At 71.4% G+C, this 56,466-nt stretch carries 56 protein-coding genes (2 of these 56 only partly in view); 18 read left to right on the forward strand and 38 right to left on the reverse strand.

Features of this window, described 5'->3' with window-relative positions; all coding sequences use genetic code 11:
- The 20 genes from V5E28_RS32785 to pgsA form a co-directional block, all read right to left on the reverse strand.
- A protein-coding gene (locus V5E28_RS32785; RefSeq protein WP_336212727.1) for a RelA/SpoT family protein crosses the window boundary here: on the reverse strand, positions 1-1,953 show its 5' portion. The gene continues 237 nt to the left of window position 1, outside the view; the window shows 1,953 of its 2,190 coding nt (coding positions 1-1,953); its start codon is at positions 1,951-1,953; the stop codon falls past the left edge of the window.
- 175 nt (positions 1,954-2,128) lie between these two features.
- Entirely contained in the window at positions 2,129-2,647 is a 519-nt protein-coding gene (locus V5E28_RS32790; RefSeq protein WP_336212728.1) for an adenine phosphoribosyltransferase, read from the reverse strand.
- A gap of 197 nt (positions 2,648-2,844) precedes the next feature.
- Positions 2,845-3,840 carry a protein translocase subunit SecF gene (gene secF, locus V5E28_RS32795; RefSeq protein WP_336212729.1) on the reverse strand — a complete coding sequence of 332 codons (996 nt, stop codon included), beginning with the start codon at positions 3,838-3,840 and terminating at the stop codon, positions 2,845-2,847.
- 1 nt (position 3,841) lies between these two features.
- A complete protein-coding gene (gene secD, locus V5E28_RS32800; RefSeq protein ID WP_336212731.1) occupies positions 3,842-5,626 on the reverse strand; it encodes a protein translocase subunit SecD in 1,785 nt (594 codons plus the stop codon).
- 43 nt (positions 5,627-5,669) lie between these two features.
- The gene (gene yajC / locus V5E28_RS32805; protein ID WP_336212732.1) at positions 5,670-6,047 is read right to left on the reverse strand and encodes a preprotein translocase subunit YajC; all 378 of its coding nucleotides are present in this window, start codon (positions 6,045-6,047) and stop codon (positions 5,670-5,672) included.
- Between the two features lie 218 nt (positions 6,048-6,265).
- Positions 6,266-7,297, reverse strand: a complete 1,032-nt coding sequence (gene ruvB / locus V5E28_RS32810; protein WP_336212734.1) for a Holliday junction branch migration DNA helicase RuvB — start codon at positions 7,295-7,297, stop codon at positions 6,266-6,268.
- A 46-nt stretch (positions 7,298-7,343) separates the two neighbouring features.
- Positions 7,344-7,964 carry a Holliday junction branch migration protein RuvA gene (ruvA, locus tag V5E28_RS32815; RefSeq protein ID WP_336212735.1) on the reverse strand — a complete coding sequence of 207 codons (621 nt, stop codon included), beginning with the start codon at positions 7,962-7,964 and terminating at the stop codon, positions 7,344-7,346.
- A complete protein-coding gene (ruvC, locus tag V5E28_RS32820) occupies positions 7,961-8,539 on the reverse strand; it encodes a crossover junction endodeoxyribonuclease RuvC (RefSeq protein ID WP_336212848.1) in 579 nt (192 codons plus the stop codon). The genes ruvA and ruvC overlap by 4 nt, the downstream gene beginning before the upstream one ends.
- 85 nt (positions 8,540-8,624) lie before the next feature.
- A complete protein-coding gene (locus V5E28_RS32825; RefSeq protein WP_336212737.1) occupies positions 8,625-9,785 on the reverse strand; it encodes a GNAT family N-acetyltransferase in 1,161 nt (386 codons plus the stop codon).
- Between the two features lie 11 nt (positions 9,786-9,796).
- Positions 9,797-11,611, reverse strand: coding sequence for a carbohydrate ABC transporter permease (locus tag V5E28_RS32830; protein ID WP_336212738.1), 1,815 nt, complete (start codon positions 11,609-11,611; stop codon positions 9,797-9,799).
- 276 nt (positions 11,612-11,887) lie between these two features.
- Complete coding sequence (locus tag V5E28_RS32835) at positions 11,888-12,640, reverse strand: YebC/PmpR family DNA-binding transcriptional regulator (protein WP_336212739.1); 753 nt, start codon at positions 12,638-12,640, stop codon at positions 11,888-11,890.
- A 3-nt stretch (positions 12,641-12,643) separates the two neighbouring features.
- Positions 12,644-13,234, reverse strand: a complete 591-nt coding sequence (gene pdxT, locus V5E28_RS32840; protein WP_336212740.1) for a pyridoxal 5'-phosphate synthase glutaminase subunit PdxT — start codon at positions 13,232-13,234, stop codon at positions 12,644-12,646.
- Between the two features lie 63 nt (positions 13,235-13,297).
- Positions 13,298-14,167: an endonuclease/exonuclease/phosphatase family protein gene (locus tag V5E28_RS32845; protein WP_336212742.1), complete on the reverse strand. Its 870-nt coding sequence runs from the start codon at positions 14,165-14,167 to the stop codon at positions 13,298-13,300.
- Positions 14,168-14,239: 72 nt separating this feature from the next.
- Positions 14,240-15,922 (reverse strand): alkaline phosphatase D family protein, encoded by a 1,683-nt coding sequence (locus tag V5E28_RS32850; RefSeq protein ID WP_336212744.1) that lies wholly within the window; start codon positions 15,920-15,922, stop codon positions 14,240-14,242.
- A gap of 169 nt (positions 15,923-16,091) precedes the next feature.
- Positions 16,092-17,012, reverse strand: a complete 921-nt coding sequence (gene pdxS / locus V5E28_RS32855) for a pyridoxal 5'-phosphate synthase lyase subunit PdxS (protein ID WP_336212746.1) — start codon at positions 17,010-17,012, stop codon at positions 16,092-16,094.
- A 111-nt stretch (positions 17,013-17,123) separates the two neighbouring features.
- Positions 17,124-18,143, reverse strand: coding sequence for a DUF3048 domain-containing protein (locus V5E28_RS32860; protein ID WP_336212747.1), 1,020 nt, complete (start codon positions 18,141-18,143; stop codon positions 17,124-17,126).
- 62 nt (positions 18,144-18,205) lie between these two features.
- On the reverse strand, positions 18,206-18,748 hold the full coding sequence (locus tag V5E28_RS32865) for a hypothetical protein (protein ID WP_336212749.1): 543 nt from the start codon (positions 18,746-18,748) through the stop codon (positions 18,206-18,208).
- A complete protein-coding gene (locus V5E28_RS32870; RefSeq protein WP_336212751.1) occupies positions 18,745-19,875 on the reverse strand; it encodes a glycosyltransferase family 4 protein in 1,131 nt (376 codons plus the stop codon). The genes V5E28_RS32865 and V5E28_RS32870 overlap by 4 nt, the downstream gene beginning before the upstream one ends.
- Complete coding sequence (locus V5E28_RS32875) at positions 19,872-20,780, reverse strand: phosphatidylinositol mannoside acyltransferase (RefSeq protein ID WP_336212753.1); 909 nt, start codon at positions 20,778-20,780, stop codon at positions 19,872-19,874. Before V5E28_RS32875 ends, V5E28_RS32870 begins: the two co-directional genes overlap by 4 nt.
- Positions 20,777-21,379 (reverse strand): phosphatidylinositol phosphate synthase, encoded by a 603-nt coding sequence (pgsA, locus tag V5E28_RS32880; protein ID WP_336212755.1) that lies wholly within the window; start codon positions 21,377-21,379, stop codon positions 20,777-20,779. Before pgsA ends, V5E28_RS32875 begins: the two co-directional genes overlap by 4 nt.
- A gap of 167 nt (positions 21,380-21,546) precedes the next feature.
- On the opposite strand from pgsA, the gene V5E28_RS32885 reads away from it, so the two are divergent.
- Positions 21,547-23,685: an elongation factor G-like protein EF-G2 gene (locus tag V5E28_RS32885; protein WP_442945904.1), complete on the forward strand. Its 2,139-nt coding sequence runs from the start codon at positions 21,547-21,549 to the stop codon at positions 23,683-23,685.
- Positions 23,686-23,810: 125 nt separating this feature from the next.
- The gene (locus V5E28_RS32890) at positions 23,811-25,376 is read left to right on the forward strand and encodes a glycoside hydrolase family 10 protein (RefSeq protein WP_336212756.1); all 1,566 of its coding nucleotides are present in this window, start codon (positions 23,811-23,813) and stop codon (positions 25,374-25,376) included.
- 13 nt (positions 25,377-25,389) lie between these two features.
- Here V5E28_RS32890 and V5E28_RS32895 read toward each other — a convergent pair whose 3' ends face one another.
- Complete coding sequence (locus V5E28_RS32895) at positions 25,390-25,920, reverse strand: HIT family protein (RefSeq protein WP_336212758.1); 531 nt, start codon at positions 25,918-25,920, stop codon at positions 25,390-25,392.
- Between the two features lie 82 nt (positions 25,921-26,002).
- On the opposite strand from V5E28_RS32895, the gene V5E28_RS32900 reads away from it, so the two are divergent.
- Positions 26,003-26,554: an Asp23/Gls24 family envelope stress response protein gene (locus V5E28_RS32900; protein WP_336212760.1), complete on the forward strand. Its 552-nt coding sequence runs from the start codon at positions 26,003-26,005 to the stop codon at positions 26,552-26,554.
- Positions 26,555-26,640: 86 nt separating this feature from the next.
- Here V5E28_RS32900 and V5E28_RS32905 read toward each other — a convergent pair whose 3' ends face one another.
- Together V5E28_RS32905 and V5E28_RS32910 are read right to left on the reverse strand one after the other, a co-directional pair.
- Entirely contained in the window at positions 26,641-27,084 is a 444-nt protein-coding gene (locus V5E28_RS32905; protein WP_336212761.1) for a hypothetical protein, read from the reverse strand.
- 109 nt (positions 27,085-27,193) lie between these two features.
- Positions 27,194-28,264 (reverse strand): RNA polymerase subunit sigma-70, encoded by a 1,071-nt coding sequence (locus V5E28_RS32910; protein WP_336212763.1) that lies wholly within the window; start codon positions 28,262-28,264, stop codon positions 27,194-27,196.
- Positions 28,265-28,355: 91 nt separating this feature from the next.
- Here V5E28_RS32910 and V5E28_RS32915 point away from each other — a divergent pair, with 91 nt between their 5' ends.
- Positions 28,356-29,078: a PIG-L deacetylase family protein gene (locus V5E28_RS32915; RefSeq protein WP_336212764.1), complete on the forward strand. Its 723-nt coding sequence runs from the start codon at positions 28,356-28,358 to the stop codon at positions 29,076-29,078.
- A 206-nt stretch (positions 29,079-29,284) separates the two neighbouring features.
- On the opposite strand, the gene thrS is transcribed toward V5E28_RS32915, so the two are convergent.
- Genes thrS through V5E28_RS32930 form a run of 3 tightly spaced genes read right to left on the reverse strand, consistent with a single transcriptional unit; the run spans position 29,285 to position 32,824 of the window.
- On the reverse strand, positions 29,285-31,249 hold the full coding sequence (gene thrS / locus V5E28_RS32920) for a threonine--tRNA ligase (RefSeq protein WP_336212766.1): 1,965 nt from the start codon (positions 31,247-31,249) through the stop codon (positions 29,285-29,287).
- A gap of 42 nt (positions 31,250-31,291) precedes the next feature.
- A complete protein-coding gene (locus V5E28_RS32925) occupies positions 31,292-31,897 on the reverse strand; it encodes a glycoside hydrolase family 25 protein (protein WP_336212767.1) in 606 nt (201 codons plus the stop codon).
- Between the two features lie 30 nt (positions 31,898-31,927).
- Positions 31,928-32,824 carry a TIGR03564 family F420-dependent LLM class oxidoreductase gene (locus tag V5E28_RS32930; protein ID WP_336212769.1) on the reverse strand — a complete coding sequence of 299 codons (897 nt, stop codon included), beginning with the start codon at positions 32,822-32,824 and terminating at the stop codon, positions 31,928-31,930.
- A gap of 108 nt (positions 32,825-32,932) precedes the next feature.
- Here V5E28_RS32930 and pgm point away from each other — a divergent pair, with 108 nt between their 5' ends.
- Complete coding sequence (gene pgm / locus V5E28_RS32935) at positions 32,933-34,564, forward strand: phosphoglucomutase (alpha-D-glucose-1,6-bisphosphate-dependent) (protein ID WP_336212770.1); 1,632 nt, start codon at positions 32,933-32,935, stop codon at positions 34,562-34,564.
- Here pgm and V5E28_RS32940 read toward each other — a convergent pair.
- Together V5E28_RS32940 and V5E28_RS32945 are read right to left on the reverse strand one after the other, a co-directional pair.
- A complete protein-coding gene (locus V5E28_RS32940) occupies positions 34,494-35,246 on the reverse strand; it encodes a DUF2786 domain-containing protein (RefSeq protein WP_336212771.1) in 753 nt (250 codons plus the stop codon). The genes pgm and V5E28_RS32940 overlap by 71 nt on opposite strands.
- A gap of 15 nt (positions 35,247-35,261) precedes the next feature.
- Entirely contained in the window at positions 35,262-36,497 is a 1,236-nt protein-coding gene (locus tag V5E28_RS32945) for a hypothetical protein (RefSeq protein WP_336212773.1), read from the reverse strand.
- A 228-nt stretch (positions 36,498-36,725) separates the two neighbouring features.
- On the opposite strand from V5E28_RS32945, the gene V5E28_RS32950 reads away from it, so the two are divergent.
- The 4 genes from V5E28_RS32950 (at position 36,726) to V5E28_RS32965 (ending at position 39,326) form a co-directional block, all read left to right on the forward strand.
- Positions 36,726-36,995 (forward strand): hypothetical protein, encoded by a 270-nt coding sequence (locus V5E28_RS32950; protein WP_336212775.1) that lies wholly within the window; start codon positions 36,726-36,728, stop codon positions 36,993-36,995.
- A gap of 109 nt (positions 36,996-37,104) precedes the next feature.
- Positions 37,105-38,274 (forward strand): cytochrome P450, encoded by a 1,170-nt coding sequence (locus V5E28_RS32955; protein WP_336212777.1) that lies wholly within the window; start codon positions 37,105-37,107, stop codon positions 38,272-38,274.
- 18 nt (positions 38,275-38,292) lie between these two features.
- The gene (locus V5E28_RS32960) at positions 38,293-39,054 is read left to right on the forward strand and encodes an HAD family hydrolase (RefSeq protein ID WP_336212779.1); all 762 of its coding nucleotides are present in this window, start codon (positions 38,293-38,295) and stop codon (positions 39,052-39,054) included.
- Positions 39,051-39,326 (forward strand): DUF4031 domain-containing protein, encoded by a 276-nt coding sequence (locus tag V5E28_RS32965; RefSeq protein ID WP_336212780.1) that lies wholly within the window; start codon positions 39,051-39,053, stop codon positions 39,324-39,326. The genes V5E28_RS32960 and V5E28_RS32965 overlap by 4 nt, the downstream gene beginning before the upstream one ends.
- Here the strand turns inward: V5E28_RS32965 and V5E28_RS32970 are convergent.
- Positions 39,323-39,934 carry an HD domain-containing protein gene (locus V5E28_RS32970; RefSeq protein WP_336212781.1) on the reverse strand — a complete coding sequence of 204 codons (612 nt, stop codon included), beginning with the start codon at positions 39,932-39,934 and terminating at the stop codon, positions 39,323-39,325. The two genes, V5E28_RS32965 and V5E28_RS32970, sit on opposite strands and share 4 nt — an antisense overlap.
- Before the next feature lie 78 nt (positions 39,935-40,012).
- Here V5E28_RS32970 and V5E28_RS32975 point away from each other — a divergent pair, with 78 nt between their 5' ends.
- From V5E28_RS32975 to V5E28_RS33000, 6 genes are all read left to right on the forward strand, one after another.
- On the forward strand, positions 40,013-41,248 hold the full coding sequence (locus tag V5E28_RS32975) for an alpha-hydroxy acid oxidase (RefSeq protein WP_336212783.1): 1,236 nt from the start codon (positions 40,013-40,015) through the stop codon (positions 41,246-41,248).
- A gap of 32 nt (positions 41,249-41,280) precedes the next feature.
- On the forward strand, positions 41,281-42,060 hold the full coding sequence (locus V5E28_RS32980) for an alpha/beta fold hydrolase (protein ID WP_336212785.1): 780 nt from the start codon (positions 41,281-41,283) through the stop codon (positions 42,058-42,060).
- Positions 42,057-42,512 carry a GbsR/MarR family transcriptional regulator gene (locus V5E28_RS32985; RefSeq protein ID WP_336212787.1) on the forward strand — a complete coding sequence of 152 codons (456 nt, stop codon included), beginning with the start codon at positions 42,057-42,059 and terminating at the stop codon, positions 42,510-42,512. Before V5E28_RS32980 ends, V5E28_RS32985 begins: the two co-directional genes overlap by 4 nt.
- A gap of 13 nt (positions 42,513-42,525) precedes the next feature.
- Positions 42,526-43,065, forward strand: coding sequence for a PepSY domain-containing protein (locus V5E28_RS32990; protein ID WP_336212789.1), 540 nt, complete (start codon positions 42,526-42,528; stop codon positions 43,063-43,065).
- Between the two features lie 84 nt (positions 43,066-43,149).
- The gene (locus V5E28_RS32995) at positions 43,150-44,238 is read left to right on the forward strand and encodes a hypothetical protein (protein WP_336212791.1); all 1,089 of its coding nucleotides are present in this window, start codon (positions 43,150-43,152) and stop codon (positions 44,236-44,238) included.
- Positions 44,239-44,398: 160 nt separating this feature from the next.
- Complete coding sequence (locus tag V5E28_RS33000) at positions 44,399-46,120, forward strand: S8 family serine peptidase (RefSeq protein WP_336212792.1); 1,722 nt, start codon at positions 44,399-44,401, stop codon at positions 46,118-46,120.
- 39 nt (positions 46,121-46,159) lie between these two features.
- Here the strand turns inward: V5E28_RS33000 and V5E28_RS33005 are convergent, their stop codons facing one another.
- The 5 genes from V5E28_RS33005 to V5E28_RS33025 all read right to left on the reverse strand — a co-directional run bounded on the left by V5E28_RS33005 (position 46,160) and on the right by V5E28_RS33025 (position 50,144).
- On the reverse strand, positions 46,160-47,011 hold the full coding sequence (locus tag V5E28_RS33005) for an N-acetylmuramoyl-L-alanine amidase (RefSeq protein ID WP_336212794.1): 852 nt from the start codon (positions 47,009-47,011) through the stop codon (positions 46,160-46,162).
- Positions 47,012-47,074: 63 nt separating this feature from the next.
- Positions 47,075-47,437, reverse strand: coding sequence for a hypothetical protein (locus tag V5E28_RS33010; protein ID WP_336212796.1), 363 nt, complete (start codon positions 47,435-47,437; stop codon positions 47,075-47,077).
- Between the two features lie 108 nt (positions 47,438-47,545).
- Entirely contained in the window at positions 47,546-48,703 is a 1,158-nt protein-coding gene (locus V5E28_RS33015) for an acetyl-CoA C-acetyltransferase (protein WP_336212798.1), read from the reverse strand.
- A gap of 10 nt (positions 48,704-48,713) precedes the next feature.
- Complete coding sequence (locus V5E28_RS33020) at positions 48,714-49,331, reverse strand: TetR/AcrR family transcriptional regulator (RefSeq protein ID WP_336212799.1); 618 nt, start codon at positions 49,329-49,331, stop codon at positions 48,714-48,716.
- Positions 49,332-49,346: 15 nt separating this feature from the next.
- A complete protein-coding gene (locus tag V5E28_RS33025) occupies positions 49,347-50,144 on the reverse strand; it encodes an SDR family oxidoreductase (RefSeq protein ID WP_336212801.1) in 798 nt (265 codons plus the stop codon).
- Positions 50,145-50,192: 48 nt separating this feature from the next.
- Between V5E28_RS33025 and V5E28_RS33030 the strand changes: the two genes are divergently transcribed.
- The 3 genes from V5E28_RS33030 to V5E28_RS33040 are packed head-to-tail and all read left to right on the forward strand — an operon-like array spanning position 50,193 to position 53,209.
- Positions 50,193-51,032, forward strand: coding sequence for an enoyl-CoA hydratase (locus V5E28_RS33030; protein ID WP_336212803.1), 840 nt, complete (start codon positions 50,193-50,195; stop codon positions 51,030-51,032).
- Positions 51,022-52,149: an acyl-CoA dehydrogenase family protein gene (locus V5E28_RS33035; RefSeq protein WP_336212804.1), complete on the forward strand. Its 1,128-nt coding sequence runs from the start codon at positions 51,022-51,024 to the stop codon at positions 52,147-52,149. Before V5E28_RS33030 ends, V5E28_RS33035 begins: the two co-directional genes overlap by 11 nt.
- 40 nt (positions 52,150-52,189) lie before the next feature.
- On the forward strand, positions 52,190-53,209 hold the full coding sequence (locus V5E28_RS33040; RefSeq protein WP_336212806.1) for an acyl-CoA dehydrogenase family protein: 1,020 nt from the start codon (positions 52,190-52,192) through the stop codon (positions 53,207-53,209).
- Here V5E28_RS33040 and V5E28_RS33045 read toward each other — a convergent pair.
- The 4 genes in view from V5E28_RS33045 to V5E28_RS33060 are tightly spaced (at most 46 nt apart) and all read right to left on the reverse strand, a layout consistent with a single transcriptional unit that may run on beyond the window.
- Entirely contained in the window at positions 53,157-54,221 is a 1,065-nt protein-coding gene (locus V5E28_RS33045; RefSeq protein WP_336212807.1) for an NAD(P)H-dependent flavin oxidoreductase, read from the reverse strand. The genes V5E28_RS33040 and V5E28_RS33045 overlap by 53 nt on opposite strands.
- Before the next feature lie 46 nt (positions 54,222-54,267).
- Positions 54,268-55,020, reverse strand: coding sequence for a CoA-transferase subunit beta (locus V5E28_RS33050; protein ID WP_336212809.1), 753 nt, complete (start codon positions 55,018-55,020; stop codon positions 54,268-54,270).
- Positions 55,017-55,868: a CoA transferase subunit A gene (locus tag V5E28_RS33055; protein ID WP_336212811.1), complete on the reverse strand. Its 852-nt coding sequence runs from the start codon at positions 55,866-55,868 to the stop codon at positions 55,017-55,019. The genes V5E28_RS33050 and V5E28_RS33055 overlap by 4 nt, the downstream gene beginning before the upstream one ends.
- On the reverse strand, positions 55,868-56,466 hold the 3' portion of the coding sequence (locus tag V5E28_RS33060; RefSeq protein WP_336212813.1) for an enoyl-CoA hydratase family protein. Its footprint extends 151 nt past the window's final position; the window shows 599 of its 750 coding nt (coding positions 152-750); the start codon falls outside the window, past its right edge; its stop codon occupies positions 55,868-55,870. Before V5E28_RS33060 ends, V5E28_RS33055 begins: the two co-directional genes overlap by 1 nt.

The raw sequence follows: 56,466 nt of genomic DNA on the forward strand, positions 1-56,466 counted from the left end.
CACCAGGAACACGCTGTCGTCGCCCGGCGACCAGCTCACCTCCACCAGCCGGTCCGGCTGCGTCTTGAGCTGCTCCACGTTCGTGCAGTCGGCGCGGTGCACCGACACGCCGTGGCCACGCGTCACGAAGCCGACGATCTCGTCACCGGGCACCGGGGTGCAGCACTTCGACAGGCGTACCCACACGTCGGCGTCACCCGCCACCACCACGCCGGCGCCGCCGCCCCTGGGGCGGCCGCGCAGGCGGGTCGGCAGTGCGGTCTCGGCGATGTCCTCCTCGGCGCCGTCAACCCCGCCGATGGACGCCACGAGCTTCTGCACGACCGTCTGCGCGGCCGTGTGGCCCTCGCCCACTGCCGCGTAGAGGGCCGACACGTCGGGGTAGCGCAGGTCGCGCGCGAGCGCCAGCAGCGCCTCGCCGGACATCAGCCGCTGCAGCGGCAGGCCCTGCTTGCGCATGGCCCGGCCGATGGCCTCCTTGCCCGCCTCGATCGCGGTCTCGCGGCGCTCCTTGGAGAACCACTGGCGAATCTTGTTGCGCGCGCGACCGGACTTGACGAACTTCAGCCAGTCACGCGAGGGTCCGGCGTCGGGTGACTTGGAGGTGAAGATCTCCACGGTGTCGCCGTTGCCGAGCCGCGACTCCAGCGGCACCAGCCGCCCGTTGACGCGGGCGCCGATGCACCGGTGGCCGACCTCGGTGTGCACGGCGTAGGCGAAGTCGACCGGGGTGCCGCCCTCGGGCAGGGCGATGACCTGGCCCTTCGGGGTGAAGACGTAGACCTCCGACACCGACAGGTCGAAGCGGAGCGACTCGAGGAACTCGCCGGGGTCGGACGTCTCCTTCTGCCAGTCGAGGAGCTGGCGCAGCCAGGCCATGTCGCTGCCCGGCTTGACCTTGCCCGCGGGGCCCGGCCCGCCGACCTCCTCCTTGTACTTCCAGTGGGCGGCCACGCCGTATTCGGCCCTGTGGTGCATGCCGTGGGTGCGGATCTGCAGCTCGACCGGCTTGCCCTCGGGACCGATCACCGTCGTGTGCAGCGACTGGTACATGTTGAACTTGGGCATCGCGATGTAGTCCTTGAACCGGCCGGGGACCGGGTTCCAGCGCGCGTGGATCGTGCCGAGGGCCGCGTAGCAGTCGCGCACGCTGTCGACGAGGACCCGGATGCCCACCAGGTCGTAGATGTCGTCGAAGGCGACGTCGCGGGCGATCATCTTCTGGTAGACCGAGTAGTAGTGCTTCGGCCTGCCCTTCACCACGGCGCGGATCTTCGCCTCGCGCAGGTCGCCCGAGACCTTCTCGATGACCTCCTGCAGGAACAGGTCGCGGCGCGGGGCCCGCTCCGACACCATGCGCGCGATCTCGTCGTAGCGCTTGGGGTAGAGCATGGCGAAGGCCAGGTCCTCGAGCTCCCACTTGATCGTGTTCATGCCGAGGCGGTGGGCCAGCGGCGCGAAGATCTCCAGGGTCTCGCGCGACTTCTGGTGGCGCTTGTGCTCGGGCAGGTAGCGCATGGTGCGCATGTTGTGGAGCCGGTCGGCCAGCTTGATGATCAGCACCCGGATGTCGCGCGACATGGCGACGACCATCTTGCGGACGGTCTCGGCCTGGGCGGCGTCGCCGAACTTGACCTTGTCCAGCTTGGTGACGCCGTCGACCAGCGACCCGATCGTGTCGCCGAAGTCGGAGCGGAGCTCCTCCAGGCCGTAGGCCGTGTCCTCGACCGTGTCATGCAGCAGGGCGGCGCAGAGCGTCTCGTCGTCGGTGCCGAGCTCGGCCAGGATCGTCGCCACGGCCAGCGGATGGGTGATGTACGGGTCGCCGCTCTTGCGCTTCTGATCGCGGTGGTGATAGGCCGCCACGTCGTAGGCGCGCTCGATGAGGCGCAGGTCGGCCTTGGGGTGGGTGGCGCGAACCGTCCGGAAGAGCGGCTCCAGCACCGGATTCATGGCCCCACCCCCAAACCGCCTTCGGCGTGCCGCGGGCGCGCCGGACACTGTCTCGGCACTGCCTGCTTCCGCTACGTCGGGCACGACCACATCACGGGGCACACAGACTCCTTACGTTCGAGTCCAGATCCCCCAGTGTATCCAGGCGGCGAACCTGGCCCGTCGCGGGCCCCGCTCAGACGATCACGAGGGAGCGGGTCTCCACTCCGGCCAGACGCTCGCGCCCCTTGAGGAAGGCGAGCTCCATGAGGACGGCGACGCAGACCACTTCGGCTCCCGCCCTCCGGATCAGGGCCACGGTCGCCTCAGCCGTGCCGCCCGTGGCGAGCACGTCGTCGACGATCAGCACCCGCTCGCCGGGCGTGAAGGCGTCGCGGTGCACCTCGATGGTCGCGGAACCGTACTCCAGATCGTAGGACTCCTCGAGCGTCGCGGCAGGGAGTTTGCCCTTCTTCCTGACCGGCACGAATCCCGCGCCGGCCCGGTAGGCCACCGGAGCCGCCAGGATGAACCCGCGCGCCTCGATCCCCACGATCTTGTCCACCTCGTGCAGGCCGGCAAGTTCGTCCACCACCGCGGCGAACGCCACCGGGTCGCTCAGCAAGGGGGTGATGTCCTTGAACAGCACTCCCGGCTGGGGGTAGTCCGGCACATCCCGGATGCGCTCCAGGATCGTCGCGCTCAGTTCGCTCATCACCGTTCTCCTTGGGGGGCCGTCCACGCCTGACGGGCTCCATGATGGCCCATGGCGGCCCCTACTCCGACCACGCGTCTCCATTCCCGCGGGCAGCCCGCCAGGCCTCACGCGCCCGCTCAGGGACGCGCCGGGCATGGCGGCGCCCCCGTCCCGAACGTGGACGGGGGCGCCGGCACAGGGCAAGGTCGCTGCGGTCAGCCCTTGGCCGCCGCGGCGCTCTTGGACCCCTTGGAGCTCTTGGCTCCGCCGGTGGAGGCGATCCTCCTGGCGATGGCCTGATATTTCGGCTCCCGCTCCTTGAGCGTCACCAGCAGCGGTGTCGCCACGCAGAGCGAGGAGTAGGTGCCGACGATCATGCCGACGAACAGGGCCAGCGACAGGTCCTTCAGCGTGCCGGCGCCGAGCACCGTGGTGCCGATGAACAGGATCGCCGCGACCGGCAGGATCGCGACCAGCGAGGTGTTGAGCGACCGGATCAGCGTGTGGTTCAGGGCGTTGTTGGCCGCCATCGAGTACGTCTGCTTCGACGTGGCGCCCAGCTTGGCCGTGACCTCCTTGATCATGTCGAACACCACGACCGCGTCGTAGAGCGAGTAACCGAGGATGGTCAGGAAGCCCAGCAGCGTCGCCGGCGTGACCTCGAAACCCGACCAGGCGTAGATGCCGGCCGTGATGACGAGGTCGTGGATGAGCGCGACGATCGCGGCCAGCGCCATCTTCGGCTCGAACGCCATCGACAGGTACAGGATGATCGCCAGCATGAAGACGCCGAGGCCGATCCACGCCTTCTGCGACACCTCACCGCCCCATGAGGCGCCGATCGACTGGATGTCGACGTCCTTGACCTGAACGCCGTACTCCTCGGCGATCACGTTCTGCATCTTGAGCGTGGTGCTCTCGGGCAGCGTCTCGGTGGTGACCCGGTAACGCTCCCCGGCCGTCTGCACGATCGGCTGGTGCACGCCCTCGTCGGCGAAGGTGGCCCGGACCTCCTCGACGCTGACACTCGACTGCGGCTTGAAGGAGAAGACCGACCCGCCCTTGAACTCGACGCCCAGGTTGAGGCCGTTGATCAGGAGCCCGGCGAGGGAGAAGACGAGCAGCAGGCCCGACAGGCCGTACCACAGCTTCCAGCGGCCGACGAAGTCAACGTCGATCTCGCCGCGGTAGAGGCGACGCCCCAGTCCCATCTCAGGCCTCCTGCGGGGTGGTCTTGCGGCCGGTGGAGCCGCCGGAGTCGGCGACGCTCATGCGTTCGGCGTCCAGGCCGGACAGCGGATGCCCCTTGGCGAAGAACTTCCATCTCGCCAGCAGAGCGATGAACGGCTTGGTGAACATGAACACCACCACGATGTCGATCAGCGTGGTCAGGCCCATCGCGAACGCGAACCCGGCCACACCGCCCACCGCCAGGGCGTAGAGCACGACCGCGGCGATGAACATCACGGCGTCGGCGATCAGGATCGTGCGCCGGGCGCGGACCCAGGCCACCTCGACGGCCGCACGCAGCGACCGCCGACCTTCCTTCATCTCATCACGGATGCGCTCGAAATACACGATGAAGGAGTCGGCCGTGATGCCGATCGAGACCACCAGGCCGATGATGTGCGGCAGCGACAGCCGGAACCCGGCGTTCTGGCCGAGCACGACCACCGCCGTGTAGGTGAGGATCGAGGCGACCACGAGACTCAGCACGGCCACGATGCCCAGGCCGCGGTAGTAGAGCATCGAGTAGACGACCACGAGCACCAGGCCGATGATGCCGGAGATCAGGCCGCCTTCGAGCTGGTCCTGGCCGAGGGTAGAGGAGACCGTCTCGATGGAGCTGCGCTCGAACTTCAGCGGCAGCGCGCCGTACTTGAGCTGCTCGGCCAGGTCGGTGGAGGTCTGCTGGTTGAAGCCGCCGGTGATCTCGGCGCGGCCGCCGGGGATCGGGCTGATGATGTTGGGGGCCGTGATGACCACGCCGTCCAGGACGACCGCCACCTTGTTGCGCGGCTCCTGCGAGTTGTAGGCCGCGGAGGTGAGCTTGCTCCACTCGGCCGCGCCCTTGCTCTTGAAGTCGAGCTGGACGACCCACTCGGTGCTGCCCTGCTGGACGCCCGACGTGGCGGTGTCGATGTCGGTGCCGACGACCTTGGCGACGTCGAGGACGTACTTGAAGGTGCCGTCGGACTCGCACCCGGCGTACTGCTTGTTCGGGTCGTCCTGGACGCCCTGGCCGCGCTTCTTCGGGTCGGTGCAGTCGAGCGCGGTGAACTGCTTGAGAACCGCGGGGTCGATGCCTTCGGTGTTGATGCCGGCGTTCGGGTCCTGCTCGGGCGGAGCGGTCGCGCTCGGCGTCGGCGTCGCCTTCTTGTCACCCTTGTTGTCGTTCTTGTTGTCGCCCTGCTTCTGCGTGTCGGTCGCCGAGGGCGCCGGGGTGGGCGAGGTCAGCGCGGACGACAGTGCCTTGCCCGTGGGCGAGGCACTGGGCTGGGCGGACGGCGAGGTCGACGGCGGCTGGACCGCCGGCGAGGAGGAAGTGGACGGCGAGGCGGGCGGAGAACCGCTGGGCGTCGGCGCGTTGGTCGCGAGCTGCTCCTGCGCGAGCTGCGTCATCTCCATGGCCAGCACCTGCCGGAAGCGGAGTTCCGCGGTGGTGGCGACCAGTTGGATCGCCTCGCTCTGCCCGACGCCGGGGATGGAGATGATGATGTTGTCGCCCGACTTGGCGACCTCCGCGTCGGAGATGCCGGTGCCGTTGACCCGGTCGCGGATGATGTTGACCGCGCGGTCCAGGATCTCCTCAGGTGGAGCCGCACCGTTCTGGGTGACGGGTGAGAGAGTCACCGTCGTGCCGCCGGCGAGGTCGAGCCCCAACTTGGGCGTGAACGCCTTCTGCAGGAACATCGTCCCGCCCAGGGCGAGGATGAGCGCCAGGAGCAGCAGGAGCGTGCGCCCCGGCTTGCTGTGGCTGCTGGTCGATCGGGCCACTGGTCGTCAGTTCTTTCAGATAGGGGTTTGTGGCAGAGCCTAGTCAGGACTTCTTGGTGCTGGAGTCCTGGTCGCCGTTGCGCTCCGCGCTGGTGTCCTTCTCCTCGGCGGCGGTGTCGGCGTCGACGGCCGTCTCGTCGACCTCATCCACGGGGGCGTCGCCCGGCGTGACGACCCGGCCGATGGCGGCCTTGACCCAGCGGGTCTGGATGCCGGGCGCCACCTCGAGGATGACGTCCTCGTTGTCCACGCCGATCACGGTGCCGAACAGACCGGTCGTGGTCATGACGCGGGCCCCGGGTGCCAGGGAGTTCTGCATCTTGAGCGCTTCCTGCTGGCGCTTGCGCTGCGGCCGGATCAGCAGGAAGTAGAACACCACCACCAGCAGAATCAGCGGCAGGATGCTCGAGAGTTGTCCCATGTCCATAAGGGGCGACCTTCCATCGTCGTACAAAGAAGTTGACACCGGCCTCGCGCCGGAAATTCCGTGCGTTGCTTCGGGCCGCGCCGCTCAGCCCGTCAGCCTACACAGCCAGCCAAGCCACGGAGTGTAGGCCGTTGTTGCGAAACGCGGCAACGAAGCAGCGTTTCGGCGCGCGGGGAAGTTCCCAATTTGAAACGGTTGCAACCGTTCTGTAATCAGTCGAAAAGTGTAGCTCCGAACGCATCGGGCGGTGGTGTCATGCCCGCGTGCGCCCAAGCCGCGGCAGTGGCCACCCGCCCGCGCGGCGTGCGCGCGAGCAGGCCCTGGCGCACCAGGAACGGCTCCGCAACCACCTCAACGGTCTCCGGCTCCTCCCCCACGGCCACGGCCAGCGTGGACAGCCCGACGGGTCCGCCGCCGAACTTGCGCAGCAGCGCGTCGAGGACCGCCCGGTCGAGCCGGTCGAGCCCTTCGGCGTCGACTTCATAAAGATTGAGCGCCGCCGAGGCGATTTCACGATTTATCAGGCCATCGGCCCGCACATCGGCGAAGTCACGCACGCGACGGAGCAGCCGGTTGGCGATGCGGGGCGTGCCTCGCGACCGTCTGGCGATCTCGTGCGCCCCCTCCTCGGGCAGCGTCACGCCGAGCAGCCTGGCCGAGCGGTGCAGCACCTGCTCCAGCTCCTGGACCTCGTAGAAGTCCATGTGCGCGGTGAAGCCGAACCTGTCGCGCAGCGGCGCGGGCAGCAGCCCCGCCCTGGTGGTGGCGCCCACGAGGGTGAACGGCGCGATGTCGAGCGGGATCGCGGTGGCGCCAGGCCCCTTGCCGACGACGATGTCGACCCGGAAGTCCTCCATCGCCAGGTAGAGCATCTCCTCAGCGGGCCTGGCCATCCGGTGGATCTCGTCGATGAACAGCACCTCGCCCTCGGCCAGCGTCGACAGGATGGCCGCGAGGTCGCCGGCTCGCTCCAGGGCCGGCCCGGAGGTGATGCGCAGCGGCGCCCCCAGCTCGGCGGCGATGATCATGGCGAGGGTGGTCTTGCCGAGCCCCGGTGAGCCGTTCATCAGCACGTGGTCGGGCGGCCGCTGGCGGCGCAGCGCGCTCTCCAGGACCAGCGAGAGCTGCTCGCGCACCCGGCCCTGCCCGATGAACTCCGCCAGCCGCTTGGGCCGCAGCGCCGCCTCGATCTGCAGGTCGTCGCCTTCGGCGTCGGGCGAGACCAGCTCGCGCTCGAAGCTCACGCGCCCACCCGCCTCGCGGCGCGGCGGCTCACCGGACGCCGGGCCCTCATCGGACGCTCAGCGCGCGGAGGGCGGACTTGAGCAGGCTCGCCACCTGGGGAGAGCGCCCGGCCGCGAGGTCGGCGTCGGCCTCGGGCTCGACGATGGCGATCGCCTCGTCGGCGTCCTTGCCGGAGTAGCCCAGCCCCACCAGCCCGGAGTGCACCTGATCGCGCCAGACGGCGACCCGGCGGCCACCGTTGAGCGCGGCGTCGACGGCCTCGTCCGGGGTGCCGAGCCGGTCCTTCAGCTCCAGCACGATGCGCTGGGCGCCCTTCTGTCCGATGCCGGGGACCCTGGTGAGCGCCTTGAGGTCGGCGCTCGCGACGGCCACCCTCAGGGCGTGGGGCGAGTGGACGGCGAGCATGGACAGGGCCAGCTTGGGACCGACGCCGCTGGCCGTCTGCAGCAGCTCGAATACCGTGCGCTCGTCGTCGGTGGCGAAACCGTACAGGGTGAGCGACTCTTCGCGCACCACCAGGCTGGTGGCGAGCCGCGCCTGCTCGCCGACCTTGAGCGAGGCCAGCGTGCCTGGGGTGCAGTGGGTGTGGATGCCGATCCCGCCGACCTCGATGACCACCCCGTTGGGGGCGATCGCGGCCACGCGCCCGGTCACCGACGCGATCACAGCCGGGTGTCCTTCCGGGTGCGGACCTCGGCCGCCGTCCGGGCCCGGGTCGCGGCCGTCTGGGCCCCCGCGCGGGCCACGGCCTCGGCCAGGCGGTGCTGGACGCCGCCGCGCCAGACGTGGCAGATGGCCAGGGCGAGCGCGTCGGCGGCGTCGGCGGGCTTGGGCATCTCCGACAGGCGCAGCAGCCGGGTCACCATGGCGCCGATCTGCTTCTTGTCGGCGGTGCCGCTGCCGGTGACGGCGGCCTTGACCTCGGAGGGCGTGTGGAGCGCGACCGGCAGGCCGCGCCTGGCCGCGCACAGGACGGCGATGCCGGCGGCCTGCGCGGTGCCCATGACGGTGCGCACGTTGTGCTGGCTGAAGACCCGCTCGACGGCGACCGCGTCGGGCCGCACGTCGTCGAGCCACTGCTCGATCCCGGCCTCGATGCCCACGAGCCGGGCGCCGAGCTCCTCGTCGGCCCCGGTGCGGACCACCCCGACGGCGACCAGGCTGAGCGGCGCGCCGGGACGCCCCTCGACGGCCCCGAGGCCGCACCGGGTCAGCCCCGGATCGACGCCCATCACCCGCACCGGCATGCCTCCCCGCGCTCGCCGAACACCTGTTCGGCACGAGACTCTACCCCGGCTCGCCCGCGCTCGCATCGGGAAACGCCCGTCAGAAGCGGTCGAGCATGTACGGCTTGGCGGCGAAGACCGCGTCGAGGACCTCGTCGTATCGCTCGTCCCCCGACATGAGCCCGCTGCGGCGCAGCGTGGCGGTCGGAATCCCGGCGTACAGCGCCGAGAACGCGTTGACGCCGAGCAGCGGCGCGGGCTCGGCCGAGTCCGGCCCCAGCGCGGTCGCCGAGCCGGAGCCGCCGGAGAACTCCAGCCGCCACCGGCCGGTGTTGCCCGCCCGCAGCGGATCGTCCACCTGGACGACCGCGCCGCCGCTCACCACCGCCGGATAGCCCCTGCGCTGCACGGCCGCGGCCAGGTCGAGCACGCGGAACATCCACGAATCCCGCTTGAGTGGCTCCTTGGTCCGCTCGCGCAGCAGCCACAGCACCGGGTCGTCGGGGGCGACCGCGGCGGTGACCTGCTTGGCGATCGAGGAGGAGCTGCCGACGATCGACCACAGCGCCCTGGCCGTCTCGGCGGAGCCGGCGACGAGGTTCTCCACCTCCATGTCCGGGCCGTCCCAGCGGTAGACGAGGTAGCCGTCGTCGGCCAGGTAGAGGAAGTCGTCCTTATCGCCGAGCCAGAGCCGCCAGACGTCCTCGTCCCAGGACATCGGCCCGCTGGAGCGGGCGGCGGCGTGCACCCGGTGGAGCACGGAGACCACTTCCGCCGCGTCATCGGGCCCCATCCTGCGCAGCTTGACCTGCTGGGACGGCACGATGGCGCGCAGCGCGTCGGCCGGGAACGTCGCGCTGTAGTGGGCACCCGCGTGCTCGAAGCCGAGCGAGCGGTAGATCGGCGTCGTGGCCGGGAAGAGCACGGACACGGCGTCGCCGAGCGCCGCGGACCGCTCGACGGCCGCGCGCATGATCGCCGTGCCGAGACCCCGGCCACGGTCCTCGGGGCTGACGGTGACGCCCGCGACGCCCGCCATCGGCTGCGGCCTGCCATGCCACCACTGGGTGAACGGCCGCAGCCGCGCGGTGGCGACCAGCCTCTCACCGTCGAAGGCCCCCAGGTAGCGGCCCTGCGGCAGCCCGGGCGTCACCATCTTCCGCCAGTTCTCCTCGTCGGCGACCGCCAGCAAGCCGAAGGAGCGCTTGCGAATGTCGAGTACGGCGTCCAGATCGCTGGCCGTCAGGTCACGAATTTCCACAATGTCCAAACTTACGCAGGTGGCGCGAGCTTTCGCGACCGGGTATCGCCGCCCACCGTGATGGCGAGCCGATCCAGGTAGAGCAGCTGCGCGGCCACCACCGCGGCCAGCGCGAGCACGACCACCAGCAGCGGGGTGGTGAGGCCGGCCTCGGCCGGTCCCCCGGTGTACTCGTTGATCGTCATCATCTGCGTCATCGGCGCCGTGGCCAGGCTCATGTCCTGGGTGACCAGGAGGGGCCAGAGCAGGTCCTGGGCGTTCAGCAGCGTCACGGCCACGACCAGGATCCCCGCCATGGGGAGTGACGGCAGGACCACCCCGCCCAGGAAGTCGCGCTCGGTCCGCATGGCCAGGCCCTTGCACAGCAGGGTCAGGACGAACAGCGCGGGCACGCTGATCAGCAGCGGTGGGATCAGGGCCACGAAGGTGTCGAGCAGGCCGATGCCTCGCAGGTTGTTCCAGTTGGCGACGCTCAGCGGCCCGGCGCCGACGAACAGCCACGGCGCGAACGGGAGCAGCAGCCACTCGCTGCGGCGGCCCAGCGGGCGCAGGCCCCCGATCCCGAGCGCTCCCAGGTAGGCGACTCCCACCGTGACCAGGGCGCTCAGCAGGGCGGGCACCCACGTGTTGAGATGGACGCGCAGTCCGGTCTCGGGCCCGGCGACCCGGCCGGCGGGCGCGAACAGGGCCGACAGCCACGGCCAGGTCCAGATGAGCGCGATCGCGGTGACGGCCAGCAGCGCCAGCACGCCGACGACGACAGCCGCCGTGGACGGCCGCCGCGCGGTGACGGCGATCTCCTCGGGTGCCGCGCCGTACCCCTGGCCTGCCTGCGGGTGCGCCAGGCCCGGCGAGGAGTTCGGGCCGTACGGCGCGGTCTGGGCAGGGGCGGGCGGCCCGCCGTACGGCGGCGCCTGTCCTGGGTGGGGAGGCGGGCCGTACGCGGGGGGCGGCGGCTGGTCGGGAGGCACGGCGGCCGACGGGGTGATGTGGCGCTGGACGACGGAGACGCGCATGCCGCTGATCACCGCGATGAGCGCGGCGGCGATGCCCAGCACGCCGAGGATGACACCCGTCGCCGTCGCGATGGTGGCGCCCATGCCGAGCCGGGCCGCCTGGAAGACGAAGGTGTACTGCAGCAGCATGACCGTCATCGTCGAGTCGAGCGGGCCGCCGCGTGTCAGCGTCAGGCTCAGGGTGAACGTCTGGATGCCCGCCGCGATGGTGGCCAGCGCGACGATGCCCGCCACCGCCAGCATGGACCCGGTCACCGTGCCGCCACGCAGCGCGGGCAGGAAGGCCATGACGGCCAGCGCGCACACCACGCCGAACGTCGTGGCGGCGAGGAGCAGCCTGAACGTGCCGGGAGCCGTCTCCGGGGCGGTGAACGCGCGCACCATCGTGACCAGGCCGTCGGCGGCGGGGTCGAGCCCACGCAGCCACGAGACGGCCACGGCGGTCGGCGAGAAGATCACGGGGAACAGCGACAGCACGATCCGGCCGGCCCGCCTCGGCCAGGTGCCCGCCCACTCCAGCGCCCCCGCCACCAGCGGCCCGGCCACCAGGGCGACGAGCAGCGGCATGATCGTGATCGACAGGGTGAAGCCCAGCGCGGGCCAGAACGCGCGGGCCGGGCCGAGGGCTCTGTCGTAGTTCTGCAGGCCCACGTACTCGCTGGGGCCGACGAGTCCACCCGACTCGAAACTGAACGCGATCGTCTGGATCGTGGGCAGAAGCAGCGTGATCAGCATGCCGAGCACGGCGGGCATGAGGAGCAGCCAGCCCAGTGCCGGCGGTGGGGCCTGAGATGCGGTGCGGGAGGTCACGACGCTCGACCCTACGCCGAGTCCCGCCCGCCCGGCTACGCGGCGCTCGGCTCACCGCCGAAGCCCGCAGGCCTGGGGGTACGAAGCCGCTCAGATCCCGTCAGATCGGTGCCGCGCCCTCCATCGGGCGCCGTGGACAGGCGAGGTCCGCACTCGCCGGTACGGCGCGCTGAGAAGCGCCTGGAGGCCGTGAGCGGCGACACGCGAGAACGGCGGCCGGGGACGACGTGTCCCCGCCCGCCGCCGAGCACTGCCCCGGAGGGGACAGGTGGAGGGTCAGGCGTCGAGTTTCTCCATGACCTCGTCCGACACGTCGAAGTTGGCGTAGACGTTCTGCACGTCGTCGCTGTCCTCGAGCGCCTCGATGAGGCGGAACACCTTCTTGGCGCCGTCCTCGTCCAGCGGCACGCTCATCGTCGGCAGGAAGCTCGACTCGGCCGAGTCGTAGTCGATGCCGGCCTCCTGCAGCGCCTTGCGGACCGGGACCAGGTCGCCAGCCTCGGAGACGACCTCGAAGGAGTCGCCCAGGTCGTTGACCTCCTCGGCGCCCGCCTCCAGCACCGCCATGAGGACGGTGTCCTCGTCGAGGTCGTTCTTGGGGACGAGCACGACACCCTTGCGGTTGAACATGTAGGAGACCGAGCCGGGGTCGGCCAGCGAGCCGCCGTTGCGGGTGAGCGCCACGCGGACCTCGGACGCCGCGCGGTTGCGGTTGTCGGTGAGGCACTCGATGAGCACCGCGACGCCGCCGGGCGCGTAGCCCTCGTAGGTGATCGGCTGCCAGTCGGCGCCGCCCGCCTCCAGGCCGCCGCCGCGCTTGCGGGCGCGCTCGATGTTGTCGTTGGGCACCGAGTTCTTCTTCGCCTTGAAGATGGCGTCGAAGAGGGTCGGGTTGGCATCCGGATCAGGGCCACCGGTCCGGGCCGCCACCTCGATGTTCTTGATGAGCTTCGCGAACAGCTTGCCGCGCTTGGCGTCGAGCGCGGCCTTCTTGTGCTTCGTCGTCGCCCATTTGGAGTGGCCGGACATTGGCTACTGATCCCTCACTGTGTCTACAACCATGTCTACGAAGTAACGGTGCACCCGCGGGTCCCCGGTGAGCTCCGGATGGAACGAGGTCGCGAGCAACGGTCCTTGGCGAACCGCGACGATCCTATCCCCAGGCTCGGCCGTGCCCAGCACTTCGACGTCCGCTCCGACGGATTCGACCCACGGCGCGCGGATGAACACGGCATGCACGGCGGATCCGGCGAAGTCGAGGTCGGCCTCGAAGGAGTCGACCTGGCGGCCGAAGGCGTTGCGCCTGACCACCATGTCGATGCCGCCGATGGTCTGCTGACCGGCGATGCCGTCCTCGATGCGGTCCGCCAGCATGATCATGCCGGCGCAGGAGCCGTAGGCGGGCATGCCCTCCTTGATCCGCATGCGCAGCGGCTGGAGCATGTCGAAGGTCTCGGCGAGCTTCCACATGGTGGTCGACTCGCCGCCCGGGATGACCAGCCCGTCGACCGCGTCGAGCTCGGCGGGCCTGCGGACGGCCGTGGCCGTGGCGCCTGCCTCCTGGAGCATGCGCACATGCTCGCGCACGTCTCCCTGCAGAGCGAGTACACCGATCGCAGGCAAGGTTCATCCTTCCGTCAGGTTCTGGGTGCTGTTGATTCAACACCACGTTCGCCCGACATCTTCCTACAGGGCCAGTTCGGCGTAGAGCGGCTGGTGGTCGGAGAGCGTCACGCGGTGATCGACGTGGCAGCGCCGCACGGTGCCAGGGGGCGCGAACAGGTAGTCGAGCTTCTTCCGCCCGCCGCTGCCGGTGTGGGTCCAGCGGCCGTCGCGCTCGCGCCCGCGCTGGTCGCACTCGCGATGGTCACGGTAGGCCGGGGCGACGGCGCGGCGGCCGGCGGCACTGCCGGTGCCGCTGTCGGGAGGCGCCACGTTGAGGTCGCCGCCGAACACGACGCGGTCGCCGCGGCCGGAGGCGGCGTCGAGGAGCTGCCCGATCTGCCTGGTGCGGTAGGGGGCGCCCGGCTGCCGGTCGTCGTAGCCGGTGCCCGCGGACAGGTGGGTGTTGCAGGCCCGCACGCGGATGGCGCGGATGGTCGCGCAGAGGGCGGCGCGCCTGACGTACCAGGGCGGGGCGGCCAGTGGCAGGGTGCGGAAGGTGGCGGCGTGCCCGGCCACGGCGACGGCGATGCTCTGCGCGCCCCTGGGACGTCCCAGACGGTCGGGGTGGCAGGGGTAGGGGGTGCCGTCGGCGGCGAGCAGGCTCCACGACCCCACGGTCCAGGGCCGGCCGGTGCGGGCTTCGAGCGAGAGCTCCAGCGTGCCGGTGGCGCCGGAGCAGAACTCCTGCAGGAAGATCAGGTCTGCCCGGATCGGCCCGCGTGCGGCGTGGTGCCCGATGTTCCACGCCAGCTCCTGGGCGCCGGCCCGGTAGAGGGAACAGGCGGGGTTGGTCCCGGCGCAGACGTTCCAGGTCATCACCGAGAGCGGGGTGCGAGCGGGCGTGACGGGCGCGGCCGCGAGCACCACCGCCATGAAGGCCTCTCGCATCATGGGAGGCATCCAACCAGACGGGCCGGACGGGAAGGCGGCATCCGGCGGATGCCGCCTTCCGGTGACCGGAGGTCAGGGACGCTCGGTCTCCAGGCGGACCGTCTCCTCCACGGTCATCTCGCTGCGCAGGCGCAGCGCCGGGTCGATCGGGCGCAGGTAGGTCTGCCTGACGCCCGGCACCTGGTCCTCGATCACGAACGTGGCCTTGGTGTAGACCTCCGCGCCGGGCTCGCGTACCTGGGGCAGCACCTTGAAGTCGGCGGTGAGCAGGTCACGCTCGATCTTCGTCAGCACGTAGCCGCGCTGGTTGTTGTAGAACTTCAGGTGCGGGTTGATCTGCAGGAACGGGTGTGCGGCGGGGTCGGAGTCGCCGCCGTCGCCGCCGGTGGAGATCGAGGTCGCCACCAGCTCGGAGCCGACCGATGGGCCGGTCGGGTCGTCGTAGTCGAGCTTGAGGTCGCCGGCCCAGTGCGCGTGCACGTCTCCGGTGAGCACGACGGGGTTGCGCACCTCGGCGTCGAGCCAGCCCTGCGTGATGCGGCGGCGGGAGGCGACGTAGCCGTCCCAGGCGTCCTGGCTGGTGATCTTGGCGGGGCCGGCGTTGTTGTCGCGCTGGGCGAAGAAGACCTGCTGGCCGAGGATGTCCCACTGGGCGCGCGACCGGCGGAAGCCGTCGAGCAGCCACTCCTCCTGAGCGGCCCCGGTGATCGACCTGGCCGGGTCGACGGCGGCCGGGCAGTCGCGGTAGCCGTCGCCGCAGCCCTGGTCGTCGCGGTACTGCCGGGTGTCGAGCATGTGGAAGGTGGCCATCCGGCCCCACTGGACGCGCCGGTAGAGCTGCATGTCGATGCCACGCGGGATGGAGGTGCGGCGCAGCGGCATGTTCTCGTAGTAGGCGCGGAAGGCGGCCTCGCGCCGGGCCAGGAAGTTCGGCTGCGGCACCTCGGGCTTCTCCGCCACCTCGTCGGCCCAGTTGTTGTCGAGCTCGTGGTCGTCCCACACGACCAGCCAGGGCGCAGCGGCGTGCGCGGCCTGCAGGTCCGGGTCGGTCTTGTACTGGGCGTGGCGCTGGCGGTAGTTGGCCAGTGTCTCGGTCTCGGGGCCCTCGTGGTGGCGGACGTTGCCCCCGGGGCTGTTGTAGGTGTTCTTCGTGTACTCGTACTGGTAGTCGCCCAGGTGCAGGACGATGTCGGGGTGCTCTTCGGCCAGCCTGCGATAGGAGGTGAAGTAGCCGTGCTCGTACTGGGCGCAGGAGACGAACGCCATCGCCAGCGGCCCGCCGTAGGACTGGGGGTGCGGCGCGGTCAGCGCCCGGCCCACCGGTGAGATGTAGGGGCCGACGCGGAAGCGATACCAGTACTCGCGGCCGGCGCTGAGGTGGCCCACCTCGACGTGCACGCTGTGGCCCCACTCGGGGGTGGCCACCGCCACGCCGGAGCGGACCAGGCGGCGGCAGCGCTCGTCGGCGTAGACCTGCCAGAGCACGGGGAACGGGCGTTGCGGCATGCCGCCGAGGCCGTCCTCGGCCAGAGGCTGCTGGGCCAGCCTGGTCCACAGCACGAAGCCGGCCGGGTCCGGGTCGCCGGAGGCGACGCCGAGGGTGAACGGGTCGGTTCGCAGCCCGCGCGAGGCCAGGCTCCGCGCGGTCTCCGTGGCGGGGTCGGGATCGGCGTGCGCGGCGGCGGCCGGGACGGCCGCGGCGGCGCCCGCCGCTAAGCCGGTGACGAGGAAGTGCCGGCGGTTGAGCTTGGGCATGGGTGCTCCTGGGGCGATCAGGGCCTGGGGACGACCGGTAGCTTGACTCAGGACCATGACTGCAAAGTGAACTCCACGCAACACCAAAAAGACGACACCCTTCGCGGATGTCGCCTTATTTGGAAATTTTCACCGTCGCATCACGACGCCCGCCGCTGCGACGTGGCGGTTACCAGCCGCGCTCGGCCAGACGGTGCGGCTGCGGGATCTCGTCGACGTTGATGCCCACCATGGCCTCGCCCAGGCCGCGCGAGACCTTGGCGATGACGTCCGGGTCGTCGTAGAACGTGGTGGCCTTGACGATGGCGGCGGCGCGCTTGGCCGGGTCGCCGGACTTGAAGATGCCGGAGCCGACGAACACGCCCTCGGCGCCGAGCTGCATCATCATCGCGGCGTCGGCCGGGGTGGCGATGCCGCCCGCGGTGAACAGCACGACCGGCAGCTTGCCGCTGCGGGCCACCTCGGCGACCAGCTCGTAGGGCGCCTGCAGTTCCTTGGCCGCGACGTACAGCTCGTCCTCGGGCAGCGTGCTGAGGCGCTTGAGCTCGGCGCGGATGGTCCGCATGTGGGTGACGGCGTTGGAGACGTCGCCGGTGCCCGCCTCGCCCTTGGAGCGGATCATGGCCGCGCCCTCGGTGATGCGGCGCAGCGCCTCGCCCAGGTTGGTCGCGCCACAGACGAAGGGCACGGTGAACTGCCACTTGTCGATGTGGTTGGCGTAGTCGGCCGGGGTGAGCACCTCGGACTCGTCGACGTAGTCGACGCCGAGCGCCTGCAGGACGCGGGCCTCGACGAAGTGGCCGATGCGGGCCTTGGCCATGACCGGGATCGAGACCGCGGCGACGATGCCGTCGATCATGTCCGGGTCGCTCATCCTGGAGACACCGCCCTGGGCGCGGATGTCGGCCGGCACGCGCTCCAGCGCCATGACGGCGACGGCCCCGGCGTCCTCGGCGATCTTGGCCTGCTCGGCTGTGACGACGTCCATGATGACGCCACCCTTGAGCATCTCGGCCATGCCTCGCTTGACCCGGGCGGTGCCGGTGACGGGGCCGGTGGTTGAAGCGGTTTCGGGCGTGCTGCTGGACACGGTCTTCCTCACGGGCTCTGGGGGGAACGGTAAGTTATCAAACCCATCGTAGGTCCTGAGGCACTCCTCCCCGCCTGCCACCTTGTCAGCAATGGCGGGGAGTTCTGTACGTCAAGGCGTCACGGGCTTGCGGCTGGCGAGCGCCACCCAGACCTGGCCGGGCGCGAAGTTCATCGGCTCGCCGGTCTGTGTGGTGAACGTCGTGCCACCGTCCTCCGATTCCCGCTCCCACTTCGCCTTGTACGCCTTGCCCTCGCGCAGCACGATCGCCGAGCCCTTGCCGACGGTGTGCACCAGGGGCGTGTAGCTCTGGTTCTTGTCGTGGAACTCCGAGCGCTCGGTCTTGGTGTACTGGATGACGATCGTGGGGGCGCCGAGCTGCCCGCCCTCGGCGGCCATGTCCTTCTTGCCGTCCTGCCAGATCATCCACTGCTTGTTCGCCTCGGACCAGGCGAAGGTGAGGCGGGCGGCGGGCCACTTGACGGTGTACGACCTGCGCTCGACGCCGCCCTCCGCCGGAGCGTCGCCGAAGGTGAAGCCGATGTCCTTGGCCTTGCTCGCCTTGGGCGCCGAGCTCAGGAGCTTCTTGGTGTTGGCGAACAGGTTGTAGGGGGCGAAGCGGCCGGGCTGGCGGAAGTACGCGCCCGGCGCCCTGCTGTCGGAGACGTCGAAGAGCGACGCCTCGGCGATAAACGGCAGCATCTTGCTCTGCGCGCCGGAATAGGCGAAGGCGGGCTTGCCGAACATCGGCGCGATGTGCAGGTCGGAGATGCGGGCGCTGCGGACCGGCCCCACCTTGGCCGGGATCTTCGAGGAGAAGACGGCCATCAGGCGGGTCAGGCCGGCCTCGACCTGCTCGACATAGACGATGTCGGCGCTCTTGAGCCCCAGCTGGGGCTTGCCGGCCCCGGTGTTCTCGATCTTCACGGCGAGCACCGGCCTGGCCGACTTGAGTGGTTTGCCGGTGAAGGGGTGCAGTTTCTCCGGGGTCGGCTCCTCCACCGGCCCGCTGGAGGTGGCTGCCGCGTCGGGCGCCTGACCGGCAGCGGGCTCGTCGGACGAGCAGGCCGCGACGGGCATCAGGACAGCCACTCCGGCCAGTGTCAAGGTGATCATCCGGGGTAGCCGCACGTGTACACTCCTCCGCTTTTGCCCAGAACGGAAGGAAGCTTACCGGTCTATCCAAAATCGGGTCATTCAGTTGCCATGGCCGCCGGCGGATTGTCATCGATCTCGAAAAACCGCGGGTATTCGGTGTGTCCCGCCAGGCGCAGCGTCCGCGCCAGCCACCGGCGCTGCGCGGTGCGCGTGACGCCCACCGCGTTGTTGTAGAAGCGGCGCGAGTAGACGACCTTGGTCACCGCCGCGTCGAGCTCCTCCAGCAGGTCCTCGCCGCCGGGCGACTCCGACAACTTCTCCCTGAACCGCTCCTGGTCCACCGCCGCCCGCAGGGCACGCGACAGGTCGCTCTCGGCGTGCTCGCGCTCCTCCGGGCCCGCCATCCTGGCCTCGTGCGCCGCCGCCGCGAGCACCAGCGAGGTCGCCGGATCGAGCAGCCGCGAGCCCGCCAGCTCCAGCACCACCGCCCGGCGCCGCACCAGCGCCGCCTCCAGCGCCTCCCGGGCCAGCTCCAGACGGATGTGCAGCCGGTCCAGGCGGCCCGCCCGCCAGGAGATGTAGACGGCCGTGAGCACCACGACGATGCCCACGATCAGGACGATCAAGGTGGATGTCACAGGTCTTCCTCCACCCGGCCGGCGCCGCCGGCCGCCACCGTCTCGTACACCCGCACCACGTCCCTGGCCACCGTCGACCAGTCGTACTTCATGACCGCCACCAGCGCCTCCTCCGCCAGCTTGGCCCGCCGCTCCGGCGCGTCCAGCAGCGCCGCCGCCTCCCGCGCCAGCGAGCCTGGGTCGCCGTTGGCGAACAGCGCGCCCGCCTGGCCGTCGCCGAGCACCCGGCGGAAGGCCGGGATGTCGCTGGCCAGCACCGTCGCGCCGGAGGCCATCGCCTCGGCCAGCACGATGCCGAAACTCTCGCCGCGCGTGTTGGGAGCGCAGAACACGTCGACCGAATGGTAGGCGCGGATCTTGTCGGCCTCGCTCACCATGCCGAGCACCGTGACCCGGTCGTGGAACCGCTTGGGCACCCGCTCGTACACGTCCTTGGCCTCACCGGGACCGGCGATCAGCAGCTTCAGCTCCGGCCGCTCGGCGGCCAGCGTCCCGAAGGCGTCGAGCAGGATCGGCAGGCCCTTGCGCTCCTCGTCCATCCGGCCGAGGAAGCCGATCGTCGCGCCGTCGGGCCCCCAGCCGTCCAGCGGCTCGGCCTCGGTGTAGCGGCCCACGGTCACCCCGTTGGGGATCAGCACCGTGTCGCCGCCGAACTGCTCGACCAGGCTCTTCCTGGCCGCGTCGGAGACCGCGATGCGCCCGCTGAGCTTCTCCAGCGCGCTGCGCAACAGCGGCTCGGCCACCGCGATCGCCCGCGAGCGCACCCACGACGCGTGGAAGGTCGCCACGATCGGCCCCTTGGCCGCCCAGCAGGCCAGCACGCCCAGGCTCGGCACCAGCGGCTCGTGGATGTGCAGCACGTCGAAGCCGCCGTCGCGCACCCAGCGGCGCACCCGGGCGGCCGAGATGAACCCGAACGACATCCTGGCCACCGACCCGTTGTAGGGCACCGGCACCGCCCTGCCGGCCCCGGTCACGTACGGCGGCAGCTCGTCGTCGTCACTGGCCGGCGCGATCACCGACACCTCGTGCCCGTGCCCTATCAGGGCCTGCGCCAGGTCGTCGACATGCTGTTTGACCCCGCCCGGCATGTCCCACGAGTACGGGCAGACGATGCCTATCCTCATGGACGCAGGTCCTCCAGCCACAGCCGCTGCAGCATGTGCCAGTCCTCGGGGTGCTCGATGATGCCCTTCTCGAACACGCCGGTCAGCGCCTGCGCCACGGCCGCGACCTTCTCCTGGCGGGTGCCCTCCTGCGGGACCGGGATCTCCTCGTGGATGTGGATCCCCCAGTCGTCGCCCACGAAGTAGACGATCGCCGGCAGCAGCGCCGCGCCCGTCTGCACCGCCAGCAGCGGCGGGCCGGCGGGCACCTTGGTCGCCCCGCCGAAGAACTCCACCTCGATGCCGCTCTTGGTGAGGTCCCGCTCGGCCGGCAGGCACACCACGCCGCCCTTGCGCACGCGCGTGGCCAGCGTGCCGAAGTTGTGCCCGTCGCCGCCGGTCAGCGGCAGCACCTCCATGCCGAGGCCCTCGCGGAAACGCACGTAGCGGCGGAACAGCGACTCCGGCTTGAGCCGCTCGGCGACCGTGGTGAACGGGTGACCGATTCCCACCAGCCAGGCTCCCGCCTGGTCCCAGTTGCCCATGTGCGGCAGCGCCAGCACCACGCCCCGGCCGGCCGCCACGTTCTCGTGCACGTGCTCGGCGCCGATCGCGTGGGTGCGCCGCACGATCTCCTCGGTGCTCATCTTCGGCAGCCGGAAGACCTCGTGAAAGTAGCGGAAGTACGAGCGCATGCCGGTCCTGGTCAGCTCGCGCAGCTCGGGGCTGCCGGGCTCCAGCCCCGTCACCCGGGCCAGGTTGGACTCCAGCCGGCGCACCGACCTGCCCCCCTTGCGCCACACCCGGTCGGCCATGAACCTGAAGACCGCCGCCGTCGGCCGTTCGGGCAGCAGCGGGACCAGCGTCCAGCCGGCCGCGAACCCCGCGGCCACGACGCGATCGGTGACTGACGGCTTGTCGCTCATCGCTCCCTCGTCTGACGGTAGACATGAACCGCACGTTGCACAACGGTGACGGCACTGGCCGCCGCGAGCAACCACATGCCGGCCGCCAGGACGTAGGGCACGCCGAGCCCGCCGAAGCAGGTGGCCACCAGGACCACGACCAGCCGCTCCGGCCGCTCGGCCAGGCCCACGTCGCAGGTGAGCCCGAGCCCCTCGGCCCGCGCCTTGGCGTAGGACACCAGCAGGCCCGCCACCAGGCAGAACAGCGTCACCCCGACCAGCAGCGCGTCGCGGATGGAGAAGAAGTAGAGGATCAGCCCGGCGAAGATGGCGGCGTCGGCCACCCGGTCGAGCGTGGAGTCCAGGAACGCCCCCCAGGTGCTGCCCCCTCCCCCGCCCATCCGCGCCACCAGGCCGTCGAGCAGGTCGAACAGCACGAAGACAGTGATCACCACGGCGCCCGCGGGGAGCAGTCCCATGGGGAAGAAGAACAGGGCGGAGACGACGGTGCCGAGGGTGCCGATCGCCGTGACGGCGTTCGGGCCGATCCCGCGGCGGACCAGTGCCCTGCCCAGCGGGGTGAGTATCCGGGTCATGGCCGGGCGCAGGAGTTTGAGCATCGCGTTGTCGATCGTAGGCCATACGAGGACCGACGACTTTCTTTGCCCCATCCCCCTTGTGATATCCGCCACAGGGGTATTTGGTGAACACACCGCGTCCATGCGGTCCTGATCCCCTCCGTGCGGGCGCGGCATTGGCACGCATCAACGAGGACGCGGGAGGCGATGTGGCGGAAAAGCACGCAACCGGTGCCATGGGAGCCGCGGGCAGGGCACCAGCGGCCGACAAGGCGGACGCGATACGCAATGTCGTCTTGGTCGGCCATTCAGGATCGGGCAAGACGACCCTCGTCGAGCAACTTCTGGCCGTCACCGGCACGATCCAGCGCGCCGGCCGGGTGGAGGACGGCAACACCGTCAGCGACTTCGACGAGGTCGAGGTCCGCCAGCAGCGCTCGGTCAACCTCGCGCTGGCACCCCTCACGCACAACGACATCAAGATCAACCTGCTGGACACCCCCGGCTACGCCGACTTCGTCGGAGACCTGCGCGCCGGGCTGCGCGCCGCCGACGCCGCGCTGTTCGTCGTGTCCGCCTGCGACGGCATCGACGGCCTGACGCAGATGCTGTGGGAGGAATGCACCCGGGTCGGCATGCCCAGAGCCGTCGTGATCACCAAGATCGACCACCAGCGGGCCGACTTCGACGAGGTGCTCGCCTCCTGCCAGGACGTCTTCGGCGACGGCGTCGCCCCCCTCTACCTGCCAGTGATCACCAACGGGCACGTGAACGGCCTGATCGGGCTGCTGACGCAGAAGTTCTACAACTACGCCACCGGCACCCGCACGGAGAAGGACCCCGGAGCGGAGTACGAGAGCCAGATCGAGGACTATCGAGGCGTCCTGATCGAGGGCATCATCCAGGAGAGCGAGGACGAGTCGCTCATGGAGCGCTACCTCGAGGGTGAGGACATAGGCACCGACGTCCTCATCGACGACCTGGAGAAGGCCGTCGCCAGAGGCAGCTTCTACCCCGTGCTCTGCACCGGCCTCGGCGTGGGCGCCACCGAACTGCTCGAACTCATCACCCAGGGTTTCCCCTCCCCGCTCGAACATCCCATGCCCGAGATCACCAGCCTCGACGGCAAGCCGGTCCAGGGCATCACATGCGACCCCGACGGCCCCCTGGTCGCCGAGGTCGTCAAGACGACCAGCGACCCGTACGTGGGCCGCATCAGCCTGGTCCGCGTCTTCTCCGGCACGCTGCGCCCCGACATGACCGTGCACGTCTCCGGGCACGGCCTGGCCGACCGCGGGCACGAGGACCACGACCTCGACGAACGCATCGGAGCTCTGACCGGTCCCCTCGGCAAGCAGCAGCGCGGCGCCGCCAAGGGCATGGCCGGCGACATCCTGGCCGTGGCCAAGCTGTCGAGGGCCGAGACCGGCGACACGCTCTCCGACGTGGACCGGCCCCTGCTCATGACCTCCTGGACGATGCCGGAGCCGCTGCTGCCGGTCGCGATCCGGGCCAAGTCGAAGGCCGACGAGGACAAGCTCTCCCAGGCGCTGGGCCGGCTGGTGGCCGAAGACCCGACGCTGCGCCTGGAGAACAACGCCGAGACCCGGCAGCTCGTCCTGTGGTGCATGGGCGAGGCCCACACCGACGTGCTGCTGGACCGGCTGTCCAAACGCCACGGCGTCGAGGTCGAGCGGGTCGAGCTGCGAGTGCCGCTGCGCGAGACGTTCGGCGGCAGGTGCCAGGCGATGGGCCGCAACGTCAAGCAGACCGGCGGCCACGGCCAGTACGCCATCTGCCACCTCGAGGTCGAGCCGCTGCCGTCCGGCGGCGGGTTCGAGTTCGTCGACAAGATCGTCGGCGGGGTGGTGCCCAGGCAGTTCATCCCGTCGGTCGAGAAGGGCGTGCGGGCGCAGATGGAGCGGGGCGTCGTCGCCGGCTACCCGATGGTGGACGTGCGCGTCACCCTGTACGACGGCAAGGCGCACTCGGTGGACTCCTCCGACATGGCCTTCCAGATCGCCGGCCAGCTCGCGCTGAAGGAGGCCGCCGCCAAGGTGCCGACGCTGCTGCTGGAGCCGGTCGACGAGCTGTCGGTGCTGGTCGCCGACGAGCACGTCGGCTCGGTGATGTCCGACCTGTCCTCACGCCGCGGACGGGTGCTGGGCACCGAGCCGGTGGGCACGGGACGCACGCTGGTCAAGGCCGAGGTCCCCGAGCTGGAGATCACCCGCTACGCCATCGACCTGCGATCCATGTCGCACGGCACCGGCACCTTCCAGCGCACGTTCCTGCGATACGAGCCGTTGCCGACGCACCTGGCCGGCAAGGTCACCGAGACGGACTGACCGTGACGGAGCCGGGAGGTCGTCCCTCCCGGCCCATCACTACCATTTCATCACAAAAGTATCACGAGTCGATTTCCCTTTTCCGTCCAGAGCATAAGGGCGCTGATGCCACACTGGGTGGCATTATGCGAACCGGACGCCCACTCCTAGCCGTTGCCGCCCTCGCGATCGTCTCCACCGGTGCCGCCTACGCCTTCGGCCCCGGCGCTGACCGGAGCACGGCGGCCGCCACGGCCAAGAAGAAGACGACCGAGACGGTGGAGACCGCCGCCTGCACCGCCGACGCCCGATTTCCCAAGCGGCAACTGCGCGGCGTGTGGATCGCCACCGTGCAGAACATCGACTGGCCGTCCCGCAAGGGCCTGGCGATCGACCGCCAGAAGGCCGAGTACGTCAAGCTGCTCGACGCCGCCGTAAAGCGCCGGCTCAACGCGGTGTTCGTCCAGGTGCGGCCCGCCGCGGACGCGGTCTACAGGTCCCCGCTCGAGCCGTGGTCTCAGTTCCTCACCGGCACCGCGGGCAAGGACCCGGGCTGGGACCCGCTGCCGTTCCTCATCCAGGAGTCGCACAAGCGCGGCATGGAGTTTCACGCCTGGTTCAACCCGTACCGGGCCTCCTACGACGCGAACATCGCCAAGCTCCCCGCGAACCATCCCGCGCGCCGGCATCCGGGCTGGACCGTCAAGTACGGTGATCGCCTCTACTTCAACCCCGGCCTGCCGCAGGTCCGCGAGCACGTCAACAAGGTCGTCACCGACGTGGTGAAGCGATACGACATCGACGGCGTGCACTTCGACGACTACTTCTACCCCTATCCGGTGGCCGGGGCCACGTTCAACGACTCCGCCGCCTTTACAAAGTATGGCAAGGGCAAGAAGCTCGCCGACTGGCGCCGCGAGAACGTCAACAAGCTCATCGCCGAGATCGACGAGACGGTCCACGCCACCAAGCAGCACGTCAAGTTCGGCGTCAGCCCGTTCGGCATCTGGCGCAACAAGTCGAACGACCCGAAGGGCTCCAACACCTCGGGCATGTCCGCCTACGACTCGATCTACGCCGACGCCCGCGCCTGGATCAAGTCCGGCACCGTCGACTACGTCCTCCCCCAGCTCTACTGGTCTCGCGAGCACAAGCTGGCCGGCTACAAGGCGCTCGCGTCCTGGTGGTCCGGCGCCGTCAAGGGGACCGACGTCCAGCTCTACATCGGCCAGGCCCTCTACCGGGTCGGCGCCAAGGACGAGCCCGCCTGGACCAAGCCCGGCGAGCTGTCGGCCCACCTGACGATCAACCGCGCCTTCAAGCAGATCGACGGGGACGTCTACTTCAGCGGCAAGAACCTGCTGACCAACCCGCTGGGCGCCATCGACCAGGTCGCCAGGACGCACTACAGCCGTCCGGCCCTGCTGCCCCTGATGCCGGCCCGTGGCGACCAGGCCCCGGCCAAGCCCTCCGACGTCAAGGCCGCCGGCACCGCCGTGACGTGGACGGCCTCGCCGGGAGCGCGCTCGTACGCCGTCTACCGGGTGCCGAAGTCGGGCCAGGACTGCCACACCACCGACGCCCGCAACCTGGTCGCCGTGGTCAACGGCCCGGCGTTCACCGCCAAGTCCCCGGGCACCTACCTGGTGACGTCTCTGGACCGGCTGCACAACGAGAGCAAGGCGGTCAAGGTCAAGGCGGGCGGGGCGTAGGTCCTCTCCGAGGTCACTTCCAGGCGTCGGCGAGCATCTGGCGGGTGTCGCGCAGGAGCTGCGGCAGCACCTTGGTCTGCGCGACCACCGGCATGAAGTTGGTGTCGCCGCCCCACCTCGGCACCACGTGCTGGTGCAGGTGGGCGGCGATGCCGGCGCCCGCCACGTGGCCCAGGTTCATGCCGACGTTGAAGCCCTGCGCCCCGCTGGCCGCGCGCAGGGCCCGCACCGCCCGCTGGGTGAACTCGCCCAGCTCCACGAGCTCGGCGGCGTCGAGCTCGTCGTAGTCCGACACGTGCCGGTAGGGCACCACCATCAGGTGCCCCGAGTTGTAGGGGTAGAGGTTGAGCACCGCGTACACGACCTCGCCCCTGGCGACGACCAGGCCCTCCTCGTCGGTCATCTTGGGGATCGCGTCGAACGGGCAGCCGTCGTCCGGCCCTGATCCCGTCGGCTTGTTCTCGCCCTTGATGTAGGCCATGCGATGCGGGGTCCACAGACGCTGGAAGTTGTCGGGCTCCCCGGCTCCTGCCTGATCGTGCATATCTAGCAGCATAGGGCCACAGGTCGGCGGACAAACGGGGTGCTCATCCGGCACAATCCAGACACGCCCGAAGGAGGCTGACATGAGCGACGCCCTAGCCGAGCACACCGCCCCGACCGAGCCCCCCGCTGAGCATCCCGAGACCCCCGAACCCGCCGACGACACCCTCACGCACACGCACAACGGCTCCGCCGAACCGGCCACGCCGTACGGAGAGCTGTCGCCGACCTCCCACACCGCCGTCGTCAAGGGCCGGATCAAGGTGGCCGACGAGGTGGTGGAGAAGGTCGCCGCGCTGGCCACCCTGGAGGTGGCCGGCGTCGCCGACATGGGCGGCGACCTCGCGCGCGCCTTCGAGTCCGTACGCGACCGCATCGGCATCGGATCCCGGCGCGGCAACCAGGGGGTCAGCGCCCAGATCCAGGACCGCCAGGTGGGCATCGACCTCACGATCGTGGTCGAGTACGGCCACGTGGTGATGGAGGTCGCCTCGGAGGTCAAGGCCAACGTCGCCCGGAGCGTGAGCCGGATGCTGGGCATGCGGGTCGTGGAGGTGAACGTGACGGTCGACGACGTCCGCCTCCCGGGCGAGGGCAGGCCGGACGGCGAGGCTCAGGAGGAGGAGCCGTTCTGAACTGAGCGACCGCTCCACCGGCAGCCGGCGCCTGGCCCAGCGCACGTGGCCCGGGGCCCCGGGCCTCGGGCCTCGGCCGCCCCGGCTCACTTCAGCCGGGTCATCTGCGAGTCGTAGCCGCCACCGCCCGGGTACACCCACGCGCCGGAGACCGAGTCGCCGTCAGGGGCGAACGTGCCCCTGTAGTAGGCGGGCGAGCCCTTCTCGCCGCCCCAGATGGTGAGCGTGTCGCCGTCGAGCTCGTACACGTAGTCGAAGGTGTTGCCCTGGCTGTCGTAGTAGCGGGACTTGATGTCCTCGCTGGGCTTGTCCGCGCCGAAGGGCCGCTCCCGGCCGATCATCTCCACACCCTTGACCTGCTGGCCGTACTGCTCCATGTCGACGTCCTGGACCAGGAAGAAGCCGCCGTCGAGCCAGCGGTAGGTGACGGTGCCCTCGGTGCCGCCGGTCACCCGCCAGGTGCCCACGAGCCGGTCCAGGGCCCTGATCTGGGCGTCGGGCTGTGCGTCGGGCTGGGCGTACTCGGTCATGGTGATCGTCCCTTTCGTTCGTCGTCGTGGTTACACCCGTATGACCGGAGGGCGCGGCGAAAGGAATCGGTCCAGCGGCGAGAAATCGTAAATTTCCTGTTTTCGCTGGTCAGAGCACCTCGGGGAGGCCGAAGGCGGGGAGTACGTCCGGGCCGAACGTGGTGATCTCCACGATCAGGCCCTCCTCGATGCGCACCACGTCGAGGTTGACGGCCGTGAAGGAGGTCTCGCCGTCGCGCCGGACGTAGTTGGCCACGGCGGGCCGCCGGTTGGCGGAGGTGAGGATCGAGCGCCACTCGCCCCACGCCTGCGGCCCTTCCAAGACCGGACGCCACATGTCGAGGATCGCCTCGCGCCCGGCATAGAGCAGGACGGCGGGCGGCATCGCCTGGCGGGCGTCCTCGCGGAGCAGCGCGGCCAGGGCCACGAGGTCGCCCTCCTCCGAGGCGCGCATGTAACGCCGCAGGACCGCCTTCTCCTCATCGCTGGGCTCGGTGGCCGGGCTCCACTGCGAGCGCTGCTCGGGCAGGTGGAGGCGGAGCGTCGCCCGGGCCCGCTGCAGCGCGCTCTTGACCGCCGTCACGCTCAGCTCCAGCGCCCCGGCGGTCTCCGTGGCCGGCCAGCCGGCCACATCGCGCAGGATGAGCACCGCCCGCTGGCGCGCCGGCAGGTGCTGGATGGCCGCCAGGTAGGCCAGCTCGATCGTCTCCCTGGCGACGGCGACCGCGTCGGGCTCCCCCTCACCGGGCCCGGCCAGGTCGAGCAGCCGATCCGGGTAGGGCTGCAGCCAGGGCACCTCCGCCAGCGCCGACCGGTCGGCGCCCTGCATGGTCATCACCACCTCGCGCGAGCGGGCCGGCCCTGACAGGGCGTCGAGGCACACGTTGGTGGCGATCCGGTAGAGCCACGCCCTGAACGTCGAGCGTCCCTCGAACGTCTCACGCCTGCGCCACGCCCGCAGCAGCGCCTCCTGCACCATGTCCTCGGCATCGGTGTAGGAGCCGAGCATCCGGTAGCAGTGCACCTGCAGCTCGTGCCGGTGGCGCTCGGCGAGCTCGGCGAACCCCGCCTGGTCACCGGCCCGGATCAGCGCGGCCACCTCGTCGCCCTCGCCCTCCTGGATCGACGCGGTGACCTCGCCGCCTTCGCCCGCCCGTGATGCCCGCTGTGGCCCTGTCACCGCACCTGCTCCCCCGGCTCGCCGTCTTCGCCGGTCATCGTAGACCTGGAGACCGACGGATTCCGCGCATGCCCGGTTTAGGGTGAAGGGCATGGCGGATCACCTGGAACCCATGCCGACCGACTGGCAGCGCGCCCTGGCCGTGGTGGCGCACCCGGACGACCTCGAATACGGCTGCGCGGCGGCCGTGGCCACCTGGACCGGCGAGGGCCGCGAGGTCTCCTATCTCATCGCCACGCGCGGCGAGGCGGGCATCGACACCCTCGAACCCGCCAAGGCGGCCCCGGTCCGCGAGCAGGAGGAGCGCGCCAGCGCCGCGGTCGTCGGCGTGACCACCGTGGAGTTCCTCGACCACGCCGACGGGGTGATCGAGTACGGCACCGCGCTGCGCCGCGACCTCGCGGCCGCCATCCGCAGGCACCGCCCCGAGCTGCTGATCACCTTGAACTTCGACGACACCTGGGGCGGCACGGCCTGGAACACCCCCGACCACAGGGCGGTGGGCAGGGCCACGATGGACGCCGCCGCCGACGCTGGAAATAGGTGGATATTTCCGGATACCGATGCTGAGCCGTGGGGCGGCGTCCGCTGGGTCGCCGTCGCGGGCAGCGACTCCCCCACCCACGCCGTCGACGTCACCGGCGGGCTGGAGGCGGGCGTGCGATCCCTCACCGAGCACCGCGCCTACATCGAGGCCCTCACCGACGAGGACCCGCGGACCTACGCCCGCACCCTCGTCGAAGGCTTCGCCCACGAGGCGGCGGGCAGCTTCGGCGGCCGCCCCGCCGTCACCTTCCGCCTCTTCCCGCGCTGACCGGCGAGGCTCCAGGCCCGAAGGGGGCTCGGCGGAAGCCGGGAGCCCGCCTCGAAGCGGCCGGAGCCGGGGAGCAGCGCGAAGAGCCCGGCACAGGCCGCCTTGAAAGCCATGGAAAGCCCGGCACGAGGAGGCGGGAACCGGACTCCCCGACTCAAGCGCGCATCGGAAGTCGTGCCCCGGTCAACGGCGACCGGGGGCACCGATCAGACCTGGACCCGGCGCTCGACGGAGTCGACGATCTCGGCGACGGCCTCGTCCACCGGGACGCCGTTCTTCTGCTCGCCGTTGCGGTAGCGGAAGGACACCGCGCCGTTGGCGATGTCGTCGTCGCCCGCGAGGATCATGAACGGGACCTTGGACTTCTGCGCGTTGCGGATCTTCTTCTGCATGCGGTCGTCGGCCGTGTCGACCTCGACCCGGATGCCGCGCTCGCGCAGCCGCTTGGCGACGTCCTGCAGATAGGGCGCGTGGGCGTCGGCGATCGGGATGCCGACGACCTGCACCGGGGCCAGCCACGGAGGGAAGGCGCCGGCGTAGTGCTCGACCAGCACGCCGAGGAAGCGCTCGATCGAGCCGAACAGCGCACGGTGGATCATGACCGGCGTCTGGCGGCTGCCGTCGGCGGCCTGGTATTCGAGCTCGAACCGCTTGGGCTGGTTGAGGTCGAGCTGGATGGTGGACAGCTGCCAGGTGCGGCCGATCGCGTCCTTGGCCTGCACCGAGATCTTGGGGCCGTAGAAGGCCGCGCCGCCCGGGTCGTCGACCAGATCCAGTCCCGACTCCTCGGCCGTCTGGCGCAGCGCCTCGGTGGCCTCGTCCCAGTCGGCCGGGTCGCCGATGAACTTGTCGGAGTCGTCACGGGTGGACAGCTCCAGGTAGAACTCGGACAGGCCGAAGTCGCGCAGCACGCTGAGCACGAAGGTGAGCAGGCTCTTGATCTCGCCGACCATCTGCTCTCTGGTGCAGTAGATGTGCGAGTCGTCCTGCGTCATGCCGCGCACCCGGGTCAGGCCGTGGACCACGCCCGACTTCTCGTAGCGGTAGACGGAGCCGAACTCGCACAGCCGCAGCGGCAGCTCACGGTAGGAGCGCCCGCGCGCCCGGAAGATCAGGTTGTGCATCGGGCAGTTCATGGGCTTGACGCGGTATTCGATCCCCTCCAGCTCGAAGGGGGGGAACATGTCCTCGGCATACCACGGCAGGTGACCGGAGGTCTCGAACAGCGTCGACTTGGTGATGTGCGGGGTGTTGACGAACTCGTAGCCCGCCTCGCCCTGCCGCCTGCGCATGTAATCTTCCATCTCCTTGCGGATGATCCCGCCCTTGGGATGGAAGACCGGCAGGCCGCTGCCCAGCTCGGCCGGGAAGCTGAAGAGGTCCAGCTCGGCGCCGAGCTTGCGGTGGTCGCGCTTCTCCGCCTCCTCCAGCAGCTTGAGGTAGTCGTCCTGCTTGTCGCGGGACTCCCAGGCGGTGCCGTAGATGCGCTGGAGCTGCGGGTTCTTCTCGCTGCCTCGCCAGTAGGCGCCGCCGGAGCGCATGAGCTTGAACGCGGGGATGGACCGGGTCGACGGCACGTGCGGGCCGCGGCACAGGTCCTTCCAGCGCAGGTCGCCGGTCTTGGCGTCGAGGTTGTCGTAGATGGTCAGCTCGCCCGCGCCGACCTCCACCGACTCCTCGTTCTCGGCGCCGCCCTTGAGCCCGATGAGCTCGAGCTTGTAGGGCTCGTCGGCGAGCTCCCGGCGTGCCTCGTCGTCGGTGACGGCGCGGCGGGAGAAGAGCTGGTCCTGCTTGACGATCTCGCGCATGCGCTTCTCGATGCGCTTGAGGTCGTCGGGGTGGAAGGCCTCGGCGACGTCGAAGTCGTAGTAGAAGCCGTTCTCGACCGGCGGGCCGATGCCGAGCCTGGCCTCGGGGAACAGCTCCTGGACCGCCTGGGCCATGACGTGGGCGGTGGAGTGGCGGACGATGGCCCTGCCCTCGTCGCTGCCGACCTCGATGGGCTCGACCACGTCGCCCTCGGCCAGCGGCCGGGCCAGGTCGCGCGGCTCGCCGTTGACCCTGGCCGCGATGACGGTGCGGCCGTCGGCCTCCATCGCCTCGCCGGCCGTCGTGCCGGCCGCGACCACACGCTCGGCTCCGGCGAGGGTGATGCGTAGCTCGGCTGACACGATGACTCCCTTGGATAGCGCTCAAGATGGTGGATCTCGATGCTATCGCGGGTCGTACCCCAGCCTGGTCAGCTGCTGGCGGGTCCCGTGGAAGACGTTGCGGTCGACGGGGGTGTTGGAGTGCTGGTGGATCGTCCAGTCGTGCCACGGCCTGGGCACCACGGGCCTGCCGCGCGGGCTGTGCGGGCTGGCGATCCAGAGCGGGTATTCGCCCAGGCCGGCGCAGTTGCCCGCGCCGGCGAAGGATTGGTAGGTGTAGACGAACGGGCGCACGCCCGCGCGCCGCTCGACCACGCGGCACCAGCGGCGCGCGTAGCGGGCGACCTCCTGGGGCCGCAGGCCGTCGGCGGTCTCCATGTCGATCGCGACCAGGTCGCCGCGGCGCAGTCCGCCCGCCGACGCGATGGTGCGCAGGAAGTGGCGCGCGTGCTCGGCGGGGTCGCCCTTGGGGCGGGCGAAGTGGTAGGCGCCGCAGACGATCCAGCTCTCGCGCATGCCTTCCCAGTTGCGCGCGAACCACCTGTCGGTGTAGTCGCCCCCTTCGGTGGCCTTGGCGAAGGCGAACGCGACCCCTGCTCGGGCGTGATCGCCCCAGTCGACGGAGCCCTGCCAGTTGGACACGTCTATGCCGTGCAGCAAGCCCTTCACCGTGCCGGAGTTTATGGCGAGGCGTACCGGTCAGCTCTTCGACGCGCCGAGGACCACCTCGCGAGTGCGCTCGCGGTCGCCGAAGATCGCGGCCACGAAGTCGGTGGCGCCGGCTTCGGCGAGTCCCTCGATCTGTGCCCTGACGGCGGACTCGTCGCCGACGATCGCCACGTCGCCCGGCCCGGCCGCGCCCTCCCGGTCCAGCATGGCGCGGTAGGAGGGGAGCTGGCCGTACACCGCGAAGATCTCGTTGGCGCGTGCCCTGGCGGCGTCGGGGTCGTCGGTGACGCTGACGGGCAGCGTGCAGACGATGCGCGGGCGCTCACGGCCGGCCTCGGCGGCGGCGGCGTTGATGGTGGGCGCGATGTGCTCGGCGACGGTCTTGGGGCCGGTCATCCACAGGACGGTGCCGTCGGCCACGGTGCCTGCCAGCTTGAGCATGCGCGGGCCGAGCGCGGCGACGAGCACCGGGAAGCCCGCGCCCGGCGTGGTGAGCCTCAGGTTGGCCTTGAGGGTGTCGCCGGTGTACTTGACCTGCTCGCCGCGGGAGGCGGGGACGAGGACGTCCAGATACTCCTTCATGTGCCTGGCCGGCCTGTCGAAGCTGTAGCCGTACATGTTCTCGATCACGATCTGGTGCGAGAGCCCGATGCCGAGCGCCAGCCGCCCGCCGAGGGCGGCGTTTACGGTCATCGCCTGCTGGGCGAGCACGGCCGGGTGGCGCGGGTAGGTGGGCACGACGCCGGTGCCGAGCTCGATGGCGTGGCCGCGTCCCGCGACCGCCAGCGTGGTCAGAGCGTCGAGCCCGAAGATGTTCGACATCCAGGCCGAGTCGAAGCCGTCGTCGACCGCCTGGGCGATCCTGTCGCTCAGCTCGGCGAAAGGATCCTGGCCGGAGGGCTCGTTGAGCATCAGTCCGAATCGCATCGCTCTAGAACTCCATTCTGTTTGGCTCAGGCGAGTGTAACCCCGATCACTCCGGTGGCGAGCGGGTGTCGCCCCGGTCGCCGGGACGAGGATTTGTAAAGTGGTCGTATGACCGACGAACGCGCGGGACAGCCCGCTCAGCCCGCCGACCTGGTCGACGTGCCCAGGCTGGTGACGGCCTACTACGCGCTGCACCCGGACCCCGGCGAGGTGGCCCAGCGGGTGGCGTTCGGCACGTCGGGGCACCGCGGTTCGTCGTCGAAGACGGCGTTCAACGAGGACCACATCCTCGCCACCAGCCAGGCCATCTGCGAATACCGGCAGACGCAGGGCACCGACGGGCCGCTGTTCCTGGGCATCGACACGCACGCGCTGTCGGAGCCCGCGCGGGTGTCGGCGCTCGAGGTGTTCGCCGCCAACGGGGTGCGGGTGCTGATCGACTCGCGCGACGGCTACACGCCGACGCCCGCGGTGTCGCTCGCGATCCTCACCCACAACCGGGGCCGCACGACCGGCCTGGCCGACGGCGTGGTGATCACGCCGTCGCACAACCCGCCGGCCGACGGCGGCTTCAAGTACAACCCGCCGCACGGCGGCCCCGCCGGCACCGACGCCACCACGTGGATCCAGGACCGCGCCAACGAGCTGCTGGCCAAGCGCCTGGAGGGGGTGCGGCGGGTCTCCTACGCCAAGGCCCTGGACCTGGCCGAGCGCTACGACTTCATGGGCTCGTACGTGGACGACCTGCCGTCCGTCGTGGACCTCGACGCGATCCGGGCCTCCGGGGTGCGGATCGGCGCCGACCCGCTGGGCGGCGCGAGCGTCGCCTACTGGGGGGAGATCGCCGAGCGCCACCGCCTCGACCTGACCGTGGTCAATCCGCTGGTGGATCCGACGTGGCGGTTCATGACGCTCGACTGGGACGGCAAGATCCGGATGGACTGCTCGTCGCCGTACGCCATGGCCTCACTCATCGCGAATCGGGATAAATACGATATTTCCACGGGAAACGATGCTGACGCGGACCGGCACGGCGTCGTCACCCCCGACGGCGGCCTGATGAACCCCAACCACTACCTGGCCGTGGCCATCTCCTACCTGTACGAGCACCGCGACGGCTGGCCCGGCGACGCCGGGGTGGGCAAGACGATGGTCAGCAGCATGATCATCGACCGGGTCGCCGAGTCGCTCGGGCGGCGCCTGCACGAGGTGCCGGTGGGCTTCAAGTGGTTCGTGCCGGGCCTGCTCGACGGCTCGCTCGGGTTCGGCGGCGAGGAGAGCGCGGGCGCGGCGTTCCTGCGCCGCGACGGCTCGGCCTGGACGACGGACAAGGACGGGATCATCCTGGCGCTGCTGGCCTCGGAGATCCAGGCCGTCACCGGACGCTCGCCCAGCGAGCACTACCGCTCACTGACCGCCAAGTACGGCGAGCCCGCCTACGCCCGGGTGGACGCTCCGGCGACGCGGGAGGAGAAGGCGGTGCTGGGCAAGCTCTCCGCCGACCAGGTGACCGCCTCCAGTCTGGCCGGCGAGCCGATCACCTCGGTGCAGATCTCGGCTCCCGGCAACGGCGCCGCCCTGGGCGGGGTCAAGGTCTCGACCGCGAGCGCCTGGTTCGCCGCGCGCCCATCGGGCACCGAGGACGTCTACAAGATCTACGCGGAGTCGTTCAAGGGCCCTGACCACCTGGCCGAGGTCCAGCAGGAGGCGCGCCGTCTGGTCTCCTCGGCCCTGGGGTGAGCTCGCGGGCCGCCTCGGCGTGGACGCGGGTGCGGCCCAGGTCGGCCCGGCGGCCGGCCGCGACGCCGTCGCCGTAGCCCGTGCCGCTGGTGCGGGGCACGCTGAGGCGGATGCGCGGGTAGGCCGCCGCCACCGCGCGCTCGACCTCGGCGTGCCGGTCCGCCAGCACCAGCGCGGTGCCCGCCACCGGCGCGGCGGCCTCGGCGGCGGCTTCGGCCTCGCGCAGCAGCCGGTAGACCTCGTCGGTGAAGCCCAGCAGCCACGACCGCCTGTAGGCCCGCACGGCCGGCAGGCCGGGCGGCAGCCGCACCCGCGACAGGCCTGAGGCCATCTGCAGCAGCAGCGACGTGGCCAGCAGCTCGGCCCGCTCCAGATCGGCGGCGAACCCGAACACGTGCACCCGCTGCCCGCCGTCGCCCCGCCCGATGAGCAGCGGGCGGCAGCGCAGGGCCTGGGCGACCAGGCTGACCAGACGCGCCTTCTCCCTGGCCCAGGGACCTGGCAGGGTGACGATCCGGTCGCCGGGAGCCTGGCGGGGCCGCTCCGGATCGAGGGAGTCGATGCCGTACTTGGCCATGAGCGCGGACGCCGCCGCCATGAAGGCAGCCCGCTCGTGCTCGTTGTCCGTGCGCTCGGCCTTGGCCAGCAGTTTCCTGACCCGTTCGAGCGTGCGTTCGCGCACCCCGCTCCCCCGCTTTTAGGACTTGGTCAGCACCCGCCCGTCGTCGGCGATGGCCGGGAAGGCGCCGGTGTCGACGATTCCGTGCTGCTGGTAGAGCGCCTCGATGAGGGCGTGCGCCCGTGGCTCCAGCTTCCACAGGGAACGATACTCGCGGGCGGTGGCCAGCGAGAGGCCGATCTCCTGCGCGATGTCGACCGTGCGCGGCACGATGCCCTTGGCGATCTGCCGGTCCCAGAACTCGCGGGCCGCCCTCATCAGCGCCGCCCGTTGCGCGGTGTCGACGACCTGCGGGGTGGTGTCGAGCACCTCGTCCTCGTCCTCCTCGTCCACGAGCTCGGCCAGCGCCGGCGGCAGCGCGGGGCGGGCGGGCACGGGGTGATGGTCGGCACGCGGCTCCCACGGCACGCGCGGGTCGGCGTCGATGAGGGCGGAGGTGTTGTAGAGGGCGGCGATCTGGGCGAGCAGGGCCTCCTGGCGGGCCGTGTCGACGGCCAGGCCGGTGTGCTCGACGGCCTGGTCCATGGCCTTGTCCAGCTTGGCCAGCGCGGCGCGGACCTTCCTGTCGGAGGCGCCGCCCTCGCGCAGCGCCTTGGCCCGCTTGGCGGCCAGCGCGACGCGGGTGAGCCTGCGGTGCGCGTCGACCTCGCTGGCCGTGCGGTCGCTCACCTCGGCCACGCCCAGCCTGACCAGCAGCCGTTCGGGGGTCAGGCGCCAGTTGATCCGGCCGGTGCCGCGGATGCGGTGGCGCTCGATGGCCATGCCGCGCTCCCACAGCCAGGCGGCGACCAGCGGCGCGGCGAGCCTGAACACCGCCTCGGGCAGGCTGCGCGCGTCCATGCTGGACAGCACCGCGGTCAGGCACGTCAGCGCCCACACCGCGATGCCGTCGATGCCGGCGGAGAAGTTCTCGCGCATGTTGCGGCGGGCCCGCACGGCGGAGGTGATGATGGCCACTTCGATGAAGGCGAACAGCAACAGCCGGAGCGGGCCGTCGAGGCCCAGCACGTCACCGGAGAAGCGCCACATGCCCTGCGCGGAGACGCCGGTCGCGATGGACGCGGCGACGACGGTCAGCACGTCCTCGATGGGGCGCGCCGCGACGTAGCGGGCGACCAGCCAGGCCAGGGCGCGCCAGGCGACCCTGAGCACCAGGTAGGCCAGCACCAGCCCGGCCAGGCTCAACAGCGTGATGACCCCGGTCGCGAGCGGCTTGTCCGTGATGAAGGCAGTGATTTCCTCGAATGTGGGCATCAGTCACTATCCGTGAGGCTCAGTCTCGTGTGCTAAACGACGAGATCATCGCAGAATGTCGTCATCTTGTACGCCAAACGCCGTCTGCCGCCCCACTTTGCCCGTCTTTTCCCATACGCCCCACCTGCATGATCAGCCTGCGAGACCGTACCGAAAAGGCAACCTTCCGGCTGTCGCGCTCCGCGAGGCGGAGGCCCACAATGGAACGCGTCCGCCCTAGGAGGGGTTGTGAGCAAGCGATCGCGCAGGCGCCGTGCTCTCACGAGCGGCGCTCTCGGCAGCCCGCTCGGCTTCGGGCCGGGCGAGCCTCATGGTCCCGGCGAGGACGATCCGCCGTTCGACGACCCCCCGCGGGGCGGGGTGCGCGAGCCGCGGCGGCCCAAGCCGGCCCCGCCCTTCCTGACGGAGCAGGCGCCGCTGCCGGAGCCTCCGGTCCGCGCCCGCGACCGGACGCTGCCGCCGCCCGACGAGGTGACCAGGCAGCTTGCGGTCAGTTGAGATGAAATCTCGTCCTTCTGGAGGGTCTGTTTCCCCCGTGTAGATGGGACCATTTGCTCGAGGGATTTATCCCAACATGGTGTGATGCATCCCAGCAGGACGGATTTCGATGTCAGACTCAGAGTTCCCACTCGTCCAGTTCATGCGTGACGGGTTCGACCCCGTCGCCGAGCTCGCCCGGATCCGCGCCGAGCATCCCGTCTTCCCCATGGAGATCCCGGGCGGCCAGACGGTGTATCTGGTCACGCGGTGGGACGACGTGCGCGACGTGCTCGGCGACCATGAGCGCTTCAGCAACGACTTCGCCGGCGTCATCGGCCTGGGCTCCAACCAGGAGGACCCCGGTGGCCTCGGCTTCCGCGACCCGCCCGAGCACACGCGGCTGCGCAAGTTCCTCACGCCGGAGTTCACGATGCGCCGCCTGCGCAGGCTCGAGCCGCGCATCGAGGCCATGGTCGAGGAGCACCTGGACCGGATGGAGGCCAAGGGCTCCCCCGTCGACCTGGTGGAGGAGTTCGCGCTGCCGATCCCGTCGCTGGTGGTGTGCGAGCTGCTCGGCGTGCCGTACGAGGAGCGCGCCGACTTCGTGAAGATCAGCACGGACCGGTTCGACTTCACCGCGGGCCCGGAGGCGTCGCTGCAGGCGATCAACGACGCGATGGCGTACCTGACGGACCTGGTCGCCCGCGAGCGGCGCGCCCCCGGCGAGGGCCTGCTCGGCCAGTTGCTGCGCGAGCACGGCGACGAACTCGACGACCGGACCCTGGCCAGCATGGCCGACGGCCTGCTGACCGGCGGCCACGACACCAGCACCAGCATGCTCGCGCTCGGCACGCTCTGGCTGCTGGACAACCCCGAGCAGGCCGCCAAGGTGCGCGAGGTCGACGGCTACGTCAACGAGGTGGTCGAGGAACTGCTGCGCTACATGACGGTCGTGCAGGTGGCCTTCCCGCGCTTCGCCCGCGACGACCTGGAGCTCCACGGGCACCAGATCAAGAAGGGCGAGCTGGTGCTCTGCTCGCTGACGGCGGCCAACCGCGACCCGCACCTGGGCGAGGAGATGGACGAGGTCAAGCCCGGCCGCGCTACGGCGGGCTCGCACCTGTCGTTCGGACACGGCATCCACCGCTGCATCGGCGCGCCGCTGGCCCAGATGGAGATGCGCATCGCCTACCGGGCGCTGCTGCGCCGCTTCCCCGGCCTGCATGTCGCCGGCGAGATCCCGTGGCGCAAACTGGCCATCGTCTATGGCGTGGAGAAGCTACCCGTCGCCTGGTAGGCGGGTTACGTTCGCGGTGTGGACGAGACTGTCATCGACCTGGCCTCGATCAGCGCCGTCGTGTTCGACACCGACGGCGTGGTCACCGACACCGCCCGAGGGCACGCGGCCGCCTGGAAGCACGTCTTCGACGCCTTCCTGCGTGGCCGCTCGGCGCCCTTCGACATCCAGGCGGACTACCTGCGCCACGTCGACGGACGGCCGCGGCTCGACGGCGTCCGCACCTTCCTGGCCTCGCGCGGCATCACGCTGCCCGAGGGCGCGCCGGACGACGAGCCGGGCGCGCCCACCGTGCACGGGCTCGGCCTGGCCAAGGACCGCCACTTCCTCGCGCAGGTGGACAAGTACGGCGTGGCCGCCTTCCCGTCCACCGTGGCGCTGCTGCACGAGCTGCGCCACCGGGGGGCGCGCACGGCGGCGGTCTCGGCCAGCCTGCACGGCCGCAAGCTGGTCAGCTCGGCGGGCGTGACCCACCTGTTCGACCTCGTCGTCGACGGCAGCGACGCGGCCCTGATGAACCTGCCGGGCAAGCCGGACCCGGCGCTGTTCCTGGAGGCGGTGCGCCGCCTGGCCCTGCCCGCGAGCAGGGCCGCGGTGGTGGAGGCGGCGCTGCCGGGGATCGAGGCGGGCAAGAAGGGCGGGTTCGGGCAGGTGATCGCGGTCGACAGGGACGGTGACTCGGCCGTGCTCCGCGAGCTCGGCGAGCATGGCGCCGACCTGGTGGTGACCGACCTCGGCGAGCTGACCGTACGGGGCAGGGTCCTACCCTGGACCACGTGACCGTGCTCATCGACCCCCCGCACTGGCCCGGCCCGCGTGGCCTGATGTGGTCGCATCTGGTCAGCGACGCCTCCCATGCCGAGCTCCACGCCTTCGCCGTGCGGCTCGGCGTGCCGGAGCGGGCGTTCGACCGCGACCACTACGACGTGCCGGAGACCATGCACGCGCTCGCGGTGTCGCTGGGCGCGCAGGCGGTCAGCTCGCGCGAGCTGCTGCGCCGCCTGGTCGCCGCGGGACTGCGCCGCCGCAAACCCCGCAGAGCCGTCGGCTAGCGCGCCTTCCCGAGCGCCGCGAGCTCGGCTCCCATGCTCGCGCGTGCCCGCTCCTCCCACAGCCCGCGCGCCTTCGGCGTCCTGTAGAGCTCGGGTACGGCCAGCAGCCGGCGCAGCACGGCGGCCCGGCCCTGTCTGAAGAGGTCGTCGGGCACGTGGGCGTACTCTTCGCGGATCGCCGCCGCGTACGCCTCGTAGCCGTCGCCGCCGAGCACCGCCAGGTCGGCGTCGCACAGGACCGCGCCGTTGCGGTCGCCGCCGGCGAGCGTGTCGTGCGCGGCGGTCAGCCGTACCAGCCTGGCCACCTCGGCGACCCGCTCGGGCGGCACCCCGCAGCGCGGCAGCCTGGACTGGGCGAGCTGGGCGCTGCGCTCCTCGTCCCAGCCTGGCCTGCCGTCGTAGACGGCGTCATGGAACCAGGCGGCGAGCCGTACGGCCCGCGCGTCGGCCGCCTCCGCGGCGAGCCGGTCGGCGGCGGCGAGCACGGCGGCGAGGTGGTCGAGGGTGTGATAGCGGCGGTGCGGCTGCGACCACCGGGCCACCAGCTCGGCGCCGACGGCCTCGGCCGCCCGCGAGTGCCCCGCCACAGCGCGCCAGCCCGTCAGCATGGGATCAACGATAGAGCGCCATGCCCGGCCGCGATGCGGCGCCTCCCGGGCGGGACGGGAGGCTCGCGGCTTGCTAGCGTGGCGGGCATCGAGTCGATGTCGGACGATCCCCGGCGCCTGCCCCGCTGGCGGGAGCTGCGGGCGTTCGTGCCCGGGCGGCCGAGGCCGTTCCCGTCGAGGGCGCGGCGCCTGGCGGCGGCGGCCGACCTGGCCGACATCCGGCGGCTGGCCCGGCGCCGCGCGCCGCGCATGGTGTTCGACTACGTGGACGGTGCGGCCGAGGGCGAGGTGTCGCTGGCCAGGTCGGTGGCGGCGTTCGCGCGGGTGGAGTTCAGGCCGCGGGTGCTGCGCGACGTCGCCGAGGCGCCCACCGCGGTGGACGTCCTGGGCAGGCGGATCGGGATGCCGGTCGTGCTGGCGCCGACGGGGTTCACCCGGATGATGCACCGCGACGGCGAGCGCGCGGTGGCCCGGGCGGCGGCCAGGGCCTCGGTGCCGTACACCCTGTCCACGATGGGCACGACGAGCGCCCGGGACGTCGCGCTGGCGGCGCCCGGCGGCTGGAACTGGTTCCAGCTCTACGTGGTCCGTGACCGGGGCCGCACCCGCGAGTCGCTCCGCCTGGCCCGCGAGGCGGGGATGGACGTGCTGGTGGTGACCGTGGACGTGCCGGTGGCGGGGGCGCGGCTGCGCGACGTGCGGCACGGCATGACGATGCCGCCCTCGCTGCGCTGGGGCGGCCTGCTGCGGGCTGCGGGCCATCCGGCCTGGTGGTTCGACTTCCTCACCAGCGAGCCGCTGCGCTTCGCCACCGTCGACGGCGCGCCCGACGACCTGGCGGGGATCACGAACCTGATGTTCGATCCCACGGTGACGCTGAGCGACCTGTCGTGGATCCGCTCGGTGTGGGAGGGGCCGCTGCTGGTGAAGGGGGTGCAGCGGGTCGACGACGCCAAGGAGCTGGCGGCCGTGGGAGTGGACGGCCTGGTCGTCTCCAACCACGGCGGCCGCCAGCTCGACCGTTCCCCCACCCCGCTGGAGCTGCTGCCGGAGGTGGTGGCGGCCGTGGGGGAGCGCACGGAGGTGTTCCTGGACGGCGGCGTCCGCAGCGGCGCCGACGTGGCCGCGGCGGTCGCGCTCGGGGCCAGGGCCTGCTTCGTCGGCAGGGCGTACCTGTACGGCCTCATGGCGGGCGGTGAGCCGGGCGTGGACCGGGTGCTGCAGCTCATGCGCGCCGAGCTGGTGCGGACGCTGCAGCTGCTGGGCGTCGGCGGGGTGGACGGGCTGGACCGGGACACGGTGAGGCTGCGCTGAACGCCACGGCGGTTATTCGCTATATTCAGTAGATGCTAAATTTGTCTCTCGCGCTGGACGGCTGCGAGCTTCGCCACGCCGACAGCGGCGGTGACGGCGTGCCCGTGGTGTTCTCGCACGGCGCCGGGGCCGACCACGTGATGTTCGACGCCCAGCGAGACCACCTGACCGCACGCGGCTACCGGGTGATCACGTGGGACCTGCGCGGCCACGGCCTCTCCCGCCCGGCCGGCGCGCCGTTCACCGCCGAACGGGCGATCGCGGACCTGCGCGCGCTCATCGGGCACCTGCGGCTCGACCGGCCGGTCCTGGTGGGCCAGTCGCTGGGCGGCAACCTGAGCCAGGCCCTGCTCCGGCGGCATCCCGAGCTGTGCCGGGCGCTGGTCGTCATCGGCGCGACCCGGAACGTCGCGTCCCTGTCCGCCAAGGACCGCCTGCTGCTGAAGGCCGCGGCGCCCGCCCTGTCGGTGGTCCCCGTCCGGATGCTGGCCGACGCCTCCGCCGTGACGGCGGCGGCCAGGGCCGACGCGCGCAGGGCGTTCGCGCAGCTCACGAAGAAGGAGTTCGTGCAGGTGTGGCGGGCGACCGTCGGCTTCCTCGACCCGGACCCCGGCTACCGCACCCCCGTGCCGCTGCGCCTGATCCGCGGCGAGCGGGACCGCACCGGTGACATCGCCTCGGCCATGCCCGCCTGGGCCGGGGCGGAGGGGATCGAGGAGATCGTCATCCCCGGCGCCGGCCACATCGCCAACCAGGACGCTCCCGACGCGGTCAACGCCGCGATCGAGGAGTTCCTGCGGGTGGCGGCATGAGCGCGGAGCGGCGGGCCGCGTTCGTCACGTCGGTGGGCGATCTGCTGGCCTCGTGGAACCTGCCGCACGCCACCGGTCGCGTCTACGGGCTGCTGCTGGTCACCGAGGAGCCGAGCTCCCTCGACGCGATCGCCGCCGAGCTGGGGCTGAGCAAGGGAGCCGTGAGCACGGCGGTCCGGCAGCTCGACTCGTGGGGCCTGGCCAGGGTGATCCCGCAGCCGGGCAGCCGCAGGCTCCTGGTGGAGGCGACGGGCGGGCTGGAGACGCTCCTGGAGGCGAGCCACGCCCGGGCCAGGACCCTCATCGCCGCCCTGCGGGACGGCGAGGAGCTGGTCGGGCCCGGTCCGGCGCAGGAGCGGCTCCAGGATGTGATCGGCCTGTTCGCGGGCTACGTCGACGTCGGCAGCGAGCTGCTCAGCAGGCGCCGCCGCGGTACGCCCGGCGGACCATAGGAGTGACGGCCGGTTGCCGCCGAGTCGCGTCGGGCTTGGACAGCGCCAGACGGATCAGGGCCACGACCGCTCCGGGCCCCACGACGATCGCGGCGATGAGGGGGATCCGCGGGGCGTCTACACGATCGTGACCGACCCGCGCCGCGACCCGGCTGCCGCGCAGACGCTGCACGTCGACCAGTACAGCGGCCGGGTACTGGTCTCCTACGGCTGGGCCGAGTACGGCCTCATGGCCAAGGCCGTCGAGCAGGGCATCGCCCTGCACGAGGGCCGCCGCTACGGCGCCGCCAACCTGGTCGTGATGCTCGGCGCCTGCCTGGCCCTGATCACGCTCGTGGTCACGGGCGTGTGGATGTGGTGGAAGCGCAGACCCCGCGGCCGCGCCGGCGCCCCCGCCCGCCCCACCAGCAGCCGCGCGGCGTACGGGGTGATCGGCATCATGGCGGTGCTGGGGGTGCTGTTCCCGCTCGCGGGTGTCACCATGGTGGCGGTGCTGGCACTGGACCGGCTCGTCCTGCGGCGGATCCCGGCGCTGACCCGCGTCCTCGGCTGAGCCTCCTGCCGGAATTGCCGGTTTCTGGTCACGGTACGGTCACAGGGGTCGGCAAAGCCTGTCGTGGTTGGCCAAGCTGATCCCGTGGATCATGCGGCCTTCCGCCAGAGCGGCATTCGAGAGTCAGGGCTGAACGCGCACCAGATGCGCCGGGCGCTCCAGTCGCTTGGCGTCCTCCTGCCCGAGGAGCTGCCGTGGGGGACGTTCGGCATCGTCGGCGAGAAGGCGCGCGGACGGCACAACGACGCCAGGACCCGCCTCGCCGAGACCCTGCGGCAGGGCGTCGTCTCGGCGACGGGCATCGCCGGCACGATGAAGCTCAGCGCCGACGGCTACGTCCTGGCCGAGAGCGGCGTGATGCAGGCCGTCCTGGCAGCCTCCGACGAGAGCTGGGAGGCGGACCCGACGCGCGAGGAGGCGCCCAGGACGAGCTCGAAGCCGTGGCAGGGCGTCACGCTCGGCGTCACGTCGCTGGCCGCTCTCGGCGGGACCGGGCTGATGGCGCTGAACGTCTCCGCCTACGGCCGGCGCGGCACCGACGCCGCGCTCGCCAGGATGCCGCACGAGGCGGCCAGGCTGGAGCAGCTCAGCCAGCGCACGGTGTCGATGCTCAAGGTCGCCTCCAGCCTGTCCGTGACGGCGGCGTCCGGGCTGATGCTCTGGCTCGCCACGGCCACCTGGCACGACGAGGAGCTCGACAGGGCCGTGACCGCGTGGCGCGGCGCCGCCGGCGCGCTGGGCGAGCTCTTCGGCGCCGGCGACCCGATGAAGCGTGAGGCCCTGGCCGCGGCGTGGCAGGGGGCGGCCAAGGACGTCGCGGACCGCAAGCTCCGCGACTTCGTCGCCGCCGGCCTCCAGCTCGCCGACGAGGCCGCCGGGCGGGCCCTCGGCCTGCAGGACGCGGTCAGGCACCTGAACCAGCTGCACGAGGCCGCGTTCTGGACGACGGTCGTCGATCTGGCCATCATGATCGCGCTGCGGGCGCTCGGGCCGATGTTCCCGGCCTCCTTCCTCGCCTCGATCAAGGTCGGGGCGCGGCTGGCGACCGCCCTCGTCCTCATCCAAGGGGTGATCGTCGCCCGGCTGGCCCACCTGGCGCAGGAGGACCTGGGCAGGGACACGGCCGGCAGCGCGCCCGAAGGCGTGCCGGAGACGGGTTTTCCCAGGTTCTGAGCCGTCGCCGTCCTATGATCGCGCCGTGATACCGCACTCTTCCTCACGATGAGATCGCCGTCATGTCACGCATTGGCGGCAAAGCTCCGCGCATATGGACGTACACCTCATACCTCTTCAGATTGATGGACGGGAATTCGCCACTACTGCGGAGGTACGTGTGAAACGCGTCGCCGTCATCGCAGCCGCCGTCCTGGTCACCGCCACCCTGGTGACCCCGGCGCAGGCTGGGCAGGAAGGCTCCACCGGCCCACAGGCCGAGTACGTCGTCCTCTACAAGGAGGGGACCGGCCTCCAGGCCGCCCGGCAGGCGATCGAGGCCGCGGGCGGCACCCTCGTCAGGGAGAACAGCGCGGTGGGGGTCGCCACCATCGCCACCACGAACGCGGACTTCGCCGCGGCGCTGTCGGCCAGCGCCGCGATCGAGGGCGTCGCCCACAACCGGTCCATCGGCACCGTGCCCACGACCGCCCGTTCCACCGCCGCCGTACGCAAGGCGATCGAGGCCAGAGCGGTGGAGCAGGCGGGAGACGGCGCCCCGGCCGCCACCACCTTCGGCAGGCCGGGCCCGGCCGCCGAACCGCTGGCGGAGCTGCAGTGGGACATGAAGCAGATCAACGCCACCGCCGGCGGCGCCCACCGCTACGAGCAGGGCGACCCCGGTGTGCTGGTCGGCGTCCTCGACACCGGTGTGGACGGCTCGCACCCCGACATCGCGCCCAACTTCAACCGCGCGCTCAGCCGCAACTTCACCGTCGACATCCCCGTCGACGCCAACGGCGCGGTGGTCGACGGGCCGTGCGAGGCCGAGGCGGACCGCTCCTGCGAGGACCCGGCGGACGTGGACGAGAACCAGCACGGCACGCACGTGGCGTCCGCCATCGCCTCCCCGATCAACCGGCTCGGCGTGGCCGGCGTGGCGCCGAAGGTCTCCATCGTCAACCTCCGGGTCGGCCAGGACTCGGGCTACTTCTTCCTGCAGCCCAGCGTCGACGCGCTGACCTACGCCGGCGACCACGGCATCGACGTGATCAACATGAGCTACTACATCGACCCGTGGCTGTTCAACTGCACCGACAACCCCGCGGACTCCGCGGCTGACAGGGCGGAGCAGGCCACCGTCATCAAGGCCACCCAGCGGGCGCTCGACTACGCCCACAGGAAGGGCGTGACGCTGGTGTCCGCCGCCGGCAACGGCGCCAGCGACTACACCAAGGAGATCGTCGACGCCTCCAGCCCCGACTTCGCCAGCGTGCCGGGCGAGGCGCCGTACAGCCGGACCATCCCGCCGAGTTGCATCTCGATGCCGAGCGAGGGCGACCACGTGATCTCGGTCTCCTCGACCGGCATCAGCAAGCGCAAGGCGTACTACTCCGACTACGGCAACGGCTACATCGACGTGGCGGCCCCCGGCGGCGACGTCTACGACACACCGGGCAACACCCGCGACGTGACCAGGGCGACCCTGGCCGCCTACCCGAAGGCGCTGGCCGAGGCGCGCGGCCAGCTCAACCCCGACGGCACGCCGAACGTCACCAACGTCGTGCGCGACTGCAGGGGCTCGGTCTGCGCCTACTACACCTACCTCCAGGGCACCTCGATGGCCTCGCCGCGCACCGTCGGGGTCGCCGCGCTCATCATCGGCAAGTACGGCCACCGCGACCGCGCGCACGGCGGCAAGACGCTCAGCCCGAGCGTCGTGGAAACCGTGCTGAAGGGCTCCGCGACCAGGACGGCCTGCCCGACACCGCCCGCCTTCACCTACACCCGCCACCTGCCCGACGGCACCACGGCGACGGACACGCACGTGTGCGAGGGGAACAGGACGCGCAACGGCTTCTACGGCCGCGGCATCGTCGACGCCCTCGACGCGATCCGCTGACGACCCGCTGCGGCCGGTCCTGTCCGGGCCGGCCGCACGTCATCCCCCGGCGAGGTATCTCTCGACCCCGGTCGCGAGGGAGGCGGCGATGCGCTGGCGGAAGGCCGGGGACGACAGTTTCGCTGCGTCGCTCCGGTTGCGCATGTTGCCGCATTCGACGAACACGGCCGGCCTGGTCGACAGGTTCAGCCCGCCCAGGTCGGTGCGGGTGTCGAGGCCGTTCCGGCCGATGTAGGTCGCGTACGGCAGGCCGGTGCCCGCGCGGTAGGCCTCGCGGACCGCGAGGCCCAGGCGCCGGGACGGCCTGACGATGGCGTCGTTGTGACCGGCCACCAGGCCCGGCATGATCACGTGGAATCCGTGCCCGCCGGGAGCGGCGCCGTCGGCGTGGACGGACACGACCGCGTCCGCCTTGGCCCGGTTGGCGATGGCGGCCCGTTCGGTGATGCACGGGCCGACACCCTTGTCGTCCGGTCTGGTCAGCACCACCTTCGCGCCCTGCTTCTCCAGCAGCGGCCGGAGCCTGCGCGCCACGTCCCAGGTGAAGGCGTGCTCGGGGTAGCCGGCGTCGGTCCGGGTGCCCGTCGTGTTGCACGGCTTGCGCCCGGTGATGACGTCGACCTGCCGGTTGATCACGTCGGGATGCGCGGCGTTCCCCCCGTTGTGTCCGGGATCGATCACCACGACCTTGCCCGCGAGGGCCGCCGCGCCCGTCCGGGACGGCTCGGCCGTCGGAGTCCGCGAGCCGGCCTCGGAGCCGGCCTCGGAGCCGGTCCGTGGGCCGGGAGCCGGCGTGCCGGTCCCGGCCGTCCCCGGGGAGGCCGCGCCCGCACAGCCGGTGGCCAGCATCAGAACGGAGAGCACGGTCGAGGCCGCGTCACGAGCACGCACGAGTCGTACCGTACCCACTGCGGGCGCGCGGACCTTCCGCGCTGGGAAGATTGTCCGTGCAGGTCAGCGAACCGGCTTCAGGCGCAGCACGGCCTTGCCGCCGGACAGCGAGACGAGCTGGAAGCCGATGCCGTTGATCGACGCCGAGCCTCCCTTGCTGAACACCCCCTCGGACGTGACACCGGGCCCGGTCCCCCGCACCCGCACGGAGCGCGAGTCGAACGTGATGGTCACCCTGGTGATGCCGAACCGCGGGCTGACCCGGAACGAGGCCCGCTTCTTGAGGGTGATCTTGCAGTTGCCGTCGTAACAGGCCTTCAGGTTCGGTGCCGCGACCGCGGCCGTCGCGGAAGCCTGAGCGGTCGGCGCCAGGCCTCCGACGCCGATCGAGGCGACCATGAGGAAAGCGGCGAACGTGTGCGTCATGACCCTCCGTAGCTGCCGTTTGGCGCCTGGTCGATCAACCTCAACTATGCGCCGCGAGTCGCGCGCGAGTCCAGCAATTCTGCCCCATTTGAGATGAAATGGTCGGCTTTATAGGCGCTCGATGATGGTGACGTTGGCCTGGCCGCCGCCCTCGCACATCGTCTGCAGGCCGTACCGGCCGCCGGTGCGCTCCAGCTCGTGCAGCAGAGTGATCATCAGGCGGGCGCCAGTGGCGCCGAGCGGATGGCCGAGCGCGATCGCGCCGCCGTTCGGGTTGACCCGCGCCGGATCGGCCCCCGTCTCCTTCAGCCAGGCCAGGACGACGGAGGCGAACGCCTCGTTGATCTCCACCACGGCCATGTCGCCGATCGGCATGCCGCTCCTCTTCAGCGCGTACGCCGTCGCCGGGATCGGGGCCGACAGCATCCGGATGGGGTCCTCGCCGCGCGCCGAGACGTGGTGGACCCGGGCCCGCGGCCGCAGGGCGTGCGTCCGGACCGCCGCCTCGGAGGCGATGAGCAGGGCGGCGGCGCCGTCGGAGATCTGCGAGGCCAGAGCGGCGGTGAGCCGCCCGCCCTCCTCCAGGGTCTTCAGAGCGGCCATCTTCTCGGGGGTGGTGTCGCGGCGCGGGCCCTCGTCGGCCGAGACGCCCTCGATCGGGGCGATCTCGCGGTCGAAGCGCCCCTCGTCGATCGCCCGGATCGCGCGCCGGTGCGACTCGAAGGCGAACGCCTCCATGTCCTGCCGCGAGATGTCCCAGTCGCGGGCGATCATCTCGGCGCCGCGGAACTGGGAGACGTCCTGGTCTCCGTAGCGGGCCCGCCAGCCGCGCGAGCCGGCGAACGGGCCGCCGGTGAGGCCGAGCGCGTCGGTGGCGCCGCGCGAGGCGTACGCGATCGGGATCTGCGACATGTTCTGCACACCGCCGGCGACCACGAGGTCGCTGGTGCCGGACAGCACCGCCTGGGCGGCGAAGTGTACGGCCTGCTGGGAGGAGCCGCACTGGCGGTCGATCGTCACGCCGGGCACCTCCTCGGGCAGCCCCGCGGCCAGCCAGCAGGTGCGGGCGATGTCGCCCGCCTGCGGGCCCACCGCGTCCACGCAGCCGAAGATCACGTCCTCCACCGCCGCCGGGTCCGCTCCGGAGCGGGACATGAGCTCGCTCAGCACGTGCGCGCCGAGGTCGGCCGGGTGCACGCCGGAGAGCCCGCCGCCGCGCCTGCCCACGGGGGTGCGCACCGCTTCGACGATGTACGCCTCGGCCATCGTGAACTCCTCAGGTTGTCAGGATCCCTTCGAGGACCATCGCCAGGTACTGCCTGGCGATCTCCTCGGCGGGCAGCGGGCCGTCGCTCCGATACCAGCTCGCGGCCAGCCAGACGGTGTCGCGGATGAAGCGGTAGATCAGGCCGGTGTCGAGGTCGGCGCGCAGGACCCCGTCCGTGACCCCCCGGTCCAGCACCGACAGCCACATCTCGCGGAACCGGCGCTGGGAGTCGACCAAGTACGAGAAACGCGGATTTGTCACCAGATGCTTGGATTCGTTCTGATAGATCACCACGGCCGGCCGGTACCGCTCGATCGACCGGAACGACTCGACGATCAGCGCCTCGAAGGTCTCCCGCGCGCCCAGCCCGGAGCCGAGAACCCTGTCGTAGGCCTCCCACAGGTCGGTGAGGAAGGCGGACAGGATCTCGTCGACCATCGCCTCCTTGGAGTCGAAGTGGTAGTAGAGGCTGCCGCCCAGGATGTCCGCGGCGTCGGCCACCTCGCGGACCGTCGTGGCCGCGTATCCCCTGGACGCGAACACCTCGGCGGCGGTCGCGAGCAGCTCCGCCCGCCGCCCGGCGCGGGCGGCGGCGGTGCTCTGGGAATCGCGGCGTCGTGGGCTCATGTGTGCGTCGACCTCTCAGGGATGCTGGCTCGAGACCGAGACGACCTCTCCCGTCAGGTAGGAGGAGTAGTCGCTCGAGAGGAAGACGATAACGTTGGCGACCTCCCAGGGCTCCGCGGAGCGCCCGAAGGCCTCCCTGGCGGTCAGCTCGGTCAGCAGCTCCCGCGTCGTCACCTTCGCCAGGTGCGGGTGCACGGCCAGCGAGGGGGCCACCGCGTTGACCCGCACGCCGTGCGGCGCGGCCTCGACCGCCGCGCACCTGGTCAGCGCCATCACCCCCGCCTTGGCCGCGGCGTAGTGCGCCTGTCCCTCCTGGGCCCTCCAGCCGATCACCGAGGCGTTGTTGACGATCACGCCGCGACCTCGCGGCTGCATGCGCGCCAGCGCGGCGCGGGTGCAGCGCATGGTGCCGCCCAGCGTCACGTCCAGCACCCGGCCCCACTGCTCGTCGGTCATCTCCACGAGCGTGGCCGTGCCGCCGAGCCCGGCGTTGTTGACCACCACGTCGACCGGCCCGAACCGCTCCTCGGCGGTCGCGAACATGCGCTGGACCTGCTCTTCCGAGGTGACGTCGCACGGCGTGGCGGTCACCGCGGCGCCGAACTCGCGCTCCAGCGCCGCCAGGGTCTCCCCGAGCCGGCGCTCGTGCGCGTCGCTGATGACCACCCGCGCGCCCTCCTCCAGCATGCGGCGGGCGCACGCGCCCCCGATCCCGGTGCCGGCGGCGGCCGTCACCACGGCCACCCGGTCGCGCAGCAGGCCGTGGCCGGGAACGTAGGCCGGACGGGACGGGTCCTCCTCGCTGAGCCTCACATGAGTTACCCTACCAAATAGTTGTTAGAAAGAATGCGAGGGCCCTCCATGACCGTGGTGAACTACGACCGGCGCGGCCCCGTGGCGAAGGTCACCATGAACCGCCCGGACTACCGCAACGCCCAGAACTCGGCCATGACCTACGCCCTGGACGAGGCCTTCTACCGGGCGGCGGCCGACGACGAGGTCAAGGTGATCGTGCTGGCCGGCGCCGGCAAGCACTTCTCCGCCGGGCACGACATCGGCACCCCGGAGCGCGACGCGCACGTCTCGTTCGAGCGCAGGGCCGGGCTGTGGTGGGACCACGTGGGCAAGGACGGGGCGGAGAGCCGCTTCGCCCGCGAGTCGGAGGTCTACCTCGGCATGTGCCGGCGGTGGCGGGAGATCCCCAAGCCGACGATCGCGATGGTGCAGGGCGCGTGCATCGCGGGCGGGCTCATGCTGGCCTGGGTGTGCGACCTGATCGTCGCCTCCGACGACGCGTTCTTCGCCGACCCGGTGGTGCGGATGGGCATCCCGGGCGTGGAGTACTTCGCCCACCCGTGGGCGATGCCGCCGCGCATCGCCAAGGAGTTCCTCTTCACCGGCGACCGGATGCCCGCGCTGCGCGCGTACGAGGTGGGGATGGTCAACCGGGTCGTGCCCCGCGAGGAGCTGGAGGCGCACACCGTGGCGCTGGCCGAGCGGATCGCGGCCATGCCGCGGATGGGCCTGGCACTGGCGAAGAAGGCGGTCAACCAGGCCGAGGACCTGCAGGGCATGCACGCCGGCATGGACTCGGTGTTCGGCCTGCACCACCTCGCCCACGCGCACAACGCCGAGACCGCGGCAGACTCGCTGGGCGGGATGGATCCCAGGAGCATGAAGGCGGCCGCCGATGGATCTTGATCTGTCGGCCGTGGAGCCGTTCCGCGCGGAGGTGCGCGGGTGGCTGCGCGGCCACGTCCCCGCGAGCGCCCTGCCGTCGCTGGAGACGGAGGCGGGTTTCGCCGCGCACCGCGCCTGGGAGCGCGAGCTGCACGCGGCCCGCCTGTCGGTGGTGTCCTGGCCCGAGGAGTACGGCGGCCGGAACGCGACGCCGCTGGAGTGGCTGGTCTTCGAGGAGGAGTACTACGCGGCCGGCGCGCCCGGCCGGGTCGGCCAGAACGGCGTCAACCTGCTCGCGCCGACCCTGTTCCGGCACGGCACCCCCGAGCAGCTCGCCCGCGTGCTGCCGCCGATGGCCTCGGGTGAGGTGATCTGGGCGCAGGCCTGGTCGGAGCCGGAGGCGGGCAGCGACCTGGCGTCCCTGCGGGCCACCGCGACCCGGACCGGCGGCGGCTGGCTGCTGAACGGGCAGAAGACGTGGAGCTCCCGCGCGGCCTTCGCCGACCGGGGTTTCGGCCCGTTCCGCTCCGACCCCGAGGCGGGCAGGCACCACGGCCTCACCTACCTGATGTTCGCGCTGGACGCCGAGGGGATCACCCGCAGGCCGATCGGCCGCCTCGACGGCAAACCGGCCTTCGCCGAGCTCTTCTTCGACGACGTGTTCGTCCCCGACCGCGACGTCGTCGGGCGGCCGGGCGAGGGCTGGCGGGTGGCGATGAGCACCACGGGCAGCGAGCGCGGTCTCACGCTGCGCAGCCCGGGGCGGTTCCTGGCCGCCGCCGACCGCCTGGTGGAGCTCTGGCACGAGCGCGGCGACCCGGCCGACACCGCGCTGCGCGACCGGGTGGCGGACGCCTGGATAAGGGCGCGCGCCTACCGCCTGAAGGGCTTCGAGACGATCTCCCGCGACACGGACGCGGGCGCCGCGTCCAGCGTCAACAAGGTCTTCTGGTCGGAGCTCGACGTGGCGCTGCACGAGACGGCGCTGGACCTGCTCGGACCGGACGGGGAGCTGGCGGGCGAGTGGCTGGAGGGGTACGTCTTCGCCCTCGCCGGCCCGATCTACGCCGGGACCAACGAGATCCAGCGCAACGTCATCGCCGAGCGGGTGCTCGGCCTGCCCCGAGGAGGGCGCTGACCGTGCCACGGCATCAGGACCACCCGATCGGCGGGCGGCCGTGAGGTTCGTCCTCGACGCCGAGCAGCGGTTGTTCGGTGAGACCCTGGACAAGCTGCTGGTCCAGGCGGCCGTGCCCGCCGTGGTCCGCGACTGGGCGGCCGGCCGGCCGGAGCCGGGCCTCGCCCTGTGGCGGTCGCTGGCCGGGGCTGGGGTGTTCGCGGTCGCGGTGCCCGGGCGGGCGGGCGGCGCGGGCGTGCTGCCGGTCGAGCTGGTGACCGCTTTCCACGAGCTGGGCGGCCACGGCGTGCCCGGCCCGTACGCCGAGACCGTCGCCGCCGCCGTGCTGCTGGACCGGCTGTCCCCGGACAGCCCATGGCTGCCCGGCATCGCCGGCGGCACGACCGTCGTCTCGCTCGCGCTGCCTCCAGCGGTGCCGTACGCGCTGGATGGGGACGTCGCCGGCGTGGTGCTCGTGGTGGAGGGCGAGGAGCTGCGGGCCGCCGTCCCGGGCGAGGCCCTGGTGTCCCTGGACCCGGCCAGGCGGATGTTCCCCGTCCTGTCCGGTGACGTGACGGCCGTCGGCCCGGAGGTGGCGGCCGCCGCCGGGCAGGCCCTCGACCTGGGCACGCTGGCCTGCGCCGCCCAGCTCGTCGGGGCCGGACGCCGGCTGCTGGAGGTGTCGGTGGACCACGCCGGGTCGAGGCGGCAGTTCGGCCGGCCGATCGGCGAGTTCCAGGCGGTCAAGCACCACCTGGCGAGCGCGCTGGTCGAGCTGGAGTACGCCCGCCCCCTCGTGTACGGCGCGGCCCTCGCATACGGCTCGCCGGACTTCCCGCGCGAGGTGTCGGCCGCCAAGGTCATGGCGTCGGAGGCGGCGTACCGGGCGGCGAAGATCGCCCTGCAGGTGCACGGCGCGATCGGCTACACCGACGAGTACGACCCCAGCCTGCTGATCCGCAAGGCCCGCGCCCTGTACGCGGCGTGGGGCTCTCCGGCCGCCCACCGCGCGCGCCTGATGTCGGAGCTCAGCCGGCCAGGTTCGCGCCGAGACCGCGGAGCACGCCGGCCGCCCGGGTGACGATCCCGTCGATCAGCTCCTCGCAGGAGGGCAGGTCGTCGATGACGGCCACGGCCTGCCCCGAGGCCAGGACGCCGAGGTCCGGGCGGCCGTCCACCATGGCCGCCCTCAGCAGCATCGGGGTGTTGGCCGCCATCAGGACCTGCGACCAGGTGAGGTCCTTGCCGTGCCTCATGGCCAGGCCGTCGCGGATCATCGCCGGCCACGACATCCGGGAGATCTTCCTGAACCGCGCCGCGTTGCGCACCGCGCGGAGCACGCCGGACACCCGGCCCGACCGTTCGAGGCCGTCCACGAGCGGTGTGCGCAGCACCCGGTGCGGCATGCCGTCCACCTGGCGGGTGACCACGGTCTCGGACATGCCGAGGTAGGTCCGCTTGACCGCGTCGGGGACCGCGCTGTCGGAGGTCAGCAGGAACCGGGTGCCCATCGCGATGCCGGCCGCGCCGTACGACAGGGCGGCGGCGAGCCCGCGCCCGTCGAAGAAGCCGCCCGCCGCGATGACCGGGATGTCGACCGCGTCGACGACCTGCGGCAGCAGCAGCGTGGTGGCGACCGGGCCGGTGTGGCCGCCGCCCTCGCCGCCCTGCACCAGCACGGCGTCGGCGCCCCAGGCCGCGACCTTCTCGGCGTGCCGCCGCGCGCCGACCGACGGGATCACCACCACCCCGGCGTCCTTCAGCCTGGCGATCAGTTCCCGGCGCGGGGCGAGCGCGAACGAGGCGACCTTGACCTCGTTCCTGATCAGCAGGTCGATGCGCTCACCCGCGTCGGAGGCGTCGGCGCGCAGGTTGACCCCGAAGGGCGCGCGGGTGCGGGAGCGGACCTCCTTGATCGCGGCGGCGAGCTCGTCGAGGGTCATGGTGGCCGAGCCGAGGATGCCGAGCCCGCCCGCGCCGGCCACGGCGCAGACGAGCCGGGGCCCCGCCACCCAGCCCATGCCGGTCTGGACGACCGGGTGGCGGACGCCGGTGAGACGGGTCAGCGGCGTGTCCAGCAGCTGCTCGATCATGCCCGGCCCCCCGTGCCGGCGGGCGGCGCCCCGCCCCGGCGCCCGGTCACGACCGCACCTCGCGGTCGCGCTGCGCGTGCGGGTCGAGCACCTCGCGAATGAGGCGCAGCTCCTCGCCGGTCGGCTGCCGGGTCTCCGGTACGTCACCGTCGATCACGGGCTCGAACCCGGTGGCGGCCAGGACCTGTTCGACGTCGGTCCCGGGGTGCACCGACAGCAGCCGCATCGCCCCGTCGGGCGTGCCGAAGTCGAAGACCGCGAGATCGGTCACCACGCGCCGCAGCCCGTGGAAGCGGGACGCCTCGGCGCCGAGCTCGGCGGCCCGGTCGGCGCCGACGCCGCTGACCATGTCGACCTTCGGCACGAAGACGCGGGTCGAGTGGCGGGGGATCCAGTAGCTCGTCGGGTTGCCGATCGTGTTGCCCGGGGCGCCGCGCGCGCCGAGAAGCTGTGACTTCGGCCGCTGCCATGCGCCGACGGCGGAGATGTTGGTGTTGCCGTGCCTGTCGATCTGCGAGGCGCCCATCATCACGTGCCGTCGCCCGTTCTGCACCAGCCACAGGTGCTCGCGGAACGGCAGCCACCCCTCGACGGCGCCGGCCGGCGCGCCGATCGGCACGGGCTCGGCGGTGAGCAGCGCGCCGCCGTCCGTGGTGAGCAGGCCGGGCTCGAACGTCAGCCGGGCCAGCCTGGCTCCCAGGATCGAGCAGGTGCCCATCGCGGCGGCCAGCACCTCCCCGTCGCCGCGCCACGCCTCGGCGCAGGCCACCACGCAGATCTCCGCCCGGGTCGCGCTCATCGCGCCTCCTGTTCGCGCCAGTGGCGCACGGCCTCCTGGTAGTCCCGCTCGTCACCGGACAGGAACCGGCCGGCGAACGCCGCCCACGCGTCCGGGTCGGCCGCCGAGGCGGCGTAGTGCCGCTGGAACGCCTCGTCCCGCCCGGTGCCGAGGTCGGTGAAGTGGCCGCCGCCGGGGGTCTCCGCGACGCCGGTCACGTGCATGCGGCTGATCAGCAGCGTCTGCGGCGCGCCGCCCAGCTCGCCCGGCCGTACCAGCCGCTCGCAGGTCAGGTAGCAGCGGGCGGCGGCCTTGGCGAACAGGTCGTCCATGAACGGATCGGGGCCGAGGTAGCGGCCGTTGCCGCGGGTGTCGGCCAGGTCCAGGTGGACCAGCGCCGCGTCCATGGTGAGCGCGGGCACCGCGACCAGCTCCTCCTGGTCCGCGTACGGCGAGCGGACGGTGCGCAGGCCGGGGTTGACCCGCATGACGTCCGAGCCGAGCCCGGCGCGCGTGGGCAGGAACGGCAGCCGGTGCGCCCCCGCGAGCAGGCCGAACATGAACATGCCCTCGTCGTACTCGGTGAACTCGATCGCTCCGCGCTGCCGGGCGGCGCGGAAGTGCGGTTCGAGGGCGATCGAGTCGAGCGTCACGAACGGGGCGACGACCCGGCGCACCTTGCCCGCCGCGCACAGCAGGCCCACGTCCGGCCCGCCGTACGACACGACGGTCAGGTCCTCCAGCGGGGACCGGTAGATCGCCCGGACCAGGGCCATCGGCTTGCGGCGCGAGCCCCAGCCGCCGATCCCGATCGTCATGCCGCTCTCCAGCGAGCCGACGATCTCCGCCACGGTCGTCAGGGCGCCCATCACTCCTCGCCTCTCGCGACGAAGGCGTCGCGGTGCCGGTCACCGGCGCCCATCAGGTTGAGCTCGTAGGTGAAGCCCTGCTCGAAGCGGTAGCTGCGCTTGACGTCGACCGGGTCGATGCCGTTCAGCGACTCCTTCGCCCGCCGGATCACGTACGGATCCTGGGCGGCGATCCGGGCCGCCACCTCGATCGCGGCCTCGCGGACCCGGTCGCGGGGCACCACCTCCAGGACCGAGCCGAACGCGTGCAATTCGGCCGCGGTGACGTTGCGGCAGGTGTAGACCATCGCGCGCAGCAGATGCTGGGGCACCAGCCGGGCCAGGTGGGTGGCCGCGCCGAGCGCGCCCCGTTCGACCTCGGGCAGCCCGAAGTAGGCGTCGTCGGAGGCCACCACGATGTCGGCGTTGCCGGCCAGGCCGACGCCGCCGCCGAGGCAGAACCCGTGCACGGCGGCGATCACGGGGACCTCGCACTCGTAGACGGCGGCGAACGCGGCGTAGCAGCCCCGGCTGGCGCCCACCAGCGCTTCGAAGCCGCTGGTGGCCTGCATCTCCTTGATGTCGACGCCGGCGTTGAAGCCGCGGCCCTCGGCGCGCA

The sequence above is a fragment of the Nonomuraea sp. LPB2021202275-12-8 genome (assembly GCF_037044575.1).
Classification (GTDB): domain Bacteria; phylum Actinomycetota; class Actinomycetes; order Streptosporangiales; family Streptosporangiaceae; genus Nonomuraea.

Excerpts from the sequence above, each read along its gene's own strand:
- V5E28_RS32790 (WP_336212728.1), bottom strand. The coding sequence starts at position 2,647 with ATGAGCGAACTGAGCGCGACGATCCTGGAGCGCATCCGGGATGTGCCG.
- secF (WP_336212729.1), bottom strand. The coding sequence starts at position 3,840 with ATGGGACTGGGGCGTCGCCTCTACCGCGGCGAGATCGACGTTGACTTC.
- yajC (WP_336212732.1), bottom strand. The coding sequence starts at position 6,047 with ATGGGACAACTCTCGAGCATCCTGCCGCTGATTCTGCTGGTGGTGGTG.
- V5E28_RS32835 (WP_336212739.1), bottom strand. The coding sequence starts at position 12,640 with ATGTCCGGCCACTCCAAATGGGCGACGACGAAGCACAAGAAGGCCGCG.
- V5E28_RS32845 (WP_336212742.1), bottom strand. The coding sequence starts at position 14,167 with ATGATGCGAGAGGCCTTCATGGCGGTGGTGCTCGCGGCCGCGCCCGTC.
- V5E28_RS32850 (WP_336212744.1), bottom strand. The coding sequence starts at position 15,922 with ATGCCCAAGCTCAACCGCCGGCACTTCCTCGTCACCGGCTTAGCGGCG.
- V5E28_RS32870 (WP_336212751.1), bottom strand. The coding sequence starts at position 19,875 with ATGAGGATAGGCATCGTCTGCCCGTACTCGTGGGACATGCCGGGCGGG.
- V5E28_RS32875 (WP_336212753.1), bottom strand. The coding sequence starts at position 20,780 with ATGAGCGACAAGCCGTCAGTCACCGATCGCGTCGTGGCCGCGGGGTTC.
- pgsA (WP_336212755.1), bottom strand. The coding sequence starts at position 21,379 with ATGCTCAAACTCCTGCGCCCGGCCATGACCCGGATACTCACCCCGCTG.
- V5E28_RS32890 (WP_336212756.1), top strand. The coding sequence starts at position 23,811 with ATGCGAACCGGACGCCCACTCCTAGCCGTTGCCGCCCTCGCGATCGTC.
- V5E28_RS32895 (WP_336212758.1), bottom strand. The coding sequence starts at position 25,920 with ATGCACGATCAGGCAGGAGCCGGGGAGCCCGACAACTTCCAGCGTCTG.
- V5E28_RS32900 (WP_336212760.1), top strand. The coding sequence starts at position 26,003 with ATGAGCGACGCCCTAGCCGAGCACACCGCCCCGACCGAGCCCCCCGCT.
- V5E28_RS32905 (WP_336212761.1), bottom strand. The coding sequence starts at position 27,084 with ATGACCGAGTACGCCCAGCCCGACGCACAGCCCGACGCCCAGATCAGG.
- V5E28_RS32915 (WP_336212764.1), top strand. The coding sequence starts at position 28,356 with ATGGCGGATCACCTGGAACCCATGCCGACCGACTGGCAGCGCGCCCTG.
- V5E28_RS32930 (WP_336212769.1), bottom strand. The coding sequence starts at position 32,824 with ATGCGATTCGGACTGATGCTCAACGAGCCCTCCGGCCAGGATCCTTTC.
- pgm (WP_336212770.1), top strand. The coding sequence starts at position 32,933 with ATGACCGACGAACGCGCGGGACAGCCCGCTCAGCCCGCCGACCTGGTC.
- V5E28_RS32945 (WP_336212773.1), bottom strand. The coding sequence starts at position 36,497 with ATGCCCACATTCGAGGAAATCACTGCCTTCATCACGGACAAGCCGCTC.
- V5E28_RS32955 (WP_336212777.1), top strand. The coding sequence starts at position 37,105 with ATGTCAGACTCAGAGTTCCCACTCGTCCAGTTCATGCGTGACGGGTTC.
- V5E28_RS32970 (WP_336212781.1), bottom strand. The coding sequence starts at position 39,934 with ATGCTGACGGGCTGGCGCGCTGTGGCGGGGCACTCGCGGGCGGCCGAG.
- V5E28_RS32980 (WP_336212785.1), top strand. The coding sequence starts at position 41,281 with ATGCTAAATTTGTCTCTCGCGCTGGACGGCTGCGAGCTTCGCCACGCC.
- V5E28_RS32985 (WP_336212787.1), top strand. The coding sequence starts at position 42,057 with ATGAGCGCGGAGCGGCGGGCCGCGTTCGTCACGTCGGTGGGCGATCTG.
- V5E28_RS33010 (WP_336212796.1), bottom strand. The coding sequence starts at position 47,437 with ATGACGCACACGTTCGCCGCTTTCCTCATGGTCGCCTCGATCGGCGTC.
- V5E28_RS33015 (WP_336212798.1), bottom strand. The coding sequence starts at position 48,703 with ATGGCCGAGGCGTACATCGTCGAAGCGGTGCGCACCCCCGTGGGCAGG.
- V5E28_RS33020 (WP_336212799.1), bottom strand. The coding sequence starts at position 49,331 with ATGAGCCCACGACGCCGCGATTCCCAGAGCACCGCCGCCGCCCGCGCC.
- V5E28_RS33030 (WP_336212803.1), top strand. The coding sequence starts at position 50,193 with ATGACCGTGGTGAACTACGACCGGCGCGGCCCCGTGGCGAAGGTCACC.
- V5E28_RS33035 (WP_336212804.1), top strand. The coding sequence starts at position 51,022 with ATGGATCTTGATCTGTCGGCCGTGGAGCCGTTCCGCGCGGAGGTGCGC.
- V5E28_RS33045 (WP_336212807.1), bottom strand. The coding sequence starts at position 54,221 with ATGATCGAGCAGCTGCTGGACACGCCGCTGACCCGTCTCACCGGCGTC.
- V5E28_RS33050 (WP_336212809.1), bottom strand. The coding sequence starts at position 55,020 with ATGAGCGCGACCCGGGCGGAGATCTGCGTGGTGGCCTGCGCCGAGGCG.
- V5E28_RS33055 (WP_336212811.1), bottom strand. The coding sequence starts at position 55,868 with ATGGGCGCCCTGACGACCGTGGCGGAGATCGTCGGCTCGCTGGAGAGC.